Annotated in this window: 47 protein-coding genes and 3 pseudogenes (1 of these 50 running past the window's edge); 32 read left to right on the top strand and 18 right to left on the bottom strand. The window is 58.2% G+C overall.

Annotated features, from left to right (window positions below):
* The 7 genes and pseudogenes from nifB to RFN30_RS29665 form a co-directional block, all read left to right on the top strand.
* Nucleotides 1–1,234, top strand: partial view of a nitrogenase cofactor biosynthesis protein NifB gene (nifB, locus tag RFN30_RS29695; RefSeq protein ID WP_320265588.1) — the 3' portion only. The gene continues 248 nt to the left of window position 1, outside the view; only the last 1,234 of its 1,482 coding nucleotides appear in the window; its start codon lies beyond the left edge, outside the window; its stop codon occupies nt 1,232–1,234.
* 33 nt (nt 1,235–1,267) lie between these two features.
* Nucleotides 1,268–1,462, top strand: a complete 195-nt coding sequence (locus RFN30_RS29690; protein ID WP_320216494.1) for a 4Fe-4S binding protein — start codon at nt 1,268–1,270, stop codon at nt 1,460–1,462.
* A 97-nt stretch (nt 1,463–1,559) separates the two neighbouring features.
* A pseudogene (locus RFN30_RS29685) lies at nt 1,560–1,884 on the top strand (nitrogen fixation protein NifZ).
* Complete coding sequence (nifT, locus tag RFN30_RS29680) at nt 1,881–2,093, top strand: putative nitrogen fixation protein NifT (protein WP_040971429.1); 213 nt, start codon at nt 1,881–1,883, stop codon at nt 2,091–2,093. The pseudogene RFN30_RS29685 and the gene nifT overlap by 4 nt, the downstream one beginning before the upstream one ends.
* Nucleotides 2,094–2,135: 42 nt before the next feature.
* Nucleotides 2,136–3,020: an SIR2 family protein gene (locus RFN30_RS29675; protein WP_320229377.1), complete on the top strand. Its 885-nt coding sequence runs from the start codon at nt 2,136–2,138 to the stop codon at nt 3,018–3,020.
* Between the two features lie 195 nt (nt 3,021–3,215).
* A complete protein-coding gene (locus RFN30_RS29670) occupies nt 3,216–4,976 on the top strand; it encodes an ABC transporter ATP-binding protein (RefSeq protein ID WP_430699093.1) in 1,761 nt (586 codons plus the stop codon).
* The gene (locus RFN30_RS29665; RefSeq protein ID WP_320265583.1) at nt 4,976–6,880 is read left to right on the top strand and encodes an ABC transporter ATP-binding protein; all 1,905 of its coding nucleotides are present in this window, start codon (nt 4,976–4,978) and stop codon (nt 6,878–6,880) included. Before RFN30_RS29670 ends, RFN30_RS29665 begins: the two co-directional genes overlap by 1 nt.
* A 420-nt stretch (nt 6,881–7,300) precedes the next feature.
* Here the strand turns inward: RFN30_RS29665 and RFN30_RS29660 are convergent, their stop codons facing one another.
* A complete protein-coding gene (locus tag RFN30_RS29660) occupies nt 7,301–8,929 on the bottom strand; it encodes an MFS transporter (RefSeq protein WP_320265582.1) in 1,629 nt (542 codons plus the stop codon).
* Nucleotides 8,930–9,442: 513 nt separating this feature from the next.
* Here RFN30_RS29660 and RFN30_RS29655 point away from each other — a divergent pair.
* Nucleotides 9,443–10,129, top strand: coding sequence for a transposase (locus tag RFN30_RS29655; protein WP_320216501.1), 687 nt, complete (start codon nt 9,443–9,445; stop codon nt 10,127–10,129).
* Nucleotides 10,130–10,443: 314 nt separating this feature from the next.
* A complete protein-coding gene (locus RFN30_RS29650; RefSeq protein ID WP_320216502.1) occupies nt 10,444–10,746 on the top strand; it encodes a DUF982 domain-containing protein in 303 nt (100 codons plus the stop codon).
* Nucleotides 10,747–10,978: 232 nt separating this feature from the next.
* On the opposite strand, the gene RFN30_RS29645 is transcribed toward RFN30_RS29650, so the two are convergent.
* The 3 genes from RFN30_RS29645 to RFN30_RS29635 form a co-directional block, all read right to left on the bottom strand.
* Nucleotides 10,979–12,007, bottom strand: coding sequence for an LLM class flavin-dependent oxidoreductase (locus tag RFN30_RS29645; RefSeq protein WP_320216503.1), 1,029 nt, complete (start codon nt 12,005–12,007; stop codon nt 10,979–10,981).
* A 134-nt stretch (nt 12,008–12,141) separates the two neighbouring features.
* Nucleotides 12,142–13,242: a histidinol-phosphate transaminase gene (gene hisC, locus RFN30_RS29640; RefSeq protein ID WP_320265581.1), complete on the bottom strand. Its 1,101-nt coding sequence runs from the start codon at nt 13,240–13,242 to the stop codon at nt 12,142–12,144.
* 557 nt (nt 13,243–13,799) lie between these two features.
* Nucleotides 13,800–15,230 carry a dicarboxylate/amino acid:cation symporter gene (locus RFN30_RS29635; protein ID WP_320216505.1) on the bottom strand — a complete coding sequence of 477 codons (1,431 nt, stop codon included), beginning with the start codon at nt 15,228–15,230 and terminating at the stop codon, nt 13,800–13,802.
* 224 nt (nt 15,231–15,454) lie between these two features.
* Here RFN30_RS29635 and RFN30_RS29630 point away from each other — a divergent pair, with 224 nt between their 5' ends.
* From RFN30_RS29630 to RFN30_RS29610, 5 genes are all read left to right on the top strand, one after another.
* Complete coding sequence (locus RFN30_RS29630; RefSeq protein ID WP_320216506.1) at nt 15,455–17,341, top strand: sensor histidine kinase; 1,887 nt, start codon at nt 15,455–15,457, stop codon at nt 17,339–17,341.
* The gene (locus tag RFN30_RS29625; RefSeq protein WP_320265580.1) at nt 17,338–18,711 is read left to right on the top strand and encodes a sigma-54-dependent transcriptional regulator; all 1,374 of its coding nucleotides are present in this window, start codon (nt 17,338–17,340) and stop codon (nt 18,709–18,711) included. The genes RFN30_RS29630 and RFN30_RS29625 overlap by 4 nt, the downstream gene beginning before the upstream one ends.
* Nucleotides 18,712–19,115: 404 nt before the next feature.
* The gene (locus tag RFN30_RS29620) at nt 19,116–20,147 is read left to right on the top strand and encodes a LacI family DNA-binding transcriptional regulator (protein WP_320216508.1); all 1,032 of its coding nucleotides are present in this window, start codon (nt 19,116–19,118) and stop codon (nt 20,145–20,147) included.
* A gap of 656 nt (nt 20,148–20,803) precedes the next feature.
* Entirely contained in the window at nt 20,804–22,741 is a 1,938-nt protein-coding gene (locus RFN30_RS29615) for an acyltransferase family protein (protein ID WP_320265579.1), read from the top strand.
* Between the two features lie 190 nt (nt 22,742–22,931).
* Nucleotides 22,932–23,681: a carbonic anhydrase gene (locus tag RFN30_RS29610; RefSeq protein ID WP_320216510.1), complete on the top strand. Its 750-nt coding sequence runs from the start codon at nt 22,932–22,934 to the stop codon at nt 23,679–23,681.
* A 4-nt stretch (nt 23,682–23,685) separates the two neighbouring features.
* Here the strand turns inward: RFN30_RS29610 and RFN30_RS29605 are convergent, their stop codons facing one another.
* On the bottom strand, nt 23,686–23,865 hold the full coding sequence (locus RFN30_RS29605) for a hypothetical protein (RefSeq protein ID WP_320265578.1): 180 nt from the start codon (nt 23,863–23,865) through the stop codon (nt 23,686–23,688).
* Between the two features lie 796 nt (nt 23,866–24,661).
* On the opposite strand from RFN30_RS29605, the gene RFN30_RS29600 reads away from it, so the two are divergent.
* The 4 genes from RFN30_RS29600 to RFN30_RS29585 are packed head-to-tail and all read left to right on the top strand — an operon-like array spanning nt 24,662 to nt 30,427.
* Nucleotides 24,662–25,900, top strand: coding sequence for an MFS transporter (locus RFN30_RS29600; RefSeq protein WP_320216511.1), 1,239 nt, complete (start codon nt 24,662–24,664; stop codon nt 25,898–25,900).
* Nucleotides 25,901–25,906: 6 nt separating this feature from the next.
* Complete coding sequence (locus RFN30_RS29595) at nt 25,907–27,184, top strand: saccharopine dehydrogenase family protein (RefSeq protein ID WP_320265577.1); 1,278 nt, start codon at nt 25,907–25,909, stop codon at nt 27,182–27,184.
* Nucleotides 27,075–28,430, top strand: a complete 1,356-nt coding sequence (locus RFN30_RS29590; protein ID WP_320265576.1) for a SidA/IucD/PvdA family monooxygenase — start codon at nt 27,075–27,077, stop codon at nt 28,428–28,430. The genes RFN30_RS29595 and RFN30_RS29590 overlap by 110 nt, the downstream gene beginning before the upstream one ends.
* Nucleotides 28,427–30,427 (top strand): class I tRNA ligase family protein, encoded by a 2,001-nt coding sequence (locus tag RFN30_RS29585; protein WP_320216513.1) that lies wholly within the window; start codon nt 28,427–28,429, stop codon nt 30,425–30,427. The genes RFN30_RS29590 and RFN30_RS29585 overlap by 4 nt, the downstream gene beginning before the upstream one ends.
* A gap of 192 nt (nt 30,428–30,619) precedes the next feature.
* On the opposite strand, the gene RFN30_RS29580 is transcribed toward RFN30_RS29585, so the two are convergent.
* The 8 genes from RFN30_RS29580 to RFN30_RS29545 all read right to left on the bottom strand — a co-directional run bounded on the left by RFN30_RS29580 (nt 30,620) and on the right by RFN30_RS29545 (nt 38,301).
* The gene (locus RFN30_RS29580) at nt 30,620–31,387 is read right to left on the bottom strand and encodes a sulfotransferase (protein ID WP_320216514.1); all 768 of its coding nucleotides are present in this window, start codon (nt 31,385–31,387) and stop codon (nt 30,620–30,622) included.
* A gap of 213 nt (nt 31,388–31,600) precedes the next feature.
* Nucleotides 31,601–32,389, bottom strand: a complete 789-nt coding sequence (locus tag RFN30_RS29575; protein WP_320216515.1) for an ABC transporter permease — start codon at nt 32,387–32,389, stop codon at nt 31,601–31,603.
* Between the two features lie 3 nt (nt 32,390–32,392).
* Entirely contained in the window at nt 32,393–33,301 is a 909-nt protein-coding gene (gene nodI, locus RFN30_RS29570; protein ID WP_320229382.1) for a nodulation factor ABC transporter ATP-binding protein NodI, read from the bottom strand.
* A gap of 10 nt (nt 33,302–33,311) precedes the next feature.
* Nucleotides 33,312–35,024, bottom strand: a complete 1,713-nt coding sequence (nodU, locus tag RFN30_RS29565; protein ID WP_320265575.1) for a nodulation protein NodU — start codon at nt 35,022–35,024, stop codon at nt 33,312–33,314.
* A gap of 13 nt (nt 35,025–35,037) precedes the next feature.
* A complete protein-coding gene (gene nodS / locus RFN30_RS29560) occupies nt 35,038–35,691 on the bottom strand; it encodes a nodulation methyltransferase NodS (RefSeq protein WP_320216518.1) in 654 nt (217 codons plus the stop codon).
* Between the two features lie 3 nt (nt 35,692–35,694).
* Complete coding sequence (gene nodC, locus RFN30_RS29555; RefSeq protein WP_320223259.1) at nt 35,695–37,038, bottom strand: chitooligosaccharide synthase NodC; 1,344 nt, start codon at nt 37,036–37,038, stop codon at nt 35,695–35,697.
* 16 nt (nt 37,039–37,054) lie between these two features.
* On the bottom strand, nt 37,055–37,714 hold the full coding sequence (gene nodB / locus RFN30_RS29550; protein ID WP_320229386.1) for a chitooligosaccharide deacetylase NodB: 660 nt from the start codon (nt 37,712–37,714) through the stop codon (nt 37,055–37,057).
* On the bottom strand, nt 37,711–38,301 hold the full coding sequence (locus RFN30_RS29545; protein ID WP_320216521.1) for a NodA family N-acyltransferase: 591 nt from the start codon (nt 38,299–38,301) through the stop codon (nt 37,711–37,713). Before RFN30_RS29545 ends, nodB (RFN30_RS29550) begins: the two co-directional genes overlap by 4 nt.
* A gap of 415 nt (nt 38,302–38,716) precedes the next feature.
* Between RFN30_RS29545 and RFN30_RS29540 the strand changes: the two genes are divergently transcribed.
* From RFN30_RS29540 to RFN30_RS29500, 10 genes and pseudogenes are all read left to right on the top strand, one after another.
* Entirely contained in the window at nt 38,717–38,944 is a 228-nt protein-coding gene (locus RFN30_RS29540) for a hypothetical protein (protein ID WP_320253115.1), read from the top strand.
* A gap of 438 nt (nt 38,945–39,382) precedes the next feature.
* Nucleotides 39,383–39,547 (top strand): annotated as a pseudogene (locus tag RFN30_RS32470) (hypothetical protein); the annotation flags it as partial.
* 15 nt (nt 39,548–39,562) lie between these two features.
* Complete coding sequence (nodB, locus tag RFN30_RS29535) at nt 39,563–40,222, top strand: chitooligosaccharide deacetylase NodB (protein ID WP_320229387.1); 660 nt, start codon at nt 39,563–39,565, stop codon at nt 40,220–40,222.
* Between the two features lie 77 nt (nt 40,223–40,299).
* On the top strand, nt 40,300–41,172 hold the full coding sequence (locus RFN30_RS29530) for an ISAs1 family transposase (protein WP_320229388.1): 873 nt from the start codon (nt 40,300–40,302) through the stop codon (nt 41,170–41,172).
* 236 nt (nt 41,173–41,408) lie between these two features.
* Nucleotides 41,409–42,320: a LysR family transcriptional regulator gene (locus RFN30_RS29525; RefSeq protein ID WP_320229389.1), complete on the top strand. Its 912-nt coding sequence runs from the start codon at nt 41,409–41,411 to the stop codon at nt 42,318–42,320.
* Nucleotides 42,321–43,040: 720 nt separating this feature from the next.
* Nucleotides 43,041–43,289 carry an acyl carrier protein gene (locus RFN30_RS29520; protein ID WP_320265574.1) on the top strand — a complete coding sequence of 83 codons (249 nt, stop codon included), beginning with the start codon at nt 43,041–43,043 and terminating at the stop codon, nt 43,287–43,289.
* A gap of 2 nt (nt 43,290–43,291) precedes the next feature.
* The gene (locus RFN30_RS29515; protein WP_320229390.1) at nt 43,292–44,500 is read left to right on the top strand and encodes a beta-ketoacyl-[acyl-carrier-protein] synthase family protein; all 1,209 of its coding nucleotides are present in this window, start codon (nt 43,292–43,294) and stop codon (nt 44,498–44,500) included.
* A gap of 620 nt (nt 44,501–45,120) precedes the next feature.
* Nucleotides 45,121–45,285 (top strand): hypothetical protein, encoded by a 165-nt coding sequence (locus tag RFN30_RS29510; RefSeq protein WP_320253123.1) that lies wholly within the window; start codon nt 45,121–45,123, stop codon nt 45,283–45,285.
* A gap of 276 nt (nt 45,286–45,561) precedes the next feature.
* Entirely contained in the window at nt 45,562–47,295 is a 1,734-nt protein-coding gene (locus RFN30_RS29505; protein WP_320229403.1) for a type I secretion system permease/ATPase, read from the top strand.
* A gap of 34 nt (nt 47,296–47,329) precedes the next feature.
* On the top strand, nt 47,330–48,643 hold the full coding sequence (locus RFN30_RS29500) for an HlyD family type I secretion periplasmic adaptor subunit (protein WP_320229391.1): 1,314 nt from the start codon (nt 47,330–47,332) through the stop codon (nt 48,641–48,643).
* Here the strand turns inward: RFN30_RS29500 and RFN30_RS29495 are convergent.
* Nucleotides 48,618–48,798 (bottom strand): annotated as a pseudogene (locus tag RFN30_RS29495) (cold-shock protein). The gene RFN30_RS29500 and the pseudogene RFN30_RS29495 overlap by 26 nt on opposite strands.
* A 503-nt stretch (nt 48,799–49,301) precedes the next feature.
* On the opposite strand from RFN30_RS29495, the gene RFN30_RS29485 reads away from it, so the two are divergent.
* The 3 genes from RFN30_RS29485 to RFN30_RS29475 all read left to right on the top strand — a co-directional run bounded on the left by RFN30_RS29485 (nt 49,302) and on the right by RFN30_RS29475 (nt 51,502).
* Nucleotides 49,302–49,709, top strand: a complete 408-nt coding sequence (locus RFN30_RS29485) for a Ros/MucR family transcriptional regulator (protein WP_320229393.1) — start codon at nt 49,302–49,304, stop codon at nt 49,707–49,709.
* Nucleotides 49,710–49,928: 219 nt separating this feature from the next.
* Nucleotides 49,929–51,095: an alanine racemase gene (gene alr, locus RFN30_RS29480; protein ID WP_320229394.1), complete on the top strand. Its 1,167-nt coding sequence runs from the start codon at nt 49,929–49,931 to the stop codon at nt 51,093–51,095.
* 161 nt (nt 51,096–51,256) lie between these two features.
* A complete protein-coding gene (locus RFN30_RS29475; protein ID WP_320265573.1) occupies nt 51,257–51,502 on the top strand; it encodes a hypothetical protein in 246 nt (81 codons plus the stop codon).
* 327 nt (nt 51,503–51,829) lie between these two features.
* Here the strand turns inward: RFN30_RS29475 and RFN30_RS29470 are convergent, their stop codons facing one another.
* The 4 genes from RFN30_RS29470 to RFN30_RS29455 all read right to left on the bottom strand — a co-directional run bounded on the left by RFN30_RS29470 (nt 51,830) and on the right by RFN30_RS29455 (nt 56,083).
* The gene (locus RFN30_RS29470; RefSeq protein ID WP_430691587.1) at nt 51,830–53,209 is read right to left on the bottom strand and encodes a M16 family metallopeptidase; all 1,380 of its coding nucleotides are present in this window, start codon (nt 53,207–53,209) and stop codon (nt 51,830–51,832) included.
* Nucleotides 53,209–54,579, bottom strand: a complete 1,371-nt coding sequence (locus RFN30_RS29465) for a M16 family metallopeptidase (RefSeq protein ID WP_430691586.1) — start codon at nt 54,577–54,579, stop codon at nt 53,209–53,211. The genes RFN30_RS29470 and RFN30_RS29465 overlap by 1 nt, the downstream gene beginning before the upstream one ends.
* 1,058 nt (nt 54,580–55,637) lie before the next feature.
* A complete protein-coding gene (locus tag RFN30_RS29460; RefSeq protein WP_320229396.1) occupies nt 55,638–55,898 on the bottom strand; it encodes a cold-shock protein in 261 nt (86 codons plus the stop codon).
* Nucleotides 55,899–55,903: 5 nt separating this feature from the next.
* A complete protein-coding gene (locus tag RFN30_RS29455) occupies nt 55,904–56,083 on the bottom strand; it encodes a cold-shock protein (RefSeq protein ID WP_320229397.1) in 180 nt (59 codons plus the stop codon).
* Between the two features lie 642 nt (nt 56,084–56,725).
* Between RFN30_RS29455 and RFN30_RS29450 the strand changes: the two genes are divergently transcribed.
* A complete protein-coding gene (locus tag RFN30_RS29450; protein WP_320229398.1) occupies nt 56,726–56,860 on the top strand; it encodes a hypothetical protein in 135 nt (44 codons plus the stop codon).
* The last annotated feature ends 811 nt before the right edge of the window (nt 56,861–57,671 follow it).

Below are 57,671 nucleotides of genomic sequence, written 5' to 3'. Positions count from 1 at the left end.
CAATCGCAAATATGACTGTGCCAATGAAAGCCGGCCCGGGGTCGTCTCGGAAAAGCTGACCCCAGACCAGGCGCGACGCAAGGTAATCGCGGTCGCCAACGAAGTGCCCCAGCTTTCCGTGCTCGGGATCGCCGGACCGGGCGACGCCTGTTACGACTGGAAGAAGACAAAGGCAACTTTCGAACGCGTCGCCAGTGAAATCCGCGACATCAAGCTGTGCATCTCCACCAACGGGCTCGCGCTGGCGGATCATGTTGCCGAGCTTGCCGACATGAATGTCGATCACGTGACAATCACCATCAACATGGTCGACCCCGAAATCGGCGCAAAGATCTATCCTTGGATCTTTTACAACCATCGCCGCCACACCGGCATCGACGCTGCCAGGATCCTGCACAAGCGGCAGATGTTGGGCCTGGAGATGCTGACCGCGCGCGGCATCCTCACCAAGATCAATTCGGTGATGATCCCCAGCGTCAACGACGAACACCTGATCGAGGTCAATAAATGGGTAAAGGAGCGCGGCGCGTTCCTGCACAATGTCATGCCACTGATTTCCGACCCGGCGCACGGTACGCATTTCGGCCTGACCGGGCAGCGCGGCCCAACGGCGTTGGAACTGAAGACGCTTCAGGATCGCCTCGAAGGTGGCGCCAAGCTGATGCGCCATTGCCGGCAGTGCCGGGCCGATGCTGTCGGCCTGCTTGGCGAGGATCGTGGCAAGGAGTTCACGATCGACCAGATTTCGGACGACATCACCTACGACGCCAGCAAGCGCGAGGCCTATCGGGAGGTGGTCGCGCGCGAGCGCGGCGATCACGTGGTAGCCAAGAGCGAAGCGGTCGCGACGGTCAAGGCAGCGGGTTCCAGCAAATCGCTCCTCATCGCTGTGGCGACAAAGGGCGGCGGCCGGATCAACGAACATTTCGGCCATACGACGGAATTCCAGGTTTATGAGGCCTCTCAGAGGGGGATCAGCTTTATCGGGCATCGCAAGGTCGAGCAGTATTGCCTCGGCGGTCGAGGCGCGGACGCCACCCTCGACAGCATCATAGCTGCGCTCAAAGGCATCGATATCGTGCTGTGCGCCAAAATCGGAGATTGCCCCAAGGATCAGCTCGCAGAAGCTGGAATCCGGGCAATGGATGTTTATGGCTACGGCTACATCGAGACCGCTATCAGCGCGCTTTACGCCGCCGAGTTTGGGAGCGAACCACTGGCGGCGACGGCTTGAGTGTCTCGTCCCAACCGAATCAGGAGTTGAGAAATGGCCTTCAAGATCATCGCCTCGCAATGCACGCAATGCGGTGCCTGCGAGTTCGAATGTCCATCGAGTGCGATCAAATTCAAGGGCGAGACCTACGTGATCGATCCCGAGCAGTGCACCGAATGCAAGGAGGCCTTCGATACCCAGCAATGCGCCTCGGTATGCCCGGTGCCGGGGACCTGCATTCCCGCCTAACCTCCAATCGGGTCAGCGGCACGGTCGGGGTCGCTTCCGGGGCACGCCATGACCTCCTTTGTTAACGAACTGCAGCCGCGAGAAAGGAAGGAAGGGGATGGGTCTCGGACGCGAACAGGAGGTCGAGATCCGCAAGCCTCCACGATTTATGCCGGGCGAGCGGGTCCGTGCCACACGCCACATAAAGAATGACGGCACCTATCCCGGTAGCGAGATAGGCGCAAACCTCGTGCGGAAGGGCGATGAAGGCTATGTGCGCGACATCGGCACCTTTCTCCAGCAGTTCTACATCTATGCGGTCGAATGGTTCGATCGCGGCACCGTCGTTGGCATGCGCGCCCACGAACTCATCAGCCTCGACAAATCCGGGGATCCTTGTGCCGAAATCACTTGTGGTCACTAACAAGGGAACAGCCCGATGAAGGTTATGATCCGCAAGACCGACGCCGGCCTATCGGCGTATGTGCCCAAGAAGGATCTCGAAGAGCCGATCATCGGCGTCGAGAATGAAGAGCTATGGGGAGGGTCTATAACGCTCAGGAACGGCTGGCGGCTCGTTCTGCCCGACCTTCCGCGAGATACACCTTTGCCAATCACCGTCGAGGCAAGAAAGATTTCCGACGAGGATTGATGCCGCAGGTCGGCAACCTGAGAGCGTCAACGGGAAACGAGCATGAATAAGATTCTGGCCTTGGGCCATCTTGTGATCAATCGGGACAGTCATGCCGCAAAGCAGCTTAACCTGCTGAAGAAGGCTCTCTGCGCCGATGAGATCATCCCGTATCTGGGTCCCGACCTGCTTCGGCTTAGGTACGGGGAACCACCGGTACCGCACACGCCGCAAGCCGTTGCCGCCGCATTCAACGCGCGGGCGCCCGCTCCTTCCAAGATTCGCACCAATATGTGGTCGGTCGCTCAATTCATCGAGCAGCGCCGGCATCGGCGGACGCTCCAAGCCTGGATGGCTGAGATATTCGCAGGGCCGGTGGCGCCGACCGTTTTCCATGCCTGGCTCGCGACACTTCCCCTCTCGCTGATCGTCGATACCTGGTACGACGGCGCCATGCGCGCGGCCCTCATAGACACCGGCCGCACTGATGTCGTCGAAATTCAAGGCGTCACGCGGGCGCACGCAATTGGCGACGTTTGGACGAAAACGTACGATTTGTCTGGAACGGAACTCCAACCAGACTCGGCGGCAACGACGGTCCTCTATACGCCGCACGGCAGCGTCAAGCCGGCGGCAAACTTCCTTATCGCAGATTCGGATTACGTCGAGGCCCTAACTGAAATCGATATCCAGACTCCGATCCCTCGAGCCGTGAAGGAACGGCGCACCAAGCGCGGCTTCTTCTTCTTCGGCTGCCGGTTCGACGACCAGATGCTGCGCACCTACGCCAGACAGGTCATTAAGCGCTCAAGCGGCCCGCACTTCGCGGCTATGGATTCGGCAACGCTGACCAAAAACGAACGCCGCTTCCTTGCAGCAAACGCAATCACGGTCATAGACATGCCGGCAGGCGAAGCCGCGGCTCAACTGGTTGGGACAGGCGTCTAGCAGGGTGGCCAGCTTTGCATATCAGGGTTCATTTGACGGGAGAGTCATCCAGCTCAAGGCCCCCCAAGATCAATCTGGAATGCACCCTCGAACGGTAAGGATATTCGGGGCGTGACGAAGCCCAGGACTTCGCTCGCGCACGTAAAGGCGGCCGCTTCGGACCGGGGCTTGAGCACGATAGTGCGCCTTACCCGGATGAATTTGCGGCATTCTTGGCAGGTCGCCGTCGCTATCGGCTCGACACTCGTCGCGGCATCGCTCCAATTGCTAATCCCCGAGCTCCTCGGCCAGGCCATCGACCAGACCCAGACCGCCGTCAGCGGGGGTGCCAGCGGGGCGGCAGCGCAAGAGGCGCTGCGGACCTCGGCTTTCGTGCTGCTTGCCGTCAGCGTGCTGCGCGGCCTTTTCACGCTGGCTCAGAACTATTTTGCCGAAGCGGTCGGACATCACGTCGCGTATGAACTGCGAGTAGCTTGTTATGAGAAGATCCAGCGGCTCAGCTTTTCTTTTCATGACCAGGCGCACTCGGGCGATCTGATTACGATCGGCATGCTCGATGTGGACGGCGTGCGGACGTATCTTTCTACCGCTCTGGTTCGCGCCGTCCTGCTCGTCATGTTGATCGGGATCGGCGCCTATATGTTGATTTCCACCAACGTGGTTCTTGGCCTCCTCGCGCTGAGCTTCGTGCCCTTCGTCGGGTGGCTCTCATCAATCACCCAGCTCAAGCTGCGCGCCACCTGGCTTGACCTGCAGGAGCGGCTTTCGGTCCTCAGCCGCGTCATGGAAGAGAATTTCGGCGGCATCCGGGTTGTTCGCGCCTTTGCGGCGCAGGCCCACGAGATGCTGAAGTTCGACCGCGCATCAAAGAGTGCGCTTGGCCTCATGCACGAACGTGTTGAGATTTACGTGTGCAACATTTCCGCGATGAATTTCTCCTTCTTTTTAGCGATGGGACTGGTCCTGTGGATCGGCGGGAACAAAGTCATTGCGGGCGAAATCAGCGTGGGCAAACTTGCGACGTTCCTGACCTTTATGACCATCTTACAGATGCCGGTTCGCCAGATAGGCTTGATGGTCGACGGCTTCGCCCGCGCCTCGACGTGCGGTTCGCGCCTGTTCGGATTGCTCGATCTGGATATCGCGATCAAGGACACAGCAGACGCTAAACCGCTCGAAATTAGAGAAGGCACCCTGCGCTTCGACAATGTTTCATTCGCCTATCCCGACGCCGAGAACCGCCCATTTCTGAAGAATATTAGTTTCGAGGCCCGCAAGAGCGAAACGATCGCTATTGTCGGCCCGCCCGGCTCCGGCAAGTCGACGATGGCTCATCTGGTCCCTCGTTTTTACGACGTTACCGGCGGCGTCATCACGCTTGACGGCCAGGATATCCGCGAGGTCACCCTCGCCACGCTTCGCAGGGCGGTCGCGGTCGTGCAGCAGGATGCATTCCTTTTCACTACGACGATCGAAAACAATATCGCCTATGGCGATCCCTGGGCCAAGGAACAGTGGATCGAGCGAGCGAGCGAGTCAGCTCAGCTTCACGACTATATTCTCGACCTGCCGGCCGGCTACAAAACGGTGGTGCGCGAGCGCGGCGTTTCCCTTTCGGGCGGCCAGCGTCAGCGCCTGGCGATCGCTCGCACGATGATGCTGCGCCCGTCGGTCATCATCTTCGACGACTCGACTGCCGCGATCGATGCAGCCACAGAGCAGCGCATTCGGCGCGCCGTGCGACTCTTTGCCAAGGATCGCGTGACCATCATCATCGGCCACCGGCTGAGTTCGCTCATGCATGCCGACCACATCCTGTTTATCGAGAACGGCGAGATTGTCGAGCGTGGCACTCATGAAGACCTTCTGGCGAAGGGTGGACGCTATAAGGCCCTTTACGATCTCCAGGTGCGCCCACTTGATGACATGCTGCCCGAACAAGAGGGGGCGAGCTGATGCTCCAAACCGGACAAGTCGAGACGGAACGCAACGACGCCCGCGACCACGACCGGCGTCCGCCGCATGCGGTCGTCGGCTCGCACCACATCGAAGAGGAGATATTCGGGCGGGCGTTTGATAAGAATATCGTACGACGCATTTGGGTGTTCGTCCGGCCCTACCGCACAAAACTGATCATCTCGGTTGCTGCGATGTTGATCCTGACCGGCACGCAGCTTCTCGTCCCGCTGACCATCCGCTTTGCGATCGACCACGGCCTGCACCCGGAAAGTGGCGATCGGTCGGCCCTGCTTGCAGCCGCCTGCGCCTTCCTTCTCACCATTTCGGTCAATTTTGCCGTCAGCTATACGCAAGAGATCGTGGTCTACAAAATGGCGCAGAATGTTCTGTTCGATATGCGCCGCGCCACGTTCGGCCATCTGCAGGACGTGGCGCTTTCTTTCATGGACAAGACAGAGGTAGGACGGCTGATGTCGCGTCTGCAGGGCGACGTTAATTCTATGCAGGAATTCCTTGAGACGTCAGTCTTTTCGCTGGGCGACATCACTCTTCTCTTTGGCATCATCTTCGTCATGCTGTGGCTCGACGTTCGCTTGGGGCTCCTTACGCTCTCAGTGCTGCCGGTTCTCCTCATCGTGCGCATCTTCTGGCTGCCGCGCGCCCGGGACGCCTTCATGGCCGCCAATGAGGCCAATTCGGTTTCCAATGGCGCGCTGGCTGAAGCCATTCACGGCGTACGGGCAGTGCAGTCGATGGACCGCCAGCGGGTCAACTTAATTCTTTACGATGACAAGGCTCACGCCAGTCTCATGACACATCTGACCGCCGCCAAATACGCTCAGATCATGGTGCCGATCGTCGATAGCCTTATGGGCGTTGCCATGGCTGTCATCATCGTCATCGGCGGCTCGATGGTCATGAACGACCGCATTGACGTGGGTGCGATGGTCGCTTTCCTCTTCTACATCCAACGCTTCTTCGATCCGATCCGCTCGCTCACCTTGCAATATTCGATTATGCAACGCGCGATGGCGTCGGGAAAGCGCCTGACCGACGTGCTTGACGTCAAGATTGAGGTCCAGGACAAACCGAACGCCAGGGTGCTTTCGCCCGAGATGGATGGCTCGATCGAGTTCAGGAACGTTACTTTCGGCTATGATGCCAAGCATCCGGTATTGAAGGACGTGTCGTTTCGGGTCAATCCCGGCGAAACCGTCGCCCTGGTCGGCCCGACCGGTTCAGGTAAATCGAGCGCAGTGGCCCTCGTCCGCCGCTTCTATGATGTCCAGGAGGGCCAAGTGCTGGTCGGCGGATATGATGTGCGCGATCTCACCCAGGAATCGCTTGGCCGTCAGGTCGCCATGGTGCTGCAGGAGCCGTTCCTTTTTACCGGCACGGTTTTCGAAAACATCCGCTACCACAAGGCTGAAGCCACGCGCGAAGAGGTAATCGAGGCCGCCATGGCGGTCGGCGCGCATGGCTTCATCGTGCGCCTTCCTGGTGCATACGATGCCGCTCTAGGTGAACGCGGTGGCAATCTCTCGCTGGGCCAACGCCAGCTTATCAGCTTCGCGCGCGCTCTCGTGGCAAATGCCAAGATCCTCGTCCTCGACGAGGCAACGGCCAATGTCGACAGCTACACGGAAATGCTAATCCAAAAGGCACTGGTAAGGCTCCTCGAAGGCCGCACGGGCCTCGTCATCGCCCATCGCCTTGTCACGGTCCGAGGCGCCGACCGTCTCATCGTTCTCCAGAATGGCAAAGTCGCCGAAACCGGCAAGCACGACCAGTTGATCGCCAGAGGCGGTCTCTATTCCAAACTCTACAGGCTCAACCACGCCTCGTTCGACGACACGCCCGATGAGCAACTCGACCTCCGAAGCAGCGGACTACAGATCTGAGGCGCGAAGCTCCGAGGAGCCAGCGCATTCGTGCAAGCGCTTTGCCGAGCGGTGATAGCCGACGCGTCGCCGGCTTTACACAAGCAGATCAAGCGCCTGTGCGATGCCGAGATCGCCACCACCCATGACGAGCATTTGATTTCACGAAAAGCTCGCGATAGGTCCCGTGACTTTTTGTCCAAGCCTCGCAGCGTCTCCCAAAGCACGCGTCATGGACTGGCTGAAGCCCGACGAGGATCGGTTATTCATTGTCGTAGCATAGATCGCCGAAATCTGACGTGGCGTTAGCCTCAAGGGCGAAGATGCAAACGCTACGCGCTTGGCGCACAGCTGGCCCAAGATCTGCCCCAAGTTTTGAGCAAACGGGCTTCCGGACGACGCCGCCTTCTCTTGAGCCAAGTTATTGGTTTGCGGTTTCGTTCAAGTCCTGTCCAAATGAGGCCGGAGCGGCATATCGTCATGTACGCTCACGGTTTGCCGTTCGATCTTGTGGTGAATTTTGGGCGGGCAGTCGCCACAGTGCAGGGCTTCAAGGCGCGCAACGATTTCGGCGTCATCTTGGGTCTGCCTCTTGTTGTGGCGAACATACTCGACCCAAGTTGGCACATGATAACACTCGGTCCACAGTTCGGGCTTTTCGAGGTCACGCAGCAGCGCCCATTGCCTGGCTCCATCTCGCAGTCGGGCTTTTCGCCATGATGCCATCACATTGAGAAATTCTGGAACGTCTTTCTGGTGAATACGATAATCGACCATTATCATGATCGGACCGCTTCGTGGTCGCAGGTCAAGCTGCAGGGTTGGCTCGCAGAACGTGTTGGTCGGATCGAGTTTGAGCGTTTCAAGATCCGGAAGACGCAAAATAACGCCGAGCAGTCCGCCAAATACAAGAACCAAGCTTGCGATGAGCAAGGCTCCCGAAACGCCTTGCAGATCCGCTAACTGGCCCCAGAGCCAGCTTCCCGCTGCCATGCCGCCATATGCGGCCGTCTGATAGAGAGAGAGGGCTCGTCCCACCACCCACCGAGGCGCCGAAAGCTGAACTGTGACGTTAAACAGCGAGAATGACTGGATCCATGCCGCACCGGCTGGCATGACGAGGAGGCAGCTAAGCCAAACGTGCTCGCTCCACGACAGAAGCAAGCAGCTGATCGCCAGTGTAAAAAACGCGCCGCGAACGACCCATTCGTTGGAGAGAATCTCGCGGGCGCGTCCGATGAGGAGCGCGCCACAGATCGCTCCCAAACCGAAAAAGCCAAGCATGACCCCGTAGGTGACCGCAGTGCCCTTAACCTGTTCGCGAACAACCAACGGCAGCAGAGCCAAAATGACGACTGCCGTGAGGCCGAAAATGAAACTCCGGCACATCAGTTTGAGAAGGTTTGGCGACAGAAGCACATAGCGGAATCCTGCCGCTATCGCGCTTCCGAAAGCCTCCCGCGGCAGCGCTCGTCGCGCCGGTACAGTTTTCCAGCGTAACAGCGCGGCGATCAGGGCGACATAGCAAAAAACATTGAAGAGAAACGCGAAGGCCGCCCCGGCGGTCGCCACGATTATGCCGCCAATCGCCGGTCCGATGCTGCGCATGAGGTTGTAGCTCATGCCGTTGAGCGCAACTGCGCTTGGGAGGTCTTCGCGAGGCAGGATATCTCCCATCGAGGCTTGCCACGACGGATCGTGCAATGCCCAACCACAGCCGATCAGGAACGTGAGACCCAAAAGGGTCCAGGGTGTGATTTCCCCGGCGTAGGTCAAGAGCGCCAGGGACGCTGATACGCAAACCATCAGCAGTTGCGCCATTAGCATGATCCGGCGACGGTCAAAGTTATCCGCAAGCGCTCCGGCTGCGAGCGAGAAGATCATGTAGGGCAAGGTGGTCGATGCCTGTACGAGCGCCACCATTCCATGGGAGCTGGCAATACTCGTCATCAGCCACGCAGCCGCCACACCTTCAACTAGCGTCCCAAGATTCGAAACAAGGGCCGCCGACCACAGAGAACGGAATGTCTTGTGCTGAAAGGGTACGAGTGGAGATGTTCTCTTCGCCATTGTGGGAAGCTTCGGAATCGACCGCGAGGCTGGATCTCTTCAGCTCACTCAACCACGGCCTCGCGGCCCAAGCCAAGCTGCCACAGTGAGCGCGCCTGCTAACCCAGGCAGATAGTTGTGGGCTGACGCTAAACCGCTGGCGAGATCGGCCGTTATCATCTGCTGGCGAGTTCTTCATGCGCACTGAACACAATCGAGATGCAGCAGTTTTTCAATTTCAAGAAGAGTTCCCGAGTTCCCCGACGGCAAGATGCGACATCTGATCCGATACTGCACCGCCCTGCAGCTTCGGACGCTCAAGCGTTTCCGAGCCGAATGCACCCACTCCCGTAGCGTTGCATTCCATTCTCCTCGCGCGGAGGCCTGCGCTCGGCCCGCTTGCGAACACTGGCGCGACCGGTATCACTTGCTCGTCGAGGGACTTTTACGATAAAGCTCCGCGCGAACCAGGAAGCGCCAGGAGTTCCGAGCGGCGACTTCATTCTTCTAATCGTTTCTCATCAGGAAGGAACTATGAGGCGGCAAACGCGACCATTCACCGTGGAAGTCAAACAGAAGCGCCGTTATAAAAAAGCCGCCCGTTCCATCTGGGGCGATTTCGACATCGCTGCGGCGATGGGCGAAACTTCAGAGGAACTCCAGAAGGTTCAACTGTCCAATCGTCAGCTTGTTGACTCTACTGTCGCGGCCCTTGATGCTGAACCTTTGCACAAACCGCAAATGGAGAATTTCATGGCAAATCGCCTGGAAACCGAAACAGCAGTAATTCCTACCGAACCGGCAGCCGAAGCGGAGAAGTCAAAATCGAGGGCGAGAACACCGCGGTCGAGGAAGCCAAAGGCTGAGCCGAGCGCGCCTGGCCGTAAGAACGGCGCCAAGCCGACATCCGCGACCACTGAAGCACCGCCATCGGCACGGACAGGCCGCAAGGTCTACTCCGTAAAGGAGCGCGGCCAGAAGCTCGCTCAGATCGAGACGTTGATCGGCGGCGGCGCCACTCTCAAGAGCGCGGTGAAGCAGGCCGGCATCTCGGAACAGACATATTATCTTTGGAAGAAAGCGGCGACGCCTGCAGCGGACAGCGACGAGCTGAAGGATCTCGTCGCGCTCGAGGAAGAAAACAAGCGGCTGAAGAGCCTGCTTGCGGATCGTCTGCGCAAGGAAAATACGGAACTGAAGAAAAGGCTTGGGCTGGATTAATTCAGCCTGAGCTTGCGGCTTCCCATATCGGCGCGCTGCCAAGGCGATGTCGTGCTGTCTTTCGCTGCGTTGCGGTGAACGACCGGGTTGGGTGACTGGGTTCACCGTTCATCGGCGGCGGCCAGAACGATCGACATTGTCGACGTGGCCAATTTTGCGGCAGTAGACTGGTGATCGATCCATTTCCTTCCGAGGATGAATTGCCGACTTTTCTCTTGAAGCGTCATCGGGCTGACAACACATTCTGCAATGGTCGGCGGGTGTCGATGACGCCGCCTCGCAAGTCGGCTGTCAGCAGGTCGGGAGGAAACGAAATGAAGGCGCAGGCCTTCGGCAGTCCGATTTTCGTGAAGCGTGCAGCCTATGTCGTGCAAGAGATTGCGGACCTCGAGGACGCCATCGATTTTCTCGATGAGTGGCCCGAAGATCGCAGGGACCTGATTCACGAGACTGCCTTTAAAGCATGTTTTGACGCTTATGATGGGAACAAGCCCTTAAGCGCAGCCCGCGCTGCCTTTTGCGGCTTTGCGAAACGGGCCGCCATATTGGAAGATCCAACCTCGGCGATGCAGTGGATTGCCGCCTGCAAGACGGGCAGTGGCAAACGGTCCGTGTGAACAGCGACGTTGAGCGAGGGGGCTGGGAACGTGGGGCAATGTGGTCCCGTGAAGTGTCGCGTCCAGAAAACCAGTTCTAACCATCGTCCGGAAACGGCGTCCGACCTAGGCAGGCATAGCGATGGAATCCCACGTCGGCCACGCGCTGCAAGGCTATGGTCTGGCAGCGGGCTGGTTGCTGGTAGACGCCGCGGGCGACTCCTTCGAGCCGCCCTACGCCACGTATTCATGGTCAGTCAAATCGGGTCATGATTTCAGAATGAATCGTCACTGCAGTGTACAGAGACGCTTCCAATGGCAAATCCCCAAACGCGAGCTGGCAAAGAAGATAGTTGGCCCCAGCCACTTCCAACTGACCAAGAAGAGCGTCCCGCACAAAAGCTGCCGTTCCCGCTATGCACAGTTCACTTTCAATCGCCGCTTCGAGGGTCAGCGGCAGGTTTGGTGGAGTTGGAATGCCATTGAGGTCGTAAAGAAACTTGAAGCTCTTGAGCCATGTTTCATAAGCAGGTGCCGCGATCGAATAGGCATGCGTGTCAGAACGCCCAATCACGATCATGCGCAGCAATCCTAGCAACGGCGACGGATTACCTTTGTCAGTGGTTTCCTCCCGCTTGGCGCGGAAGGCGTCGGTAACTTTGCGTACGGAGGAGCTATGCCCCACGCACGCGAGATTTGCGCCATTCGCGGCTGCCCAACCTGCCGATTCGGGTCGATTGGTGGCGACCCATGTCGGAGGACGCGGGCGCTGACGGGGTCTAAGCGTCAAGGGAACGCTATTCAGCTCAAAGTGGCGGCCCCGATAGGATAACTTCCCGCCCTTCAGGGCGGCGATTACGATTTCGCTGGCTTCCGAATAACGGCCTGGCACTGCGTCCGCGCCAATCCCAAAATAACCCAATTCGGCTGAGAGAGAGCCTCGCCCTATACCGAGCTCCACCCTACCACCGCTCAACCGGTCGAGCATACAGATCTCTTCGAACGCCCGAAGCGGATGGTAAAGGGTAAGGAGCATCACAAGCGGACCCACACGCAGCTGGCGGGTGCGCTGTGCGACGCTCGATAAGAAGAGATTTGGCGACACACCTCTCCCATGGGGGGTGCAGTGGTGCTCTGCGAGATGATATGCATAAAAGCCGAGGTGATCGCAGGCCTCCGCCAGCTTGAGACGATCGGCGCATTGTAGGCCGATGTCGCGACCGTCCTCATCCAAGTGATCGAAGATTCCGAAGGTCGGCTTCGAAGGCAAGACGTTTTTCACTCTATTGTCTCCGGAGTTTTGACGCGGAAGGTCCTTGCTTCGAACGACGCTCGAATCGCTCAGAGCAACGACATATTTTTGCGAAGCAACCCCTGTCCGCGGGGGTATATAAATGATTTCTATAGGCAGATGGGTTATACTTGCTGCTTTAGCCTTCTTAGTGTATCAGACATCTCAGACAGCAGTATGTCCATTTGTTCTCTTGTGCCTATGCTTACTCTTATGTGTTCTTTCAAAAATGACTCGGAAAAAGCCGCGACCAGTACTTTCCGCCGCTTCAACGTTTTTTGCCACCACCTACCGTCTTGTCCTGGCGGCACGCGGGCTAGCAAGAAATTTGCATGCGAAGGCGTTACGGAAAATCCCAGTTGCGAGAGCGCGAAGGACACGCGCTCCCGTTCCTGCTTGATGTATCTGTGGTTCTCTTCATAGGCGTCGCGATGCGCAAGGATGCTGACGCCAACCGCATGGCCGATCACGTTCATGTTGAAAACATTTTGGATGTTGCGCAGCCTTCCAATGATTTCGGGGTGCCCCAATCCAAAACCCATACGGATACCGGCGGCGGCGTAGCTTTTTGAAAATGTCCGTAGGAGCAGAATATTGGGATAATGATCGATAAGGCGCAGGCCATTATCCGGGGCGAAGTCGACATAGGCCTCATCCAGAACAATCAGGCGATCCGACTGCGCCGCGAGGCGTTCGATCTCGGCCACCGAAACGAATGTTCCAGTTGGATTGTTCGGATTAGCTAGAAGAATGAATTTGGCGCCTTCTGCGGGACCAGAGAGCAATTCCTTTACCGGCAGGACATCAGATTGACCGCATTCGATTTCAAGAAATTGAGCCCCCTGCAACATGGCGAGTTTGCGGTTGAACGAAAAGCCCGGCGATAGCATCGCCACGCTGTCGCCAGGGGCGAGGAAGGCTCTGTAGATGAGTCCCAGCAGCTCGGAGGATCCGTTTCCGGCAATCACTTGATCCTTGGTGAGGCCGTAGGCATCAGCCGCCGCTTCCCTCAAACCGATGTTGTCGTGTTCTGGATATAGATACTGCTGCTCAAGGGCGGCAATTGCACTTTGCATTACGACTTCCGGCATCGGAAATGGATTCTCGTTCGTATTCAACCGGACGCAGCTATCGTCCAGCGAATGGCGATCGGAGGGCAAAGGCTTTAGTTCCCTTGGCACCTGCGAAAACGACGAAAGCACGCTTTTTAGTTTTGTTCCCGACATATCCTCTCCAGTCGACTCGAGGGCTCAATCATCCACCCTCAACTTGCTCATGTTTAGCTCCCCACCAATTTCACTACTTCCTGTATAAGTGCTAATAATCCTTTTTGTCTGAGTTCATTTCAAACTCAGATTAGCTTTCTTGTAAGAGCCAATTAATGTTCGTTCCTATTTCTAACAACACTGCCTCATCGACTTCATCTGCCTCCGTGCGATGGTTTTAAAGGGCATGACGAAACGTCTATTTCTGAGGCTATGCTTCGCGTGTGCATGCCTCGCCGTTTGTTCATCGACATATTGGAGGCTGGTTGCGAAGCGGCGTTGATCTGCGCCAGATTGCTTTTCGTCCACGGCTAATGAGGCGCCACAGTATTTCTACCGCTCGCGTCAATAGCCGGCCAGGACCGCCCGATCCTCGTGCTGGATTTCCCGGGGTCGATTCGTTTGAATCTCTATGGTCGACACGGCGCCGGTGAACAGCGCTCCAGGCAAAAACCCGCATAGTGATGAACGTTGTTTGCTCAAGCGCGATTGGGCTGCTGTCGCCGCGTTTGTTTTCATCAATCCGCGAGTCCTCGCTTGGTGTCTGCGGCTTGCCCGTGCTGTGGTGGTGACCGATCCGGCGAAGGGACGGGTCGCAACGAGGCGGCCTCACTTGGCGGCTGCGGGACGGGTGGCTGGCCGGCCAATGTCTCGGCAAGATGATGCCCTGCAAACGCGGCTTCCAACTGCGCCTGATCCAATTCGCCTTCCCAACGGGCGATCACGAGCGTTGCCACGGCATTGCCGATGATGTTCGTAAGGGCCCGGCACTCGGACATGAAACGGTCGATACCGAGGATCAATGCCATGCCAGCCACCGGAACGGACGGCACCGCAGAAAGAGTAGCGGCCAGCGTGACGAATCCGGCGCCGGTGACCCCCGCCGCTCCCTTAGAGGAAAGCATAGCAACGAGTAGCAATAGGATCTGATCGCCGATCGAGAGATCCGTATTCGTCGCCTGGGCGATAAAGAGGGCCGCGAGCGTCATATAGATGTTGGTGCCGTCCAGATTGAAGGAATATCCCGTCGGAATGACCAGGCCCACGACTGAACGCTTGGCGCCAGCCTTCTCCATCTTCTCCATAAGAGTGGGCAGCGCGGCCTCCGAGGAGGACGTTCCAAGAACCAATAGCAGCTCTTCCTTGATGTACCGGATGAGAGAAACGATCGAGAAGCCATTGAAACGGCAGACCGCGCCGAGAACGATAAACACGAAGAGAAAAGCCGTGAGGTAGAACGTCCCGACCAGCATTGCGAGATTGACGACGGAGCCGATGCCGTATTTGCCGATTGTGAAGGCCATGGCGCCGAACGCGCCGATCGGGGCAGCCTTCATCAGGATACCAACGAGCGCAAAGATCGGCACGGTGAGCGCCTGGAGGAAGGAACTGATCGGCTTGCCCATCTCTCCAACCATCGCAAGCGCAATGCCAAACAGGACCGAGAAGAAAAGGACCTGAAGGATGTCGCCGTCTGCAAAGGCGGCCACAATCGTGGTCGGAATGATGTTCATCAGAAAGCCCGTCACGGACTGCTCGTGGGCCTTTGCGGCATAGGGATTGACGGCTTGGATATCGAGCGAGGCCGGATCAATGTTGAGGCCGGCGCCCGGTTGAACGACATTGGACACGATGAGGCCGACGATCAGTGCCAGCGTCGAGAAGGTGAGGAAATAGACCATCGCCTTGCTGGCTACCCGGCCGACCTTTTGAAGGCTGTGCATGCCGGCGATGCCGGTCGCGACGGTCAAAAAGATCACCGGTGCGATGATCATCTTGACGAGCTTGATGAAGGCGTCACCAAGCGGCTTCATGTTTTCGCCGATTTCGGGGTTGAAATGGCCGAGCGCGACGCCCAGGGCGATGGCGGCAATCACCTGCACGTAAAGCCGTGCATAGAAAGGCTTGCGAGGCGCGGCGTTTGCGTTGGGGCCCTTTGCGGTCAACATAAATCTCTCTCCCAGACCGGATCTCGGCAGTGCCTCTCCTCCCCGGGTTATTCCCGATCGCTGCGCTCCGGTCGGACGCTGCTGCGCTGTTCGTCGCAAGACATATGCCAACCGGAGAGGCCGAGCGGATCGCGCAATTTCGGATGTTTTCAGGGAGGTTGCGCCACGCACATGTGTGAATTTCCGCACTCTGTGGTTCCATTTGGCGAAATCCGGCACTAAGGTTGAGTCTGGAGAACGCGGTAGCAAACGACGGCATCAGCGAGGGTGGCTTGCATAAGGCCCCGTTCAACTTCCCTGGCAGATTGGGCACCGGCAGGTTTCTCTGGCTTGTGGTTTTGTTTGCACTTCTTGGTCCGGGGCTCGGTTTTTTTGTTTTTGCAGCCGGCCGTATTGCCGGCACCAAAGCTGAGTCAGACCTACGCGACCGTGCTCTTGCCGCGCGCCCACTTGCAGCCGACACTTTGAAAGGAGACGTCGAGAAGCAGCGATTAATTCCGCGCGTCTTGGCTCGTGATGGTGCGGTCCAGGAGATGCTTCGCAGTCCGGGCACCGGTGGGGAAGCTGCGCTGGATGAAAAGCTTCGAGCCATCGCGCGCGACGCCGCCTCTTCAGTCATCTACGTCATCAACAGTGAGGGAACGACGGTTGCTGCGAGCAATGCCGGCGAGCCCACCAGTTTTGTCGGCCGCGATTACCGTTTCCGTCACTACTTCGTTGAAGCGATGGCGAGCGGCATGGCCACGCAATACGCACTCGGTACCGTTAGCAAGCGCCCCGGCCTCTTCTTGTCGAGCCGGATCGATGGACCGGAGGGGCCACTCGGTGTCGTCGTGGTGAAGGTCGAGCTCGACCGTGTGGAGTCGAGCTGGCGCGAGAGCGGTTTCGTAGTCTTCACGAGCGACGAGCGCGGCGTCGTCCTTTCGACCAGCGTGCCTCAATGGCGTTTTGGCACTCTCTCTCCTCTTTCCAAAAAAGAGGCAAAAATCGCCCGCGATCATCTGCAGCTGCCTGGCGCGGCGTTCGAGCCCGTTCCGCTTTCGCACCGCGGCGGCAACCTGGTCACCGCAAGTACCGCCGACAAGGCAGCCGGCTTTGTCACGGTTTCGCAGGATCTCGGCAAAGTGGTCCCAGGTTGGCGGCTGTCACTGCTCATTCCTGCCGATGCAGAGATTTCCGCGGCGATGATGACAGCCCGCGCGACAGCACTGCTTGCCCTCGTGCTCGTGGCATTTGCCGTTTCCGTTATTGTTCGACGGCGCCGGGCGATCCGACAACGGCAGGACGCGCTTGCGCACATGAACGCGGAACTGGAACATCGCGTCAACTTGCGTACGGCAGAGCTCCGCCGCTCGAACGAAGCGCTCGCAGCTCAGATAGCCGAGCGCGAGAATGCCGAGGCAAAGGTGCGCCGGTTATGTGAAGAACTCTCTCAGGCGAATCGCCTCTCAATTCTTGGACAGATCGCAGCCGGAGTTGCTCACGAGATTAACCAGCCGGTGAACGCAATTCGCACCTATGCCGAGAATGCTTCACGTCTTCTCCAAGGCGACAGGCCGCGAGAAACCGCCGGGAATTTGAAATCGATCATCGCTATAACGGGACGTATCGGGGCGATCACCGAAACGCTGCGGTCGTTCTCTCGCCGCGCAACCGGTTCCGTGGGGCCAATATCGGCGGAGGAGGCGATCGACGGGGCGCTTTCGCTCCTTTCGGGCCGCATCCGCGAATGCGGCGTGACGATCGAACGGCAACGGACAGATCCGTCTCCGACGGTGATGGCAAGTTTCGTTCGGCTGGAGCAAATCCTGGTCAATCTCTTGCAGAATTCGCTCGATGCCCTGAAGGGCCTGCCGGAGCCGCGGATCGAGATAGCACTTGCCAAGAACAAGGAAACAGTCACCATTTCGGTTCGAGACAACGGTGCCGGCCTCGCCCCTGAAATTCGCAAGAGCCTCTTCATGCCGTTCACCACAAGCAAGGAAAAGGGGCTCGGCCTTGGCCTGCTTATTTCAGAGGAAATCGCCCGCGAACTCGGCGGCTCGTTGCGGCTCGATACCAGCCACGAGAGGGGGACTTCCTTCACCATCGAATTGAGGCGTGCCGAATGAGTGGCGAAAAAGGGCCTGTCATCTTCGTTGACGACGACGATGATCTGCTGCCCGCTGCAGGGCAGATGCTGGAACTTGCCGGCTTTAGCCCTATCGTCGTCAATTCCGCCGAGGCCGCACTCGCCAGAATCGACGAGAACTTCAATGGTCCCGTCGTCAGCGACATCCGCATGCCCAGAATGAACGGGCTTCAGCTCTTTGACCGGGTGAAAGCAATCGATACGGACATCCCTTTTGTCCTTATCACTGGGCACGGCGACGTCGAACTCGCCGTTGCCGCCATCAAGGACGGCGCTTACGATTTCATCTCCAAGCCATATGAGACCGACCGGCTTTTGGTGACGCTGAATCGCGCTTCCGAAAACCGGCACCTAGTCCTGGAAAACAGGCGCCTTAGGGATGCGGTCGTCCGATCCGCGGGCGATATGCCTCTCCTAGGGAACGCGCCGAGTATGACATGGCTGCGAGAAACGATTCGCCAGATCGCCGATACGGATGTGGACGTCCTTGTGGAGGGTGAAACCGGCACCGGTAAGGAGGTGGTCGCGGATCTGCTTCACCGCTGGAGCAGACGAAGTACCAAGCCGTTCGTGGCCTTGAACTGCGGGGCGCTGCCCGAAAGTGTCATCGAAAGCGAACTTTTCGGCCACGAAGCAGGCGCGTTTACCGGTGCGCACAGGCGTAGGATCGGTCGCCTCGAATACGCGAATGGCGGCACGCTATTCCTCGACGAAATTGAGTCCATGCCGCCTGCACTCCAGATTAAACTCCTAAGGGTACTCGAGACCCGCCAGGTCACGCCACTCGGAACCAACGAAACCCGCAGCATCAATGTTCGTGTCGTGGCTGCGACGAAGGTCGATCTGAGCGATCCGGCCGCCCGCGGTGACTTCAGGGAAGATCTATATTTCCGTCTGAACGTCGTGACGGTCAATATTCCGCCTCTTCGCGAGCGGCGCGAGGACATCCCGATCCTCTTTGCGCATTTCTTGGAACGCGCGTGCAAACGCTTCGGCAAGCCAGTGTGGGAGATAACCGCGGCCGTGCGTAATCATCTCATGGGCCATGATTGGCCCGGCAATGTCCGCGAACTTGCGCATTTCGCGGATCGGGTTGCATTGGGACTTGAAGGGGCGCCGAATTCGCCCCCTGGAAAAAGAGACGCTGAATTAAGTCTCTCTCTTTCCGAAAAGGTTAGTCTTTATGAGGCGACCGTTATCCGCAACGCATTGCGGGAATGCGATGGCGACGTGAGGAGGACGACCGAGTTTCTGCAGGTGCCCCGCAAAACCTTCTACGACAAGCTGAAACGCTATGGAATAATTCCGGGCGCGTATCGAAGCAGCCGCGATTGTTCGAAATCTTCTTGAACTCGCCCGTCGCCGAAAGGCTGCTATGGGCTTGTGGGCGCCGGGAAAATGAAAGCTGCTTGCACCCAACAATACACTTCTCCGGTGCGGATACGTCAGGGGCGCGCTCTGGCGGTGTGCGGATCGTCTCGTGAGAGGGGGGGGCGCCTGATGATCGGGCCGTTTGGGATCAGTCCTTTTTGGCTCCGAGACCTGAAAGACCTCGTGCTGCATATGTGTTCTTTCGGTCGATGCGTGTCGATGCAGTTGCGTCGAACTGCCAACGAGCACGCACCGTAATCGCCGAATCCGGCGAAGAAGGGATCTACTGCGACATCGCGGCATCAACCGCAGACTGACACATTCTGTCAAATTCCGTGACCCCGTCCTGTATGTTCCCCATGACTTCCTGTTAGACTCGAATCATGACTAAGCGCCCCACAATTGCAGATCTCGCCCGCGAAGCCGGGGTTAGCGTAGCGACCGTCGATCGGGTTTTGAACGGCCGTCGACTGGTGAGGGAACAGACCGCACGACGGGTCTGCGAGGCGGCCCGCGTCATCGGCTACAACGCAGCTGGTCTGATGCAGCAGCGCGCGCAGCGGATTTTGCCGGAGTACCGATTAGGCTTTATTCTCGGAATGCCGGCCGAGCATTTCTATCAGGATTTCGCGCGAGAGATCAAAGCTGCTGTCAGCGCGGCACAGTCCTTCCGGGGCATTCCAGTCGTTGAATTCGCGCCGTCGCATAGGCCTGGCGACCTGGTCGAGCTGCTCGAGGACATGGGTGCACGCTGCCACGCGATAGCGATGATGGCACCGGATCATCCAACCGTCACGGCAGCTGTCGAAGAACTCAAATCGAACGGAACCCCGGTTTTTTCGCTGCTTTCCGATTTTGCCGCCGGCGTGCGCGAGGGCTATCTGGGCCTCAACAACCGCAAGGTTGGACGGACGGCCGCCTGGATGTTTTCCAAGGTTGCAAAAAGGCCGGGCAAGGTGGCGGTCTTGGTCGTTAGCCACCGTTTTCAGGGTCCCGAATTGCGAGAAACCGGCTTTCGCTCATACTTTCGTGAGAAAGCGCCGATGTTCGAGGTGCTGGACACGCGCGTGAATCTCGATACGCGGCAAACCACCTACGAGGCCACGCTCGATGTCATACAACGCGAATCCGAACTTGTCGGCTTGTATGTCGCCGGCGGAGGCACGGAGGGCGCCATCGCTGCGCTCCGGGAAGAGGGCGATGGTCGGAATCTCCTCGCGATCGTCAACGAGATCACGCCAGAGTCGCGGGCAGCACTCGCGGACGACCTCATTACGATGGCGGTTGCCACGCCCCTGCGCCCGCTTTGCCAAGAGTTGATGACGCTGATGGCCAGGGCAATCGAGACAGGCACCGCGGAGGCGCCATGGCAGACGTTTTTGCCGTTTGAGATTTATCTGCCGGAAAACATTTGAGGCGAGATTCGTTCTCTTTGAGCGGTTCGCTACGACAGAGCATAACGACAGAATTCCATTTATCTCATCACCGGAAAACGTTCATCGACTCTGCTTCCGTATTCTTCTCGTTCCGGTCTCGACGATGACCCTCTGCGAGATGAAACTGGAGAGCCGTATAACTGCGCTACCAGACCCATCACCAGGCTGATGTGAGGAGCTTGCCCACAAAGACGCACCACGACCATATGATTGTCTGGAAATCAGAAAGACGATCCCAACCCGAGGTTCGGCGGGTGGGGGGGTCGAATGCATGCAGCAATAGACGATTGGATATGCAAAAGCCTCCGAACTGCCCAGGCAATCGCTTCTGCAATGGGTGAGAGAAAAAGTCGCCGTTCAATCGTTATGCAGCCGCCCTACTATCCATGGTGTGGATGAGTGCCATCGAAACAATTGATTTTTCGAATTTTTTGAAATGAGGCAAATCTCGATCTGACTGGTTTCAAAGCACGTCGAGCACACGTATGCAAATGGCGCTCGTAAGCATGGAAGTGACGTCCAGACTTGGGAACTCGGTGACACGAGGAATTCAACCGGTAGGATAAGGCCACGGTCGTCTTCGTCACTGTTGTGGCATCTCACTTTAGTAAAATCACCTCTATATCAGGTAGTCTATGCCGCGATATTTGCGAACCGATATTCAGGCCTTGCGAGGCTTGGCCGTTCTTCTGGTTGTTCTTTATCACGCCCGTCTTGGTCCGGGCGCCGCAGCTTATCTTGGCGTTGACATCTTTTTCGTCATTTCGGGGTTCCTGATCACAGGCCTCGTCAGGACGCATGTTGAACAATCACGGTTCAGCTTTTGGGAGTTCTACTACCGGCGTGCTAAACGCCTGTTGCCGGCTGCCTATGTCGTCATTGCGCTCACGACGATCGCTGCGCCTTTCTTCCTGTCGGAGGTGGAGCTGAAAGGGTTCCAAAACCAGGTTCTCGGGGCCCTCACATTCACCAGCAATATCGTTCTCTGGTTTCAGTCCGACTACTTCGGTGGCGCCGCCGAAACGAAGCCCCTCCTGCATTTCTGGTCGCTCGCTATCGAGGAGCAGTTTTATTTGCTGCTCCCTGCCTTCTTGGCGTTGGCTCCGAGGAGATGGTGGCTGACAGGAGTAGGCGTGCTCCTCGTTGCCAGCTTCTCGCTATGCCTTTATTTAACCTCCCGCGATCCATCCGCCGCATTTTTTCTTTTGCCGACCCGATGTTGGGAAATGGCCCTGGGGTCATTCGGGGCCTTGCTTCCCATCAACCCCAACGTGGCTGCCAAGCTTTCGAGGCTGCGCCTCCCGGCGCTCACACTGCTTCTCTTTGTTGCCGTTGTCCCCACTGGCTCCCCTCATCCGGTCGAGGATGCGGCTGTGGTTTGTCTCGCAACGCTGGTCCTCCTGCTTGCGCCCAGTAGAGATAATGTGGCGGTTCGAGGCATGGCGAGGATAGGAGATGTCTCGTACTCGCTCTATCTGATCCATTGGCCGGTGCTCGTCTTTGTGCGGGCCGCTTGGCTTGCAGATACACCTGCCCTTGCGATCTATGCGGCAGTTGCTTTCTCATTTGTCGCGAGCTGGGTTCTTCACCGTTTCGTGGAAGAGCCGTTCCGGCGGGGATATGCGACGTCCCGTGTACGGCTGGCTTCGGGTCTTGTTGCTGTATCGGTTCTGCTCGGCTTCTCGCCCTCGCTCGCCATTGCAGCGACCCAGAGCAACATTGACTTTGTCTATATCCGACGGATCAACGAAGGTTTGGGACCAGCATGTGATTTCAGGCCCGGATCGCCTCCTCAGGAAATCCCTCGGAACTGCCAAACGACAGACAAGCCCGAGTTGCTGGTCTGGGGTGATTCATTTGCCATGGCGGTGGTTCCCGGCTTGGCCAAGACAATCGGAGAAACGGGACTGGCTCAGCTCACGATGAGCGCGTGCCTCCCTGCTGTCGGAATAGCTGGTTTCTCGAAGCCGCCGACAGCGTCTCCCTATTCCCGCGCCTTCGGCGAGAGCTGTATTCGCTTCAATGACAGCGTTTTGCGTATCTTGAAAGCTCGACCCGAAATAAAGACCGTTGTCATTTCAAGCCCGTTTGGCGTCGCGGCGCCGGGTGAATTCATGCTGCTTAAGAGGACCAAAGATACTTTCACCGAGGTCAATCTTTCTATTGATGAGGCCGTTGATGGCATCAAGGCTCTCGTCGAAGCCGTCCGCGCCTTGGGCAAGCGAGTGGTCGTTCTTGCTCCTCCACCAGTTGGGAATATCGACATCGGTGAATGTCTTGAGAGGAAGGCACGTGGGATTGTTATTGTCGGGCTTTACAGTGACTGTAAAATATACGTCGCACAGTACCGTCGAAGCCATTCCGACACTCTCGAGCTCTTGAACCAGGTGGCCTTGAAGGCTGGCGTAGAGGTCATTTCCTATCACGACTTTCTGTGCGACGGCACAGCATGCAAGACGGAGATCGATGGCAAATTCCTTTACCGGGACAGCGGCCACCTTTCCTATGAAGGATCAGAGATAATCGCTCGCCGGACAAGACTTGCCGAGAGGCTGATTGCGGCTGCTCGTTAGAGCCGATGAGATGGTTTGAAGCAGCCAGATTCGTCCCATGATTCGAAAGCTGGAGGGTGAAGCTTGGTTAGCTAAGCTAGGCCCAATGTCGGGACCCGATCAACTCGCTGGATCGAATGCGTCTGTCCTCGCAACGGCCCCCTTTTTGCAATTGGAAAAGCATCAATTCGCGTAAGGAAGGGAAAGCAATATGCACCGTCGTCACCTGATCAAAGGGTTCGTTGCACAGGGCGCTTGCCTCATCTGTGCCGCGGCCGCGCGTGCGGATGGGGCCCATTGGGGATACACCGGTCAGGTGGGGCCCGAGCACTGGGCCGATCTGGACAGGAAGAATTTCGTCTGTTCGGCGGGTACGCAGCAATCACCCGTTGATATTACCGACGCCGTCAAGGCCGACATGCCGCGTATCGCAGTAGATTGGCACAAGGGCCGCCGCAAGATGGTGAATAACGGCCATACCATTCAAATCAATATGCCGGAAGGCAGCACGCTGACCCGCGGCGATCGCACTTTCGAATTGATCCAATTCCATTTTCATGCGCCAAGCGAGCATCGCATAGCTGGCAAGAGTTTCCCGATGGAAGTGCATTTCGTCCACAAGGACACAAAGAGCGACAGCTTTGGTGTCCTGGGAGTCTTTCTGATACCAGGCGCGACAAATGCCAGCTTTGCAAGCCTGGCAGCAGTCTTCCCTGCGTGGCCAGGCGCGTCAATGGCCGCCGATATCGATCCCAGCGGGCTTCTCCCGGCCTCGCTCAGCTACTGGACCTATGAGGGATCATTGACGACGCCGCCCTGCACCGAGAACGTTGAATGGATGTTGGCAAAAGAACCGGTAGAGGTCGACGCTGCGGATATTGCTCGATTTACCTCGCTCTATCCCCAGAACGCACGGCCTATCCGTTCACCTAATCGGCGGTTCATCCTAGACTTCAACTGAGGCCTTAGAATGCGGCAGTAACGGGTAGAGGAGGCGGCCGCAGAACACGAAAGGCGACCGCCTTTGATGCCCATCCGGTGAAGATGAAAGCGGCCGGATCATTGCGGCCCAGATAACCGCAATGCAGGCCGGCTTCGTTAATGCGCCAGCGATGTGTCATCGGCACCGAGCGCATTTCGTCCATAAAAGTTTTCGGACCGCAGACTTCCGGCTCCGGGCATGATCGCCTGCCGATAGACGGGGCGAGGCTCTATTAGTTAAGGCACCGCCACTCCGCGATGGGAGCCCCGGCTGAAACCGGGTCGGCATCGAGCAACCGCTACAGATCTCCACCACCCATCCCAGATGCGGCAGCGCCTAGTCTCGGCGCAGTTGGCTTTTCGGTGGAGGCCCGCTTCTGGATCGGTAGTCGAAGCGTGCGTATCGTCCGACCGCTTTTAGCCTCGGGAGTTCGATCGCTGTTGCGCCCCACCGACATAAAGGCGTGGTCGCAGGCACGTTCCGCGCCGCAGCATCGGCATCGTGTCGTAGCGCACCTCGCGGCGGCCATCCTGAGGCCCTACCCGCCTCTCAACTCCTGTAGGATAGTTGTGACTCACCGAAGTCAGGCATAGCCGTCTCCACGGCGCCGCCCGACATCTTCTGTCGGGTTTGTCGAGTTCACGATAGGGGCCTTCTTTAGCCGAGCCCTAGCTTTTCTTCAGCTAATCGACTGAAAAGACACCACAAAATTCCTCCTTCGGCTCAATCGATCAAACTGGCATGAATCTTGAGCATCTCCATTGTCAGGCGGGCGGGAGCTGACTGTCGTGGTTAGTGTCACGGGTAGCAACGATGGAGGGTTGGAGCAAAGCGATGCTCTACGGTTGCGCACGCGTTGCTCTTAGCACGGTAAGACATGTGCGCACAGAACGGCCGACTAGCCTTGAAATACAACATCGCTCCGCGCGGAAGCCGCGAACAACTTCATGGAACGAGAAATGAACGCCCCCGCTATTTCAATCGCCAGCACTCGTATTCTGTGGTATAGGCGTATGTTCATCGCTGAAAGATGCCTGATTTCCTTCTCGATGGGCATCTTTGCGCTGCTTCCAGTTTACCTGTTGTCGATTGGGCGAGACGAGATCTTTTTTGGCTCGATCTCAGCAGCAGGCATGGCGACCGCCATCTTAATAGTCTTGATCAGTCCTTCGCTCGCCCGGCGGTTTGGCGTGCGAAGGCTTGCACCTATCGGCGGGCTTCTCTATGCAGCAGGCTGCGCGACCATCCTCGTAAACGAGCTTTCGGGGGTGCGCGCGACACTCCCCTACTTCCTGAGCTACATGCTGCAATCGGGTGGATGGGCGCTGCACTTCACCGTGGGCTCGATCTGCATTGCCGCCCTCTCAAGCGATGCAGACCGGTCATCGAGCTTCATGGCCTACTCTGCATTCTCAACCTTAGGGGTAACCTGCGGACCTCTGCTAAGCAGCCTCCTTACCCGGTTCACCGGCTTGGGCACGCTGGACATGTTCATTCTGGCAATGCTTGCGGCGACGGCAGGTTCCGCATTGTCATCCTGGGCAGCGCAGCGTGCGGCGAACATCCGCAACGCCGATATTCCCAACAACGCCTCGCTTGCACGCGACCTTTTCACTCTCCTCTTTAGCAATTCTGCAATGTTTTTTGTACTCGTACTGCTGTCGGCAAGCATTTACACCACGTTGATAAACTTCCAAGCTCCATTTGCGAACAATTCAGGTCTTCGGTATGAAATATTTTTTGGCTCTTGGGCGATAGCAGTAGTCGGCTCTAGGTTTGCAATTGGTCCGCGCGTGAGCCGCGGTGCGGCCGATCGGATCTTGCCGCTACTCCTGGGCGGGATGGTTATTTCGCTTCTCGGTTTCCACTACTCTCCGGGCCATCCTGTTATTTACGCGGTGGGATCACTAGCGACCGGCATAACCTACGGGCTATCGTATCCCCTGATGCAGGCAGAAGCTGTCCGCGTGACTGCGCCGCAGTCCCGAACCTTGGTGCAGATCATCTTCAGTCTTTCCTATTTCCTCGGCTTGTATTTCTTTCCTTTCGCTGCCGGCATCGTCTCAGTTCACCTGGGATACGATACACTGACGTTATTAATTGCCGGCTTGGCTCTGCTGCAAACGGCTATTGCTCTTCTTGGCTATCGCATGACCCGGCGCAAGCCCGCCTCGACCGTGGCCGGCAACAAAGGCTAAAGCACGATGTGCGGGAGGTCCCACGTCGTCATCGGAGCCGGGCCAGTCGGCCGGGCGGTGGCCCTGCAACTTGCGGGCCAGCCGGACACGTTGGTTGTCCTGATTGACAGGAGCCATTCTGTGCTTGCTGCGGCGCAAGGGCTTCTGGGCGACCTCAAAAACGTCCGCTTCGACGGGTCGTTAGGTCCATGCGCTCTCTCAATCCAAGCACGATCGCTGATCATGGCTACGTCTTGGAATGACTGCCGAAATCTGGTCGGCAAACTCGCGCACCAAATGCACGAGGCAGGTCTACACACCCCTATTATTTGCGTGGGCAGGCCGGACCCCGAGGATCCTGACATCGCCCGGATGCCGCCTAACGGTCCGCCGGTAGTCTTGGGAGCGGGTCTCGAACCAGGACTGGTTGAATCGTTAATCTCACTGGCAGCAGCTGAACTAGACGGCTTAGAGAGCATCGTAACTCATTGCGGAGGGATTCCCAAAATTCCGGAACCTCCACTGAACTATGCTCTCGCCTTTGGACGTCGGCTGCCCATAGGGCAGAGGCCCGCGTTGGCTCGAGTCAATGGCCGAGCCGTAACACGAAATCGATTCGAAAGCGTGTCTTCGCTGTTCGTGGAGGGTGTCGGACTTCTTGAGGCATACGATGACGCAATGGTTCCGTCGACTGCCGCAAGCACTCATCTCAGCATTCCGACCATCCGGCAATTGACTGTGCGATGGCCGGGCTTTGCGGATGGCGTTCGGATGTTGCATCGCCTCGGGCTGCTGTCCGACGAGGAGGTTGAGATCGGGAGCGCCCGCCTGCGGGTCAAGCACGTCACGGAAGCGCTTTTAACTCGCCGGAGCCCAAAGGAACATGACGACCAGGTCATCCTTGATGTGGCCATTGAGGATCGCCATCGCAAACCTGGCCGCTGGACGTGCATCCTTCGCTCCGCACTTCAGGAACGAGGCTTCTCAAGCATGGCTATCGCGACCGCGGTTCCAGTGGCCGCAGCCGTGGAATGCGTCATGCGCAAACAGTTGCGGGGTGCCATCCACCCCGGTGAAGCCACTCTCGCCGAAGTCGCCTCGATGGCCCTCGGGAAAATGAGGGGAAGCCGGATGGCTGTCTTAGCCGAGCGCGCAACTGGGCTGTTGGAAACAACCACGATTTTTGGAGCCGGTAATGCAAAAGCGGAAAACACTGCTCGTGGGCAGCGGACCAGCAAACCTTGCACTGCTGACGTGCCTGAAAGAATGGGGTTCCTCAGTTCTGGATACGCTGGAAGTCCTTGAGCGCCGCGACAGTGCAGAATGGCACCCAGGCATTGCTTTCGAGGATTCAAGGCTCCAAGTCTCCTTGTTCAAGGACCTGGCGTTCCTGAGGAATCCGGCAAGCCCATTCACTTTTTTCTCGTTCTTGCACGACAGGGAGCTTCTCTATCACTTTATTCATACGAACGAACTATATCCCTCAAGGAAGCTGTTCTCCGACTATCTGGTCTGGGTAAGCGGGTTTTTTGCGAATAAGATTCGTTTCGGCAAGGAGGCGGTGGAAGTCAGGTTCCGCGAGAGGCCATCGGGAATCCCAACCCTTGTCGTCACGGTCCGGGATGTGTCGAGCGGGGACGTTTCGGAAACCGAAGCTGACGACGTGGTCGTGAGCCTTGGGCATGAACCATACCTTCCCGAAGAACTGGCCGTCGATCCCGGCCGCGTGGTGCATTCAAACTTCTTCCTGTCCCATGCGAACGAGGGACTGATCAACGCGAACGCTCGCGTTGCAGTCGTCGGGTCCGGGCAAAGCGCCGGCGAGATAGTCAGATTCCTGCTTCAGCATCGGGAAGTATCGGAGGTTATCGTCGTTGGCCGGCGCCACCTCTTTGAACAGACGGATGACAACCCGTTTGTAAATGACTTCTACACCTATCCACACTCGCTAAAGTTCGCGAAGCTGCCACCCGAAGATCGCAATAGGTTTCTTACCGACACGAGGAACACGAACTTCTCCACCGTCACCAAGGACGTCCTCAAAAGCATCTACGATCTTCGCTTCGAGGACCAAGTGTGTGGACGCGATCGGCTCAGACTGTTTCCGTATACGGAAATCACGGCGGCGGAGCGTGTTGAGGATAGCTTTCGTCTTCACCTTCGCGGAATCGGAAGCAGGCAAGACCTGACAACGCTTGAAATCGACCTTCTGGTTTGCGCGACGGGCTTTTCAAACCGTCGCCATTTATCCTTCCTCCAACCGCTGCAACCGGTCATCGAAGACGCCGCCCTCGTTATCGACGAGTCGTTCGAAGTGGATCTCGGTCAGACGGCATTGCGCCGCTCCGGTCCGCGACCTCGCGTTTTCCTCACGAACCACTCTTTTGGCCTTCGGGGCCCAACGGAGCACACGCTCGGCGGTCTGGCCGAGCGGGCGGCGGTCGTGGCGAAGGCGCTGCAAGACGGGCACGTGCTTCAACCTGCTCAAGGTCGCCCCGAGACCTTGCCAGCGGCATGGCCAACCCGAAATTCAAGAGTGGAAACGAAATGATCTATCCGCAAATAATAGATCTCAAAAATGAAGCACGTGCGGTCCCTATCTCGATTGATGGCGGCATCGTCAGGCATGATCCCTTCCCAGAAGGGGGTAACGTTTCGGTACGTCTGTTGAAGTTCAGTTCAGGCGCGACCACTTGCCGTCACAACCACGGGGAAGTCGAATTTTGGACAGTGATCTCTGGCGGCGTTCGAATTCACCTGGATGAAAAGACCTTCCTGCTGCTTGGCGGAGAGAGCATTAGGATCGACCCGCTGCGCAGGCACAGAATTGAGGCTTTGGACAGCGGTGCAGTCATGCAGACGGTGTGGTGGCACAGCCGCGCAGCGTTCGAAGAGGCGATTTCCACGAAGGAAGCGACAGCAAAAGACAAACCGTTGTTGCTGGTCCCCGCCATGCTTACCCCGAATGGGCAAATGCACATAGGTCATGCCTCAGGACCGTTCCTCCACGCGGATGTGTTGCGCCGAATTGCTGAGACAGGCGACCGAGAGGTCTTCGTGCTGCAGGGCACGCACGGTCATCTTGAGCACATTGCGATTGCGGCCGACGCTGCAGGACTGGAATACTACCAGCTCGCGGAGAAAAATACGGCTTCTTTCCAAGAGGCTCTGGATCGGCTCAACGCAGTCCCGGATATTTTCCTTGGGACAGAGCCAGACCGCCGCGGCAAGGCGGTCGTTCTCGAGGTCTTCAAGCGACTTTGTAGCAAGGGCCTGATCGCTGAAAGAGAGCATTTGGTCCCATATGACGTCGAAAGCGGGCGCTTCAGGGTCGACGCCTTCGTCCACGGCAAATGTCCCTATTGCGGCGGCTATGCTTCCGGCCATGAATGCGAGGATTGCGGCGCGCTGGTCCTCGATGCCGAACTTCAGGATCCGGTTGATCTCGAGGGGCGTTCCCTGGAACGTCGCCCCCTGAAGCGCCTTTTCCTGAACCTCGCTCCAATGCATGACGCGCTCGAATCCTTCGCCTCGCGGTCCTTCCTGCCCATTTACGCCAAGCACTACATCGAATCCTGGCTGAGCCGGGGGCTTCCGGAAGTCTGCATCTCTAACCCAAACCGAGAGGGAATCCGGATTCCAATCCCAGGATTTGAGTGTCAGCGGTTCAACATCACCATCGAACACGTGCCTCGGCACTTGCTTGCCTTAGAAATGATAAGGGAAAAGAGCGGATGCCCTGCCTTGTGGTACCAAATTCCGCGGGACGAGATGCCGGAGCTGAACATTCTTTTCGGGGCGGACAACGCCTTCGGACGCTTGTTGGTCATTCCCGGCGTACTTTCGGCCCTTGATCTGCATGAGATGCTCCCTCGACGGATCTTCGTAAATCAGATGCTCACTCTCGATGGGAAGAAGTTCTCAACATCACGAAATCACGCAATCTGGGTGAACGATATCACTGCAAAAGAAACGGGCGAGCCGCTTCGCTTCTACCTGTGTCGCCGGCGGCCGGACGGTTCTGTTGAGGACTTCTCCCTGAGTTCTTATGAAAGCTGGAAACGGAATTTCTGGGACGGACGGCTGTTAAGATCGACCGGGAAGGCTAACCAGGTCATCGAGCGGGTCGCAACTGACGAGCTCCCTTGTCCTGGCCAGTGGTCAGCCACCGACATTGCGTTCTTGGCGGAGTGCAGACGCTTCAACGCAGAAGTGCGAGCGCGTTTCGAAGCGGATTACCCGGACGTACGTCAGCTGACACATGCAATCGAGGCGTTCGTCGACGCAATCGACCGCTATTCATGTTCAGTGCTGCACGTTCCAGCTGCAGCGAAGGAAAACGAGGCGCTTGACAGGACCGCGGCCCGCGCAGTGACCTTCGCGCTTGTCGGACTCTGTGTCGCGGCCTACCCACTCATACCTGATTTCGCCGTCCGCATCGCAGGGAGTCTTGGGCTGGGGGTCCCCAAGCTCAGCTGGTTAGACCGCGACTGGATAGCCGAGCCAGTGCGTCTGCCTGAAAGCATAGGCGCCAGAGGCGGTGAATAGCCGGTAAAATGATTTCGGACTTACGCGGAGCCGCACATCGAGGAGCGGGCGCGGGGGAAGGCGCGCCAGGAAACGTCGGCGACACGTCTGATGTGGACGCCGATGCCGGTCGGGCCATACGCTCCATCCGTTCCCCAGCATGTGGCCTTCGGTGTTCGCGTGAGTTTCTTTATCTTTCGATAACCTTGACTGTCAGTCGATCGCCACTGCCCTTCCCCTCTCGCCGACGTCAAAGAATCTCGCATAAGGTCCGTGCGAGAAGTGGCGGCGCAACTCATGAAAATTCTCGATCGTTTGCTCTAGCGGTCGCGTTTCCTGGCGCTGAAGTGTCGCCGTACTGGAAAATCGAAGCGCCGGAACGCCTAGGAACTCCCAAATCGCTGTCAAGCATGTAGCAGGTTCGCGCAGGAGGCACTCGTACTCGATCTCAAGCATATTGCTCTTCGTGAAGGATCGCGCGACCCGAGCGTGGAAATCGTCGGCAGCCTTGAAGTATGCCTCACAGTCGGCGGTCGATAATCTAACTTGCGGCGGCGGAGCATCATTGTCCGACCTGAACTTCAGCCATTGGCGCGTTTGTCTCGCCTGTACCAGTGACCGCAGCGATTCCAAGGTATTTTCGCGAACCACGAGGATGACTCTGAGGCCCGGCCAGCGTGTCAGCTCGGCAAAAAAACCCGGACGATCATGAAATTGAGGTTCGTTGACCTTGCAGCCGACATGCGTCGCCTTTTTGTCGCTCTGCGCGGGACAGCACGAGTAGGCAAGCTCAAGCAGCTCTCGATCGCTGCGAAGCAGACGATGCTTATCGGGCCAAGTCGTGGCATATGGATTGAGCAGCTCACCGTTGCTCAGCACATTCGGATGCGCGTTCAGCAATTCTTCCAGGTAGTGCGTCCCAGTTCTTGGCATGGCCAGGATCACGAATGGCGCAGGCGGCGGTATGTGGCTATCAGTCATTGCGTGTGTTCCTAACCAGCATTAGTCGCGGCAGTTCGGGTGGCGCTTCGGACGAGAAGCCTGATTGCCATCTTCGACACTGCCTCGCTCGACGATGTTCGCAACCGGTCGGATTAAGCTCGCACTCAAGCAAACCGTACAATCGAAGGGATAGCACCACGGTCTGCGCTGACAGGGGGCGAGTGCCAAAGCCTCGGCACCGACGCAGCAGCGTCAGCGCATCAGGCGCCGACGCAATAGCGCCGCCGACAAGAAGAACGGCAAAACCGCGTAGACGCAAAGTGTCGTAATATGCAGGCCGAGGCTTTCAGCCGGGCGGCCAAGCATGACTGAGCGGATCAGGTCGACCGAGTGAGCAAGAGGCAAGAGAGACGATACCTGCTGAAAAGCGCCTGGCATTTGGCTGACCGGAAAGACGGCCCCGGACAGGAACAGCATAGGCGTGAGAACAAGCGTTTGATAAAATACGAGACAGTCGTAGTTGGGCGCAAGCGCCGTGACGATCATGGCTAGACTTGCGAAAGCAAGGCCAGTTAGGGCGATGATTGGCAGCGCGTAGAGAAGGGATGGCCACGCGGCATAGCCGAGCGTGGCAGCAACTAGCGTAATCGCCGTACCGGCCAGAAGAGACTTGGTGCCGGCCCAGGCTAGTTCACCAAGTACGATATCGCCGAGCGTGAGTTGAGTGCACAGCATCGCTTCCCAGGTGCGTTCGCCTCCCATGCGAGCAAAAGTCGAGTAGATCGTTTCGTAGGTCGCCGAGGTCATCGCGCTTACCGCGGCCATGCCAGCCGCCAGAAAAGCTACGTACGAAGTGCCTTCAACACGACCTATCATTATCCCGAGGCCAAAGCCGAGAGCGAACAACGAGATCATCGGCTCAGCGAGGTTCCCGAGAACCGCCGCAAGGGCAATTTTCTTCCAAGCCAAATAATTGCGGCGCCACACTGCAACCCAATTCCAGGCATTGGCGGGCATAACGGCCATATAACCTTCGATCATTGTTCAGTCCTTCATCTCGCGCCCGGTCAGCCGCAAGAAGACATCCTCGAGATTCGGCGGACGCTGCAAAAGGCGCAGACCAGCAACCCCACGCAGCTGCCTGAGCACCTGCTCGGGATCGGGCGCATAGCAAAAGAGGGTTTCGCCGCTCAGCTCGATGCGTTGCGCGTACGGCTTGACCAGCGATCTCAGTTCTTGTGGATTGCCGCCATAGACTTCGACCACCTGGCAGCCGATCTGCTCGTCGATCAACGCGTGTGGTCGCCCTTCGGCGATCTTGCGCCCATGCTCGAGCACACACAGCCGGTCGCACAACCGCTCGGCCTCCTCCATGAAGTGAGTGGTCAGAAGTATCGTCTTGCCCCGCGCCAACAAGGAACGCAGGCGTTCCCAGATCAGGTGGCGCGCCTGTGGATCGAGGCCAGTGGTCGGCTCGTCCATGACCAAGAGTTGCGGGTCATTAATCAGCGCACGGGCCATCGTCAGGCGTCGCTTCATGCCGCCGGACAGTTCGGCGACGCGCGCATCCGCCTTGTTCTCGAGGCGGGCGAACTCGAGCAGCGATGGGCTGACCGCTTCGACCTCGCGTTTGCTCATGCCAAAGTATCGCCCGAACACCAGCAAGTTTTCACGTACCGTGAACCTATGATCAAGGTTGTCGAACTGCGGGACCACGCCGATGCGTCCACGTGCCAAACGGGCACGTGCCGGCACTGGCACGCCGAACACCGTGATCTTGCCTGCGTTAGGCGTTGCCATACCGAGGAGCAGCCGTGTAATCGTGCTTTTGCCCGCGCCGTTCGGCCCCAGCAGCCCTAAGCACTCTCCCGGTGCAACGGTGAATGACATGCCGTCGACAACGACCCTTTTGCCATATGATTTCGTCACGCCGACAAAGTCGATTGCCACCATGGTCGCGCACTCAAACCAGCGTAAGGGCGCCGTCGACCGGCGATAGTTCAGTTTCGGGAATTTTGGTCAACAGCACACCATCGGACCATATGTGTTCAATTTTTCCCCAGCCGCAGGCTGCGGCGGCACCCGGAAAGAACCCACGTCCATGGTGGTTGGCACTCGTATTGCAAAGCAGCGGAATGCCCGTGAGTTTTTCATATTCGATGAGTAGCTCGGCCACCTTGTGCTCAGAGGTTCTGGAAATGGTCTGCAGTCGCGCAGAACCGTCGAGATGCACGACAGCGGGGACTTTGTCCCGCCATTCCGCCCGTGTCTGATGGTCGAACAACATGTAAGGATCCGGCGTTCCTGGGCTGAATATTTCCGGCGCGCGGTCCTCAAGGCAGATCGGCGCCACGGGGCGGAAGTGTTCGCGAAGTTTGACGTCGTTGAGATAATCCTTCATTTCGGGCGAAGTCGCGGCCGCGAGAATGCTTCTGCCACCCAGTGCCCGTGGTCCGAGCTCGGCGCGCCCTGTAAGGAAAATGACGGGCTTATTGCTGGCGAGAATGGAAGCGAGTTTTCGCATGCTGCACGGTTCGGAGTTCCATCCCGAAGGCAGTTGGCCATCTAGCAGGGCCGGGCCGCTGTAAACCGACCAATCCAGAGGAACGAAGCCATCTTGCACAACCATTGCGCTGCAAGCGGCACCGATTGCCGAGCCGCTGTCATTCGGAAATGGCGGCACCCAGACAGCATCGAAGAGACCCGCCTCGCGTAAGGCACTGTTCCATTTAATATTGAGACCGCAGCCGCCGGCGATGCACAAATTTCGCGCCCCCGAAAGATGTGCGTGCCGCTCCGCAGCGGTCGCCATTTCGCTGACGAGGAGACGCTCGAGAAAAAGATGAAAGGATGCAAGCACATCTTCGGGTGCCTGATCCCTCAATCGGAGCGCACTGGCTTCGAAGAAGTCATGCACGCGCGCAAGCAAGGGCTCCGCGCTGTTGATATCCGCACGGTAATGCCTGGCTAGCTCTGTGTCGCCCGCAAAGCGCTCCCGGTAGAGTTCCTGAAACACTGCCACGATGTCTTCATCGACCGACCCGAGTGCGATGTAGGCCATCAGCTTGCCGGCAACACCTAGATCCCAGTCGCCGCGACCCGCCCGCTTATAAGGCCCGAAGTGATGGCCCGCAGCTGCGTAAACATGGCCTATCACTGGGAATAGGCATTCTAGGAACCGGGCGCCGCGGCGTTCTACATAATAGAGGCGTGGAAAGATGCACCCGTCCCAGACCAAGCAGAATGCGGGCTGTTCGGTTTTGGCGAAAGGGCTGGTGCAGTACGCCGAGGTCACATGGCCGGTAACATGCGGGTAGCTTCTATAAGAGAAAAGCCGGCCACCGAGCATCAGGCCGGAGCCGTCGAGCGAAGTGAGGAGGCCCTCGGCATGGCGTTCGACGTAGGGGGCCCCTTTGAGAGTGATCGGACCCGCCCCGCTAAGGACCTGGAACTGCGACTCCAAATCACCGTCCCAGCCGTCGATAACGAACTGATCTACGTCCCGCGGATCCAGACCGTGCTCCGCCAAGGCGGAGACAACTGACTCCAGATGGTCGATGGCTTGATATCGTCGGTTATTGTCCCGCTTCTCCTGTTCAAGGCAAAAGACGAGTTGTCCGTCCTCGACAAGGGCGACCGCCCCGTCATGCGTCAGCTTGATACCACAAATGCGCATAATGCTTCCTCGTCTAACGCAGGCAATTCGATAGATCCGGAGGCCGAACCGGACTCCGAAAACGGGCGAGCAAGCAGTCTTGGCTAGGGGTGTCACCCTGGCACTGCAGATGATCGACAGCGATCAACGTCTCGTTCAGCATTGCCATGACAGTCTCGGCACCAGCGGCGTGACCCCAGCGCCGGCAAGTGGCATCACGCGCCGATCCGAATACCAGGTGTCCCCCTGGCGCAAGCATCCGCGCAAGGTTGCGGATGGCAGCGCGCATCTCGGCTATGCCGTTGAGGTAATAAAGAACCTCCGCCACGACGATCAGATCGAACGGCTCCTCAGTCGAGAACTGTTGAACATCGGAGACTACCCAGGTGATGTGCGGTAGCTCCTTCATCCGTCTGCGCGTTCGATCAATCGCGCGCGGCACGACATCGATTACTGTAAGCCGTTGGCAATGGGGCGCTAGCCTTTCCGTGAACGCGCCTGCCGCACACCCAACTTCAAGTGCATTTGTGATGGATCCATGCAAAAGCGACAGCCGCAGCATTTGCGTGTGACGCTCCCGCTCGAACGAATTGGCATCGAGCAGCCACGGATCGTCGGCGGCCAATTCCCGATCCAACAATCGATGATTATTGTCCAACTTCAAAATTCGTCTACCTCGATTACGCAACCATCACTCATCGGAAGTCACCAGCACCGAACAGTCCCGCGCAAGATGGCGCATACGATTCGGCACCGCATCTTCCGACAATTTTGTAGTGCTTGATTCAGTGGTCAGGTTCTGGACGGGAGCCTGTTTCCCATCATTGACTGCCACGGTGGCAGCGAAGCTGCGCGACAGCCAATCGCTGTTGCTCAACGTACACAACGCATAGGCTTTCAGGGGGAGCAAGAGAAAGACGTTGATGAATGTGTGGACAGCGAAGCCTATAAATCGAAGTTGGCGAGCACGAAGCGCCACCACGCTGCAGCGAACGATGGTCATGAATACAATCATCAGGATTGTCCACCATGGCACGGTGCCCATCAGTGCGAACTGCACGAGGCCTGTTAGCACCGATACGGCGAGTAGTAGCGGCCCGAGATTCTGTCCCACCACGTCCAATGTTAGAAAGCCGTTGAGGCCCGGTAGCAGATTCAGTGCAAGCCAGGTGTCCCGGAAAGTGCTGCGTGCCCACCGGAGTTGTTGGCGCAGATAAGGCCCTAGGCTATCTGGAACGACTGTTGCCGCGATGGCGTCCGGGATGTACTCAGTTCGAAGGCCTGCTTTCAGCATTAGGATCGTAAGATGGCGATCTTCACCGAAGTCGCTTGGCTTTCCCCGAAATGTTTGGGTCTCATACTGATCCAGCAGCAAAAGGAGTGCGGATCGACGGTACATGGCACACGGGCCGCAGCAGCACATTACGGCGCCGAAGCGAGCCTGCGCTGCGCGTTCCTCGTTGCAAGCCAGCCAGTATTCCATATCGATCAACCGGGTCAGCCAAGTGTCGCTCCGGTTGCTGGCTGTCAACTGACCCATGGCTGCGCCGATCCCGGGATCTTGCATCTTCAGCGCAAGCTTTGTGACGACATCGGACGCTAGCATCGTGTCCGAGTCGACATTGAGCACCAAATCTCCAGATGATCGGCGTATCGCGGCGATCTGTGCCTTGCGCTTTCCGGCATTTTTGGGGAGCAGAATGAAGTTGAAGTTCGGGTGGCCCGCGAAGCTCTGGTGAACGGGCGCAACGGCGTCCCGGTTTCCAGAACCGTCATCAACTACATAGACTTGCAGTCTTCCGGCGTAGTCCTGGTTTGCAATCGACGTGAGGCACTCGAAGAGTGTGCGGGGGTCCTCGTTGTAGCAAGGAATGATGACGTCCACGCTCGGCCAAAGATCGGGACTGGCTAGGTTGTCCGAGACCAATGAAACGCTTGCCGTGCCGGCATAAGCGGCTTGCATGCTCTTATATGTGGTCGAGAGCAGCGCATAACACGAGATGGTGACAGTGCTGACTGTGCCAAGAAGGTCCATGAGATCTTTGGTTCGTTTAGTGTTGTTGGGGAAGCGAGCGCATTACAAAGCCGCGGTCGTGCAATGCTGGAATTATGCGCGAGAGGGCCAGGATGGTTTGGCTTCGCAAGCCGGCGTCACTGCCCGGCTTCATCTCGCTAGGAGGGCACCCGTCGTGCAAGAGCACGATTGCGCCCGGCCGGACGGAGGCCAGCACTGCATCGACGATTGCATTGACACCGGGACTAGACCAGTCTTGCGGATCTGCCGACCAGTGGACAGCCGACAGCCCAATACTGGCCGCAGAGGCGATCACTTGTTCGGTCCAGATGCCATAAGGAGCGCGCATGTACCGCACCGAGGCTCCAGGGCAGGCCGCTTTGATGGCTCTGTTCGCCTCGAAGATCTCACGCTGCACTACGCCGGGTTCGCATTCGGACAGATCAGGGTGGGTCATCGTATGGTTAGCAACCTCGTGCCCTTCCGTGATCATTCGTTGGATTAGTGCTGGCTGGTCTGCCGCGTACGCGCCAATGACGAAGAAAGTCGCCGACACACGGTGTTGCGCCAGCACGTCGAGCACCTTCGGTGTGCAAAACGGATGAGGGCCGTCGTCAAACGTCAAATAAACGCTAGGTTGGCCGGCACCGTTAGCGCACTCGCTGTACACTTCGGACAAGCAGTCGAGGTGGCTCAAAGCTCTGCTCCGTTCCGATCAATCATCTCGCCGGCGGGCCAATCGGTTATCGGACGCCCAACTGGCAAGACAACGACGAGTGCGTCGTCTATGCGCGTGGGCGGTTTGTCGAGAAGCGCGTCTCTAAGGGTGGAGCGCACGCGAACGCCCGACTTGACGACCAGCAGACCGCCTCGCCCCAATCTTGCAACGTGTTTATGCAACGCTGGCCGAACCGTGCCGAAGCCGAATGGAACCGCGAGTTCCTGCAACACGGGAAGCACGACGCGGAATGAACTGCTGATTCCGAGCCCCTCGAGATCCCGACGAATCCCGTACAATCCGAGTTCAGCCACTAGCAGATCAGCCCCATCGATTTTGATGAATCGACGCAGTATGCCCATGTGTGCCGCAATACCGCTCGAGTCATACGCGATCGCACGGAACTCAGGTCTAGCTCCGGCCCAACTTCGGCTGCCTTCGAACGGCTTGGCATTGAAGGCGCCGGTCGGTCCGTAGGTCCTTCGAAAGAATTCGGCGAGTTCGATATGGTCGGAAAGTTGCAACTCGTTTTCCCAGCACAGCTTCCACCGCACCTGAGAGCGCATACAAAGACTCCTTTTTTGATACTTCCCGAGGGCACGCATCACGCGTTCGACGCCGCGTGATCTGGTGCGAGTTCAGACGCTGCCGTCGGAGATCGCGATACTAGCCAATTGAACTGGCAGAACCTCGTACGACTGGGTTCCAGCGCTGATGGGATCTCTCAAACTTGCCGTCCTTCCTGAGCCAAACCCTTCATTTCGGGTTCCTAATGCAGCACCGCCATCGATTGGTAAAATCGATTGTTTGGATGGTTGATATTCGATCGGTGGATGTTAGGATCTATGCGTTCCAAGGGTCCTGACCGCTCATGATCGGCTGGCCGAAGTTGGTGCTGTGCGCCGTCGCGGTCAGGTTCCCCCGCAGCCAATAGGACTGCGCGCGAAGAGCAGATTTGATCGAGACCGCGTTGAACCGGCGGTGGAAATCGACACGCTCAGCCCCGCCACCGAGGGCATGGCCACGATGCCGATGGCACTGTGCGTTGTGCTCGCGAATCCATGCCTCGCCCGCCGAAAATGCGACAGGAGGCTTCCAGTGCCGGGGCCGCAGGAGCGCCCGTTGTGGTCCCATGAGGAGGCGGAACACGAGTTCCTGCTCTCCGTGACACGCCGTGACCTGGGTTTTGCCGGGGTGGTCGAGCACTGAGCGGTTATGCGGTGGAAGCTAGACTAAGACTTCTCAACCGATCCGCGTCTCTGCCGTGAAAGGCACCGGGTCGACCCGCTATCGCGCAAGCCCAGGAGCGCGCAAGAATAGTGAGCCGCCGATGTTTACGCTCGCGCCGGAATACGTCTCGGAGAACTGCCGACCGCCGTGCGAGGCGAGGTTTACTGGACCCCGGGCGTGGTATCAATACGGATGGGATTTATCCAATCAATCAATTTGACTGATTTGCTTGAGTCCTGCATTCATGATCGGACATCAACGCAAATTGAGCGAGGTACAAACCGGAGCCTGGGAAAAAAGCGGCTCTTAAGAGTCCTTGCCAAATCACATCAACACTGACATGTACCAGATTGCTTTGCCATTTCACTAAGTTTGGCGCCTTCGACCCACTTGTGACCGAAGTATAATCGCACCCCCATGCAGGCACGCCTGGAACAAGATGGCGCTCAATTCGACGTCGGGGTCAACCCTTCACAATGCGCTACCCGATTTGCCCCAAAGCGCACGGAAAACGCAGCTGTCGCTGTTACACCGGTTGAATGTTCAACGTCCGATTGGCCGGCCGGAGCGACAATCGACCGGAACGGACCAGAGCCAATGATACATTCCGACTGGTTATGGGACCTGCGCAGTGAGTGCGACGACTGCATCGGCCGCCGCAGTATATATTTGACTTTTGACGACGGTCCTCACCCGCTTTGTACACCGCAGATCTTGAATCTGCTCGCGGAACATCGGGTCCCGGCGACGTTCTTCGTCATTGGCGCCTATGCCTTGGGCCAGCCGGAGCTAATTCAAAGAATGGTCGCGGAAGGGCACGAGGTAGGCAACCACACGATGACTCATCCGGACCTGTCTAGATGCGGGTTCGACGAGGTGCAGCGTGAAATATTTGACGCTAATGCGGCTATTATGATGGCTTGCCCTCAAGCGTCAGTTCGGCACTTGCGCGCGCCATACGGGAACTGGACCGAAGAGGTCTTTGCCGCGTCCGCCATCGCTGAACTGGCAGCTATCAAATGGTCGGTTGATCCGCGCGACTGGTCTCGCCCCGGGGTGGACACGATCGTCGATGCGGTCCTGGAATCGGCCAAGCCCGGGGCAATCGTCCGCTTGCATGACGGGTTTCCTCCCGACGAGTTGCTAGCCGTATCTGGTGCAGGTCTGCGCGATCAGACCGTCACGGCGGTATCCCGTCTAATCCCAGCTTTACTTGAGCGCGGATTTCAAATCCGCTCGCTTCCGCATTTTGATTGAAACGCACCGCTGGCTAACTCCGCGCTTTGACCGCTGCTATCTACGAGGGCATTTGCGGCGGATGGCCGACCATCCTCATGAACCGCATCAATCCTGCGCTGTTTGTCGATGCGTTCACCGCTTGGATGCGCCAGACATCGCCGGACAAGCCCGACTTCGTGGCCACCTCGCGCCGCAGCCATGACCGCAGTGCCGACAAGGCTCCGCTGCATCTAGTCTCCGCCTTCGCCGCGACGTCTCGGCTGGTGCCCGGCCAGGGGGCGGTGCCCGACAAGAGCGGCGAGACCACCGCACTTGCGGCACATCTGGAGCGTCTGGGCGCAAATGACGGCCTCAAGGGAGCGATCGTCTCCATCGATGCCATCGCTACCAACGCAACGATCGCCACGGCAATCCGCAATGTCGGCGCCGACTATCTGCTCGCCATCAATGCTAACCAGCCCACCTTGTGCGCTGAGGTCGAAGCCTGCTTTGCTGATGCACCTGCCGCTGAACTCGACCGCGTCACCGACATCGAGGAACGGCGCGTCACCGTCTCTTGCGAGGCCGACTGGCTGGCGGGCTCGCGCCGCTTTCCCGACGAACTGCGCTTGCCCGAGGCCAAAACCATCATCCGCGTGAAAAACCGCACCGAACTTAAGGATCGCTGCCGCCACGACCAGATACTTCATGTCTTTAGCACGGCTCGGCGCCGAGCAGGCCGCCTCGGCCGTGCGTGGTGGTCACTGGCTGATCGAGAACGCCCTGCACTGGACCCTCGACGTCGTCTTCAACGACGATCAATCGCGGCTCCGAAAGGCCATGGCGCACACAACAGCGCCGTCGTTCGCCACTTCGCCCTCAATCTGGTCAGAGCCCTCTCCGACAAGCGATCCATCAAGCGTCGACGAAAAGTCGCCGGATGGAACCCCGACTATCTCGCCTCAATCATCGGAGAACTCGCTCGTTAACCTGGATTCAAAGCCCTTTGCTCAAAGACGTGCCGTCCCGATCCTGACGCGGCCGCTGGGGCGCAGGACTCTTGCAGCACATCTCGGGCCAGAGCTAATGAGCTCCCGGGCGGTCGGCTGCTTCATTTTGCCTCCCCGATTTGCATATAAAGACACTTTTCAAATGTGGTGTCTCGTGACATTGGTGAAATCTATTGCTCGGATGAAATGCATCCATGCGCTAGATTGGAATTGAAATGCGGTTTAAAGGCCTTGATCTGAATCTCCTCGTCGCGCTCGACGCTTTGATGATTGAGCGTAACCTCACAGCGGCGGCTCGCAGTATCCACCTTAGCCAACCAGCCATGAGCGCGGCTGTCGCCCGGCTGCGCGGCTATTTTGGTGATGAGCTTTTTACAATGAAAGGCCGTGAACTCATCCCGACACCGCGAGCCGAGGCGCTCGCCTCGCCGGTCCGCGAGGCGCTGCTGCATATACAGCTCTCGGTTATTTCCTGGGAGGAATTTAATCCGCGGAAATCCGATCGCTGTTTTAGGGTCATCCTTTCCGATTACATGACGATCGTTTTCTTTCAGGGGGTCATTGACCGTGTTGCGCGAGAAGCCCCTTTCGTCAGCTTCGAACTCCTGCCTCTCGCTGACGATATGGAAGAAATTTTCCGGCGCGGTGACGCCGATTTTCTGATACTCCCTGAAATGTTCCTGTTAAGCGGGCATCCAAAAGCGAAGCTTTTCGACGATACACTCGCCTGTGTGGGCTGTCGGACAAACAAGGAACTGTCGAGAAAGCTCACGTTCGAAAAATATATGTCAATGGGTCACGTAATGGCCAGATTTGGACGTTCGCTCAAGCCATCCATTGACGAGTGGTTTTTGATCGAGCATGGCCTCAAGAGGCGGGCCGAGGTGGTCGTGCAGGGGTTCAGCATGATCCCTCTGATGCTACCGGGCACCAGTCGCATTGGGACCATGCCCTTGAGGCTGGTTGAGCATTTCGCAAAAACACTACCGCTGCGCGTCGTCGAACTTCCGCTCTCGTTGCCGGTGTTCACTCTGGCGATGCAGTGGCCTGCGCTTCAGAATGGCGATCCGGCAAGCATCTGGATGCGGAAGATTTTGTTGGAGGAGGCATCTCGCCTGGTGCCATAGCCGAAGGCTGCGGTATGATTTGCACAACTTTGGATCTGCTCAGCGTTTCGGCGGTGTGCTTTGCGGCGAGTGGCCGCCTGTCATCTCCGCCAGGAGGCGCAACTGGACACTCCGGTTCCCTGCCCGGCGCGGGCCGCAGATCAATACGAGCCAGCCGTTTCGCTGGCGTAAGAGCCCTCCCGCCGAATGGAGCCAGTCCTGCTGCCGTTGCTGCCTGTGAGGCCAGCGACGAGCAGATCGGGGAACTGCCGTCGGCACGCCTGCCGGCGCGGGATGGCCGGAATCGAGATCGAGCTGGTTGGTCGCTGTGCATTCGGGTCGACCGCGACGTCGATAAGGGTACGTTGAGCCGGGTGCAAAGGCGGCTCAAGCGAAAGCGCAATATGACTGCGTGTACCCGGATCGACTAGCGATGCTATTTCCGGCGTCCTGAAATTCTAGCACATCACTATGTACAGGAAAAATGCGATTTGTGAACGACGCCCTTCAAAATGAGTATTCCGGTGATGCTGGGCGGCTATTCCAACCCGACGCCGGTCGCAAACAAATAGTTCGGAGTCCGCCTCTGGGCTATAGGCACACCATCCATTGCTTGAATGATTCTTATCCAAAATATCAATTTCCCCAATAGCGCGAAATTTTGCATCACAACAATGCTGATCGGTGAATCTTTCGCGTCACCGAGATTCATGGTCGGCCGCCAGACGGGAGGTGAAAGGCATGACTAACCAGCTTACGGCCGAAATCCTGGCGGAGATCTGCAAGCACGCTGAACCGGATGGGAATCCGATCACTCTTGAGACGAAGCTGACTGATTTGGGCATCCATCCGCTGGAAATGGCGGACATCCTGTTTGATCTTGAGACGAAATACGGGATCCAGATCGAAACGGACATTACTGAGGCCTGGAGCGATTTGCAGAACGTGGGCAGCGTGGTCGAAGCCCTCCGTGCGCTTAATGAGCACTGACAATGAACAAGCGCGTTGTTATCACCGGCATAGGCGGGATTTGTGGGCTCGGCAGCTGTGCTGCCGATATTTGGGCCGCCATGTGCGACGGCCGTTCAGCAATCGGCGTGTTGAGCGGTCCCTCGCTGCACGACATCACCGCGCGCACGGGATGCGCCATCCGCAATCTTCCTCAGCATGAGATCGAGCGTAAGCAAGTTCTTTCGATGGATCGGTTCAGCGTGCTTGCAGTGCTTGCCGCTCGCGAAGCAGTCCAGCAAGCAGGGCTGACCGCGTCTGACAAAAACCGCTATCGCCTGGGTGCGACGGTCGGTGTGGGCGTCTGCGGATGGGAGGCGATTGAGCAAGATTACCGGGCTATGTTGCTCCACGGCAGAAAGAGGACCGGGGCCTTCACCGCGCCCAAGGTCATGCCGGGCGCCGCTGCTGGACATGTCAGCATGGACCTTGGACTGCGCGGTCCCGTCTACGGCATCACTTCGGCTTGTTCCTCCTCTAACCATGCCATTGCCTCCGCCGTCGACCAGATTAGGTGGGGCCGCGCTGATGTGATGGTGGCAGGTGGCGCCGATGCGCCATTGGTTTGGGGAGTAGTGAAATCGTGGGAGGCTATGCGAGTGCTATCGCCCGACACTTGCCGGCCTTTTTCCGCGAACAGGCAGGGCGCTGTTCTCGGCGAAGGCGCAGGCATGATAGTCTTGGAAAGTTACGACCATGCCCGCGCTAGAGGCGCTGAAATATTGGCGGAATTGGCCGGTGCGGGCCTTTCAGCCGACGCTTTCGACATCGCGGCACAGACCATTGAGGGTCCCGAGGCGGCGATCCGCGCTTGTCTAGCCGACGCGGGTCTGGTCCCGGAGGAGGTCGATTACCTGAACGCTCACGGCACCGGCACTAAGCCAAACGATCAGATCGAGACCGCAGCAATCAAGCGAGCGTTCGGCGACCACGCCTATCGAATGTCGGTATCCTCGACCAAATCGATGCATGCCCACTGCCTCGGGGCCTCGGGTGCACTGGAGCTGATCGCCTGCGTGATGGCAATTCGGCATGGGATCGTACCGCCTACCGCCAACTATGACGAACCAGATCCAGATTGCGATCTAGACGTTACCCCCAACGTGGCGCGGGAGCGGAAAGTCAAGGTGACGCTTTCCAATAGTTTTGCGTTCGCGGGCACCAATGCGGTGTTGGCTATCAAGGCGGCGTGATTGTTTGGATCAGTGACGATATTGGTTGCGGCCAATCGTGAAGTGAGTCGTCGTCGCTGCCTTGATCTTGGAGCAAACCAGGAACTCTCGGCAGCGGTCAAGAAATAGCCCTGGAGAGCAGATCCGGGAAAAGTGCTTTGTGCTTCCTGGATTGCGAATGGGCTTATCAGCTCAGGCAACTCGGTCGGGTGTCCGCATGGATGCCCGGCCGATTTCTTGCGCGGTATCGATAAACGACGCCTCGCGCAGGAATCATGAAAGTGCAAACAAGTGGGTATTGCTAAGTGACGTAGTCCAGGGCTGAAAGCGGGCGGCTGCTTTCGGGGCAAAGCTCATCACAAGCTGCCGTTCCGTTGTGTCCCACGGGGCAGCGGGGCGTAGAGCCAATCCAGCTTCGAGGGTGTGATGCGGCGCGCTACCCGGAGGACATCCAGAGAGTGAATGCATTCTATCCAATCAATCGATTTTACAAATTCGTGCAGCGACACAAGAGTGCTATGAAATCAATCGTGAGGAGTATATGCGGTGGCAACGCCTATCGAAGCTGGGCCCGCAGCCAATACCCCGTACGGCAGTAGCGGTGACGACTTAATCTTAGATTTCTCCAAGGTAATACTCGGATCGACGGCCGTGCTGGCAAAGACTCCATCTCGGCCGATGGGGGCGTCGACCGAGCCTTCGGCGGCGCGGACAACGACAAAGTCTTCGGTGGAGAGGGCTTAATTATCATTTCGGCGACGGTCGAAATGAACTTCGCATGGAGCATGACGACCGAGCGCTGTTAACAGTGTAGCAGACATTGAGGCGCCGCATCTGACTGGGTCCGACTTCACCTTCGTCTCCTCCAAGACGCCAGGACTAAGCATTCCCGCGCTGAGCAGTCGCCGTGTGTCAGGAGTTGGTGTCGCCGGTGACGTAGGCCGGTTTTGCGGGCCCAAAAAGTGGCAGATCCCAGCCCCGACGGTGCTTATGAACGAAGGCCTTTCCTAGGGGGTCCCTTCTTGAAAATTTCAGCGAACAAAGAGCAGTCCCCCTCGAGGCCTTTCGCCCTAACGGCCACCATTTGGGCAATTTTCTCAATCAGTGGCGTGATCAACTTGCTTGCGCTGACTTCGCCACTGTTCATGCTGCAGGTGTATGACCGCGTTCTGGCGAGCGGCAGCGTACCGACGTTGCTGGGGCTCGTCGTGCTTACTGTGGGACTTTATGCATTCCAATCCCTGCTCGACATTCTGCGCGCACGCGTACTGCTGCGGATCGGCGAGCGTTTCGACGGGGAGTTTTCCGGACGCGTTCATGAGGCAATTGTTCGCCTGCCCCTTTTAACACGCAGACCGGGCGACGGCTTGCAGCCGCTTCGCGACCTCGACAATATTCGCGGGTTTCTAGCCGGAAACGGCCCCACGGCGTTCTTCGATCTCCCATGGATGCCGCTTTATCTCGGCATTTGCTTCCTTTTTCACTTCTGGATTGGCATGACGGCGCTTGTCGGGGTGGTCGTCCTGGTTTCCCTAACGGCTCTAACAAACGCATGCTCCCGACGGGCCACACGCGATGCCATCAACCACAACATGGTCCGCAACGGCCTACTGGAAGCAGCGCGCCGCAATGCCGAAATCATAGAGGCTCTCGGCCTCAGAAGCCAGATCGCGTCCCGATGGCACAAGGTGAATACCAAATATCTTGCTGCCAATCGCAAAGCCGGAGATGTGGCAGCTGGGCTAGGCGGGATTTCAAAGTCGCTACGCATGATGCTGCAATCGGCGATCCTCGCCGTTGCCGCCTACCTCGTGATCGCACGTGAAGCTACCGCTGGGGTGATGATTGCCAGCTCTATTATGATGGGCCGTGCCTTGGCTCCAGTCGATTTGGCGATTTCAAGCTGGAAAACTTTGTTTCTGGCGCGCCAGAGTTGGGCACGGCTGAAGGACCTCATGGCCAAGATGCCTCAAACCGCTCCAGTCATGCCATTGCCCGCACCTGAACGCGAACTGCGCGTCGAAGGCGTGATGATCGTTCCACCCGGCGAGAAGAAACCGACTGTGGCGGGCCTTGCGTTTGCCGTTCGAGCGGGAAGCGCACTCGGGGTCATCGGTCCATCGGGTTCTGGCAAGTCAACTCTCGCACGCGCCATCGTCGGCGCCTGGGGGCCGTCCGCCGGAAAGGTTTGCATCGACGGCGCGGGCCTCGATCAATGGAACCGAGAAGCACTGGGCCGCCATCTCGGTTATTTGCCTCAGGGCGTTGAATTGTTTGACGGAACCATCGGCGAAAACATCTCTCGTTTTGACGACAATCCTGATTCTGAGGCTATCGTGGCTGCGGCAAAAGCAGCGGGCGCACACGAACTGATCCTCAGATTTGAACATGGCTATGAAACTCAGATCGGTGAAGCTGGCTCGGCACTTTCCGCCGGGCAGCGTCAGCGTATCGGTCTTGCCCGTGCTCTTTATCGCGATCCCTTCCTAGTCGTGTTTGATGAACCCAATGCCAACCTCGATGCGGAAGGCGAGGTCGCCGTGGTCGAGGCGATCAATTCCGTTCGTGAGCGCAACGGCATTGCCGTTGTCGTCGCACATCGCCCCAGCGCCATCGCGGCCGTCGATTGCATATTGATGCTCGAAGGTGGGCGACAGAGAGCCTTCGGTCCGCGTGATGAAGTGCTTTCCACTGTCTTGCAGAGAGCAGCGACGACGCCACGAGCTGAATCCAAGGATGTGTCTGCGATCGATGTTGGGAAGACGTCTGCTCAGGGGATTGCCCAGTCTGCGTCCAAGGGCGCTGTGTCCACATAAAAAGACCTAGGGCTACCCTGATTCGAGGATTGCGATGTCCGAAATTGACACGAAAGCCGACGCTTCCCGTTCTATTCGCCGAAACTTACTGACAGCACTTTTTTTGAGCGTCGCCGTTCTCGGAGGGGCGGGAGCCTGGGCTTCAGTGACGAATCTGTCTGGTGCGGTTGTCGCGCCCGGACACTTTGTCGTCGATTCATACATTAAAAAAGTGCAGCACCCGACCGGTGGGGTGGTGAAAGAAATCCTCGTGCGTGAGGGCGATAGAGTCAAGACAGGCGACGTTATCATGCGACTTGATGCCACTCAGCCACGCGCCAATCTAGCCATCATCATTAAGCGACTCGATGAGTTGGCGTCTCGGCTAACACGGCTCGAAGCCGAGCGTGACGATCTGGCAGAGATCGTCTTGCCGGAATGGCTGCTCAAGCGCCGAGATATTCCATCGGCTGCCTCCGCGATACTCGGTGAGCGGAAGTTATTCGAATTTCGCAGGCAATCCCGCGAAGGAAAAAAGTCGCAGCTGGCCGAGCGGATCACGCAATACAAGCATGAGATCGAGGGCCTCAAAGCGCAGCAGATTGCATATGAGAAAGGTATTGACATTCTCGGACATGAAATTGCTGTTTTGAGTAGGCTGCGCGAACAAGGCATTGTCTCGGACCAACGCTTAAACAGCCTCAAGTCGCAGGTTGCCACCTTAAGCGGTCAACGTGGTGAAACGGTCGCGAACCAGGCACAGACGGCGGCCCGTATTGCCGAAACTCGTCTGCAAATCCTGCAGATTGATCAAGATCTCAAGGCGGAAGTCGGCAGGGAACTCGCACAGGTCCAGGCCCAAGTGGAGGAATTCCTAGAACGCAAGGTAGCTGCTGAGGATGAGCTTCGGCGAATCGATATCGTCGCGCCGCACTCAGGAATCATCCAACAGCTTGCTGTCCATACGGTTGGTGGCGTGATCAGACCCGCCGATCCGATCATGCTGATTGTTCCTGATGGCGACGATCTTCTGCTGGAAGTACAGATCTCTCCGAAGGACATCGACCAGATACGCCTTGGTCAACAAGCCGTGTTGCGGATGTCGGCCTTCAACTTGAGAACCACACCTGAGTTGAACGGGTATGTAAGCTGGATAGCGGCCGATCTGACGACGAATGAAAAAAACGGCACTTCTTACTACCTGGTGCGCCTGTCAGTTCCGCGTGTTGAACTGACGAAGATCAAGGATCTGACACTGATCCCAGGCATGCCGGCCGAAGCTATGATCCAGGCGGGCCAGCGGACAGCGCTTTCCTATTTTCTCAAGCCACTGTCTGACCAGATCAATCGCGCATTCCGCGAAGAATAGTGCGGCGGTCCTGCTCGATCTCATAGTTGATCTTCTGGCCATCAATGAGGCTCTTTAGGCCTGCGCCGACAGCGGAAATGTGAACAAACACGTCATGGCCGCCGCTATCAGGTTGGATAAATCCCAATCCCTTGGTGCCGTTGGAACCACTTCACGGGTACGTTCCCGTTTAACTCCTGGGCCCGGCTTACGACCGGGCCTCCTTTTATGCAGGCCCAGTTTCGACCGGTTCGAACGGATGGCCTTCAGGATCGCGTAGGCAGCGTGCGCGTCGAGCGCGATATCCAACAGGCCTTCCGTGGTGTGAATCGAGAGAATGCCAATCACGTGGAATCCTTGACTGTCGAAGTGTGAAATTCGCTCGGCACGAAAGGCATGCCTTCTTCGTCTGGCGCATCGCTCACCTGTGTCCACAGCGCCGACAATCGCGCAACCCGACACCATGATCAAGCGGACCTAGAGGTCGGATAAACTTCATGGCCTTGTTGAGCCCGCGAGGGCGGCGATAGTCCCGCGATTCCGGGACCTGTCGGTGGCAAAAAGCCTCCGTGGACTTTCAACTTGACCCCGTTACCCGCGGACTTCGTTGCGTTCACGCCACGCCACCATTAAAAACGAGAGCTTCGGCGACATTGCTTCAGGCAAGGAGTGCACCGCGATGGAAGAAACCGACGACAACACCAGCGCCCTTATCGAGCTGACCGCCGAGGTGGTCTCAGCCTATGTCTCGAACAATCCAGTCCCGGTCGGAGATCTCCCGGCCCTGATCGATCGAGTGCATGGAGCGTTGAAGAGCGCCGGCGGCGACGCGGCGGAAAAGCCGGAAGCTCTCACGCCAGCGGTGCCCATCAGGAAGTCCGTCACGCCGGACTACATCATCAGCTTGGAGGACGGGAAGAAGTTCAAGTCGCTGAAGCGGCATCTTTCCGTTCACTATGGCCTGACGCCGGACGAATACCGCGCCAAATGGGGCCTGCCGGCTGACTATCCGATGGTGGCCCCGAACTACGCCGCCGCCCGTTCTTCGCTTGCCAAGTCAATGGGACTTGGCCGCAAGGCTACCTGACAAGCAAAAGCGGCGCTCGCTAAGAGAGGCCCGCAAGCTCCCTGAGGGCATGCGGGCTTGCCAACACTGATGGCCTTGCCCTCTGATGGTTAAATTGCCTCCTTGAGGGTGGAATGCTCCCGAACGCGGTTAGGAACCCACCTATCACCAACACTTGGACGGTATCGGAAAACTTGATAAATCGACGGTTCTCGGGATTGTTTTCATTGTTTTTTTGTCATGCAGCTTGACTATCAGACACTGACAAATTGCGGTCCACCCGCCGCCTCTGACCCCCACCGCACGCCGCTGCGCGGCAGCTGGTACGAGATCGACCTAGACGCGATCAGGCACAATTATCGCCAGCTTCGCGCACACCTGCCCGCGGCAGTACGGATTTTCGCGTGCCTGAAGCGCAACGGTTATGGGTGCGGCGCCGGACCGGTGGCTTCAGCTCTGGCTGCAGAGGGGGTTGACGGCTTCGGCGTCGCTGCGCTGCCGGATGCGGTCGCGATAAGGCATATGGGAGTCGAGCTTCCAATCCTGCTCTATCCAGGACCTCTGCCGTCATCGGCCGACATCATCGAACGGCTCGGGCTTACAGTCACGATCTCCAGCCTCGAGGAACTGGAACGCTGGCGTGCCGCAATGGACAGCACGCGGGTCTTTGTAAAGGTTGATCTTGGCTTTTACAGGTCGGGGGCAGCGCCGTCGGCTGTCAGCGCATTGCTCGCGGCCGGCCATGCTTATGACGATGTCGATGTCGAAGGGCTTTATGCGCATCTCAGCGAACTGCCTTCGGAGACGCCCTTCCATGTAAGCGAACAGCGCTCCCGTTTGCAGCAGATTCTTCAATCGGCCAATGCTTCTGGGACACGACCTCCCATTGCGATGGTGGCGAGCACGGTGGGTGTGCTTCGATACCCTGAGATGGATTTCGATGCTGTCGATCCCGGCGCCTTGTTCATTGGTGTCTCCGACACGGATCACTCCACCCGGCCTGTCGCCCTGCGGCCGGCTCTTAAAGCCATTTCGAGCTCTCTGGTTTCAATCAAGCGGACCGACTCCTCGCTCGGGACGGCGCCGAGCCTGCCTGGCTACCAGCAAGGAATGGTCGTCGGAGTGCTCGGTATCGGTTGGGGAGACGGGCTGCCACGTCAGCTCCCGCCCGGCGCTGAGGCACTGGTGAGAGGCCGGCGTGCGCCTCTGCTGCCGCCGGTTCATTTAGAACATCTCCGTATCGACCTCACGGACATCCCCGATGCTTGTTTCGGCGATCAGGTGCTCTTGCTCGGGCAGCAGGGAGACCAGACCATCACACAGCATGAGGTCGCCACCTGGTGGGGCACCGACATCGTCGGGCTGTATGCTCAGCTCCGGGACCACGTTCCACGCGTCTATGTCTGAGATTCATAAGAGCACAACAATCGAGAGCGGTTGATTCCAGAGCAACGCATCCACTCCCGCCGACCAACTCTCCTTGCACACCGCGACGTCGCGCGGCTCACTGCGGCGTCGCGCGATCGTGGGTATCCAAAAAAGCGGCCTAGGAGTCGTCCCTGCCGGAATTGACAATCAATTCGGCGCTGAAGCTCATCGACCAAATGGGGCCGAAGGCAGGCCTGGATGCGTATTCCGACGAAGCCGGCCATCGATTCCGATTTGAAGCCGGCCAGTCATTCCGATTTCATTCCGGCCGCCGTTCCGATTTGAAAGCGGCCAGTTTCGGTCTGATCCTGGGTCGCGTTAATGCGGCCGTGCTGGAAGAACGCCGACGCCATAATGGGATGCCATCATGCCGTAGCTGCGATTGATCTCGGGATCGTAGAAGCTGGCGCGGCTGGCCGGGGAGGAATCAGCGCGCTCAGAATCTCAAAGTCAGTCAATGCTGGCGCGGCAAGCCGACGCCGGGACGGCTGTGCCTCGGTTCCTAGCAATGGGAAGTGGCCGATCTACGATGTTGAGGCGTCAGCTTAGACGCCCCAGCTCGATTTATCATTGCGGGCCGCGCGGATCGCGTGCGCCCGCATTTTTTGTCGTAGGCATACGCCGCAGCAAGAGGGCGGCATTAGCGCCAGGAGGCAGGTGATGCAAGCTGAAGCGATGCCTTGCTAACCAGCAAGGAAGCTGCCGCTCATCCTTTAATATCGGTTGAGCGGCGGCCCGACGATCATGACGGTCGGATCAGCCGACAGAAGCTTCCTCGCCTCCGTGCTGACATCCTCCAGAGTCACCGCGTCGATCAGCGCGGCTCGGCGCTTGATATAGTCAATGCCCAGATTGCCGCGCTGCAGCCTGACCAGTGTCGCCGCAATCGAATCCGAAGACTTGAGGTACTTAATCGCAAACGAGCCGATCAGGTATTTCTTGGTCGTCGCGAGCTCCTCCTCGGTCGGCCCGTTCTTAGCCATCTCCTTCACCACCTTGCGCACGATCGAAAGCGTCTCGGCGGCCCGATCGGAGCGCGTCGCGGTCGTCACCAGCAGCGCGTTGGAATGCTCATGATCGACGAGCTTCGAGCTGACGCCATAGGCAAGGCCGCGCTTCTCGCGCACCTCCTCGAAGAGACGTGAGGTGAAGGTCGAGCCGCCGAGGATCTCATTCAGCAGCGCGGCAGCGAAGAAATCTGGCGCGTTCAGTTTCACGCCGGGCCAGGCAAGCTGCAGCGAGGTCTGCGGCAGGTCATAATTGATCTCGAGCTGCTGGCCGAGCTTGGGTTTGACGTCGGCCACGGGAGCCAGCGTCTGCTTGTCCGGCAGGTCGCCAAACACCTCGTCCAGCTTGCCGCTCAGCGTCGCGGCGTCGATATCGCCCACCACCGCCACATGCAGGCCGCTGCGGGCGAAAGTCGCCTTGCGGAAGGCCTTGAGGTCGTCAGCGGTGATGGTGGCGAGGCTCTCCTTGGTGCCCTGGTACGGCCGCGCATAGGGATGCCCGCCATAGATCGCGCGCAGCCAGCGCTGCTGCGCCACCGTGTGGGGGTCGCGCTCGTTGGCGAGGATGCCGGAGAGCACCTGGGCGCGGATGCGATCGATCGGCGCCTGGTCGAAGCGCGGGCTGTTCACCGCCAGCTTCAGCAGGCCGAACGCCTCGTCCATCTGGTCGGACAGCATGCGCATCGAGCCATAGGTGCCGTCGCGCGCCGCCTCAAAACTCATCTCGGCGCCGGCATCGTCGAGCTTCAGCTGGAAGGCATCGCTGTCGAGGTCGCCGGCGCCTTCGTCGAACAGGCCGGTCATCAGATTGACCAGACCGTCCTTGCCGGCGGGATCCTGCGCGCTGCCGCCGTCGAAGACAAAGCGGATGGCGGCCAGCGGGATCGAATGGTCTTCCACCAGCCAGGCGGTGATGCCCTTCTTCGACTTCACCTCCTGGATGTTCATCTCGGCGCGCGCGTCAAGCGCCGGCAGCGACAGGAAGAACAGGGCAATGCACAGAGTGGCGATGGCGCGCGCCACCTTTTCTTCTCCCCTTGCGGGGGAAAGAACGCTGCTCATCCGTTCAAGGACCAGGCTCATCATCAGTTCCCCGCCTGTTGCTGCGGCAGAAGATAGCCGGTGGTCGAGTGGTCGAGCACGAGGTAGCGGGCGGCAACCGCCTTGACCTCTGCGGCTGTCACTTTGCGGATGCGGTCGGGCCATTCCTGCACATCCTTCACATTGCCGCCGGTGGCGAGCGTCGAGCCGTACATCTTGGCCATTTCGTCCTGCTTGTCGCGGGTGAAGATCATCGAACGAACAAAGCGGGTCTTGGCCCGCTCCAGCTCGTCTTCGGTCACGCCGTCCTTGACGACGCGGGCGATCTCGGCATCGATGGCCGCCTCGACATCGGCAAGCCTGGCGTCGCCGCGCGGCGCGCCATAAACGGTGAAGTTGGTGGCATCGAGCATGGTGCCCTGGAAGTAGGCGGCCGCGTCAGAGGCGATCCCCTGCTTGACGACGAGCTCCTGGTAAAGCCGGCTGTGGTTGTCGCCGCCCAGGATCTCGGCCAGCAGGTCGAGCGCCTCCGCTTCGCCGGGCTTGGCCGTGTGATAGGACGGCACCACCCATTGCGTGGAAAAGCTCGGCACCGAAACCCGCGCGTCGGCGAGCGTCACCGTGCGCTTGGTGTTCTGCTCGGGTTCGACCGGACGGATGCGCGGCGGCAGATCCGGTCCACGCGCGATCTTGCCGTAGGTCCTTTCGGCCATCGCCTTCACGGCGTCGGGATCGACATCGCCCACCACCACCAGCACCGCGTTATTTGGGTGGTAGTAGGCGTCGTAAAACGCCTTCGCGTCCTCTCGGTTGAGCTGTTGTATTTCCTGCATCCAGCCGACCACCGAGATGCGATAAGGCTGATTCTGCCAGAGCGTCGCATCAAGCTCCTCTGTGAGCACCGCCTGCGGATTATTTTCAATGCGCGAGCGGCGCTCCTCGAGAACCACGTCGCGCTCGGTCTTGATGACGTCGTCGGTGAGGACGAGGTTGCGCATGCGGTCGGCCTCAAAACCCATCATCTGCTCGAGCGCCGAGGACGGCACTGTCTCGTGGAAAGCGGTGAAGTCGTAGTAGGTAAAGGCATTCTTGGAGCCGCCGATCTCGGACACCGCACGATCGAGCTCGCCGGCGGCGTGATTGGCGGTCGCCTTGAACATCAGATGCTCGAAAAAATGCGCGATGCCGGAGTTGCCGGGCGGCTCGTCGGCGCTGCCGATTTTGTACCAGATCATGTGGGTGACGACCGGGGCGCGATGGTCAGGAATGACGACCACTTCCATGCCATTGTGGAGTAGGAAATCGGATGGCGACTCTTCGCCGGCCATTGGCGACCTGATCCCGGTGAAGGCTAAGATGGTTATCAGCAGGGTCTTGGAAACCCAGCCGCCGGGGTTTGCAGCGAATATGGTCATGAATCTGTTCTGCTCCTTGGTGCGCTACACGTTCGACAGATCGGGTAAGCATGGAACGTGCCAAGCAGAAACGACTTCCAGAGCAACGCTTCCGCACGCAAACTGACCTGTCCATTGTCGGACATTGTCGGATACCACTCCCCGGCCTTGGCCGATGCGATTGCACGGCAGCGATGGTTCGGCACGGATTGCTGTTCACGCTGCCGAACCGGGGCCAGCATAGCTGGTGCGGTATCGCTCATGTATTTGGCCGGCGGTAGCGGACACGGTCCCCCCACCCCTTCTGCAGCATCAGTTGGGCTAAATCAGCGTGTCAGCCTCGAAGGCGAGAGCACCACCAAGCGGGTGCTCCCTCCGAACCGGAGCTGCTCTGGCAGTGCTTCCAGATAGCCGGCCAGCGATACTCCTGTGTCTCGGTGAATGGGGGTAAGTTCCTCGCAGCTGCGCCATGCGAAGCAATCTGCGCGCCATGTAATTTGCCTGCCCAACCGAACGCAGACCAAGAACGCCCAGGCCCTGCGCAATGTTCAAAGTCGCCGCTTTTACCACGTACTCGACGTGAAGTTTGGGTCCGATACCTTGTGTTCAAGTTGGCCGGACGGCGCCCAGTAAGCTCCACATATCGGCAGTTTAGGCGCTGAACAGTATCCTAGCTGGTAGCCATTTCCTCTGCACGTGGAGGGCGCCGATAGGGACAACCGCATCTTGGATCCATTTCTCCCACCTCCCAAGCCAGTTCCTCTGCGCGACGCAATTATCAGACCAACAACAAAATACTGGGCACCGTGATGGCTACGCGAGAGCCTCAATTGTTCAGCGAATAATTATTCCTGGCGCAACTGAGGTGTTGACAATTTCGCACATGCGAAAAGATTTTGTGCATTGCGATGAGCTCTTCGGCCTGTAAGGTCCCGGTGTCGGCATTGCACGTCCATGAAGTGCATGCCGGCGTGAATTCAGCGCTGTCCCTTCGTGCGCTGTTTTCGATGCGAGCCCGCTGTCGCCTTCCGGCAGCGGGCTCCTTACCAAGAATAAGAATCGGCTGCCCGAGCGATGAGCTATGCGAGCCGAATGCGCTCCAGACCTCTTTTGCCTGCCGCGCATTCGGCGAATACTTTTTGACCTTCAACCTGCGCAGCGAGCCCAGACCGCGTCAGCGCGGAGGCGTGAACGAAGATATCCTTCTCGCCGCTTTCAGGTGCAATGAAGCCCAAGCCCCTTTCAGGATTGTAAAACTTAACGGTGCCTGAGACCCCCGACTGGGGGCCCAGTCCAACACTGGATCGGTCCGCTACACGCTGAGGAGTTGATGCTTTCATGACCTCTACAATTTTGCGCCACCTGACGGCCCTTTGGCCGTTCCTCTAGGATAACTTTGAGATGCGCGCCCTCTGAGACACTGCGGCCATCCGGCCGCCTCCACCACCCGCATATGAAGATATGCGTCAGCGCCGTCGGCGAGTGCAACGAAGCCGAAACCTTTGCTGGCATTGAACCACTTCACCTCGGCGTGACGCAGTTCGAGGTGCCGGCTGACTGCCGCTGAAAATAACTGGGCTCCGGGTGCAGTTCTGAAAAAAAGGGCTCGTCGTCATATCGATCGCGACGTGACTTGCGACGGTCTTTGTGTTTGCTCATGATTGTCTCGGCTTGCATGGCGATCGGCACTGCCCGTCAGTCAATTTGTCGGGAAGTGGCCGACTGGCATGACAGCTGAAATTCGCTCTTCGTGCCGGATCTATTCTCCTGGCTAGTTCGCACAGCCTACGGCCGTGGGGGACCTGAGCCGCCGGAAGTGCAGCTAACGTTACGGCTTTTCCTGGCTGACGGGACCCCTCATTAGGGTGGCAAAGACGGTTTTATCAGGTGGTCACCCGCATTGAACCCGATGCAAGGCGGTAAATTGATTTCTGCGACTTCGGCCCTCTCTCTACTGAATCAAGTGCATTGCACAAGCCGGAAGCTAATCGCCTTTGATTGGATGCGGACCTGAGAACATGATCGAGTGCGTCGTTGTATCGCGCCATGGCATCGCTTCTAGCCCGGATAATGCATGGGGGTTGGCGGATGTGGTGCAAGCCGTTGAAATGACGTAGGATTTGGTTGCTTACGCCGATCCTCGCCATTCCCGGAGACCACACCCGCCATGAACGATCCTACGCTGCCGCTGAGCGGTTTGTCATCTGTTGTCGACGACGGTCGAAAACCGCTGATAAACGATGACACGCGAGCTGAAGCGCTGGAGAGAGCAAAGGCGGTCGCCCGCGCGCTCTTCAACTAGCGCTGTAGCGGGCGACCGCCTTTGCGGGGCGGTGCTGATCATCTGAGGTTGAGAAGGGGATAGACGCGGGGCACGTCTCCAGTCGCCCTGAGGCGGCTTTCGACTTACCCCGCCATGCGCCTGCCTTGTGGTAGATCTGCGGGTAATCAGCGCCGCAGAAACAATCCGGCGCAACACCGATCTCAACTGGCAAGTCCAGGCTCGGTGTCACGCTCCACTGACGGTGCGCGACCTGCATTATCGCATTGTCAGCGCATTCCGTCGACCTTTTCCCCGAACTCCCAGCGGCGCTCCGAAAGGACCGTCGCGGATGTTCACGGGCCGCTTCTTTCTGTGCGGCCGCTGCCGTTCGCAGGTAACGATCTGCCGCAGTTGCGACCGCGGACAGCGCTACTGCGGGGAGGTCTGCGCCCGTGCTGCCCGTCACGACTGGCGCAGAAGCTGAAGCAGATAAGTGGGCAGGCGACAGGCTTCTTGCTCCCCAAGGACGCCCCGAAATAAAGTGGATCCGCACAGAAGTGCAAGTCCGAGAGCTTGCACGCAGGCTCTCAGCCCTGCGATCGTGGCAAGAAGAATCAGACACGAGCGGAAAACTATCGGCTGATGACCGATCTCCTAGGCAGGCCCCTAAATCAAATCTGGAACTGAAACTCATTACATTGGAAGCTTGACCTCTTCGTGGGAGGTTTAGCGATGGCGCACAGCGGCTCCGGGATCAGGCTGGGATTCCACAACACGTCGGTCGGTATATCGCTTTTTGACCAGCAGAGGCCGACATCAGCCCCGCAGTCGGTTTTGCAGTGCCTGCCGA

The sequence above is a fragment of the Mesorhizobium dulcispinae genome (genome assembly GCF_033977345.1).
Classification (GTDB): Bacteria; Pseudomonadota; Alphaproteobacteria; order Rhizobiales; family Rhizobiaceae; genus Mesorhizobium; species Mesorhizobium dulcispinae.
The sequence above is the reverse complement of the archived record's forward strand: the minus strand, read 5'-3'. Positions and strand labels throughout refer to the sequence as shown.

What these genes read in the sequence shown, in the direction of transcription:
- RFN30_RS29660 (WP_320265582.1), bottom strand. Translation starts at nt 8,929, where the DNA reads ATGGCGAAGAGAACATCTCCACTCGTACCCTTTCAGCACAAGACATTC.
- RFN30_RS29600 (WP_320216511.1), top strand. Translation starts at nt 24,662, where the DNA reads ATGAACGCCCCCGCTATTTCAATCGCCAGCACTCGTATTCTGTGGTAT.
- RFN30_RS29610 (WP_320216510.1), top strand. Translation starts at nt 22,932, where the DNA reads ATGCACCGTCGTCACCTGATCAAAGGGTTCGTTGCACAGGGCGCTTGC.
- RFN30_RS29460 (WP_320229396.1), bottom strand. Translation starts at nt 55,898, where the DNA reads ATGAAAGCATCAACTCCTCAGCGTGTAGCGGACCGATCCAGTGTTGGA.
- RFN30_RS29575 (WP_320216515.1), bottom strand. Translation starts at nt 32,389, where the DNA reads ATGATCGAAGGTTATATGGCCGTTATGCCCGCCAATGCCTGGAATTGG.
- RFN30_RS29450 (WP_320229398.1), top strand. Translation starts at nt 56,726, where the DNA reads ATGAACGATCCTACGCTGCCGCTGAGCGGTTTGTCATCTGTTGTCGAC.
- RFN30_RS29470 (WP_430691587.1), bottom strand. Translation starts at nt 53,209, where the DNA reads ATGATGAGCCTGGTCCTTGAACGGATGAGCAGCGTTCTTTCCCCCGCA.
- RFN30_RS29465 (WP_430691586.1), bottom strand. Translation starts at nt 54,579, where the DNA reads ATGACCATATTCGCTGCAAACCCCGGCGGCTGGGTTTCCAAGACCCTG.
- nifT (WP_040971429.1), top strand. Translation starts at nt 1,881, where the DNA reads ATGAAGGTTATGATCCGCAAGACCGACGCCGGCCTATCGGCGTATGTG.
- RFN30_RS29690 (WP_320216494.1), top strand. Translation starts at nt 1,268, where the DNA reads ATGGCCTTCAAGATCATCGCCTCGCAATGCACGCAATGCGGTGCCTGC.
- RFN30_RS29500 (WP_320229391.1), top strand. Translation starts at nt 47,330, where the DNA reads ATGTCCGAAATTGACACGAAAGCCGACGCTTCCCGTTCTATTCGCCGA.
- RFN30_RS29595 (WP_320265577.1), top strand. Translation starts at nt 25,907, where the DNA reads ATGTGCGGGAGGTCCCACGTCGTCATCGGAGCCGGGCCAGTCGGCCGG.
- RFN30_RS29545 (WP_320216521.1), bottom strand. Translation starts at nt 38,301, where the DNA reads ATGCGCTCTCAGGTGCGGTGGAAGCTGTGCTGGGAAAACGAGTTGCAA.
- alr (WP_320229394.1), top strand. Translation starts at nt 49,929, where the DNA reads ATGCAGCTTGACTATCAGACACTGACAAATTGCGGTCCACCCGCCGCC.
- RFN30_RS29625 (WP_320265580.1), top strand. Translation starts at nt 17,338, where the DNA reads ATGAGTGGCGAAAAAGGGCCTGTCATCTTCGTTGACGACGACGATGAT.
- hisC (WP_320265581.1), bottom strand. Translation starts at nt 13,242, where the DNA reads ATGTCGGGAACAAAACTAAAAAGCGTGCTTTCGTCGTTTTCGCAGGTG.
- RFN30_RS29665 (WP_320265583.1), top strand. Translation starts at nt 4,976, where the DNA reads ATGCTCCAAACCGGACAAGTCGAGACGGAACGCAACGACGCCCGCGAC.
- RFN30_RS29635 (WP_320216505.1), bottom strand. Translation starts at nt 15,230, where the DNA reads ATGTTGACCGCAAAGGGCCCCAACGCAAACGCCGCGCCTCGCAAGCCT.
- RFN30_RS29670 (WP_430699093.1), top strand. Translation starts at nt 3,216, where the DNA reads ATGAATTTGCGGCATTCTTGGCAGGTCGCCGTCGCTATCGGCTCGACA.
- RFN30_RS29525 (WP_320229389.1), top strand. Translation starts at nt 41,409, where the DNA reads ATGCGGTTTAAAGGCCTTGATCTGAATCTCCTCGTCGCGCTCGACGCT.
- nodI (WP_320229382.1), bottom strand. Translation starts at nt 33,301, where the DNA reads ATGGTGGCAATCGACTTTGTCGGCGTGACGAAATCATATGGCAAAAGG.
- RFN30_RS29485 (WP_320229393.1), top strand. Translation starts at nt 49,302, where the DNA reads ATGGAAGAAACCGACGACAACACCAGCGCCCTTATCGAGCTGACCGCC.
- RFN30_RS29580 (WP_320216514.1), bottom strand. Translation starts at nt 31,387, where the DNA reads ATGACTGATAGCCACATACCGCCGCCTGCGCCATTCGTGATCCTGGCC.
- RFN30_RS29620 (WP_320216508.1), top strand. Translation starts at nt 19,116, where the DNA reads ATGACTAAGCGCCCCACAATTGCAGATCTCGCCCGCGAAGCCGGGGTT.
- RFN30_RS29520 (WP_320265574.1), top strand. Translation starts at nt 43,041, where the DNA reads ATGACTAACCAGCTTACGGCCGAAATCCTGGCGGAGATCTGCAAGCAC.
- nodB (WP_320229387.1), top strand. Translation starts at nt 39,563, where the DNA reads ATGATACATTCCGACTGGTTATGGGACCTGCGCAGTGAGTGCGACGAC.
- RFN30_RS29585 (WP_320216513.1), top strand. Translation starts at nt 28,427, where the DNA reads ATGATCTATCCGCAAATAATAGATCTCAAAAATGAAGCACGTGCGGTC.
- RFN30_RS29515 (WP_320229390.1), top strand. Translation starts at nt 43,292, where the DNA reads ATGAACAAGCGCGTTGTTATCACCGGCATAGGCGGGATTTGTGGGCTC.
- RFN30_RS29605 (WP_320265578.1), bottom strand. Translation starts at nt 23,865, where the DNA reads ATGGACGAAATGCGCTCGGTGCCGATGACACATCGCTGGCGCATTAAC.
- RFN30_RS29590 (WP_320265576.1), top strand. Translation starts at nt 27,075, where the DNA reads ATGCAAAAGCGGAAAACACTGCTCGTGGGCAGCGGACCAGCAAACCTT.
- nodC (WP_320223259.1), bottom strand. Translation starts at nt 37,038, where the DNA reads ATGGACCTTCTTGGCACAGTCAGCACTGTCACCATCTCGTGTTATGCG.
- nodU (WP_320265575.1), bottom strand. Translation starts at nt 35,024, where the DNA reads ATGCGCATTTGTGGTATCAAGCTGACGCATGACGGGGCGGTCGCCCTT.
- RFN30_RS29650 (WP_320216502.1), top strand. Translation starts at nt 10,444, where the DNA reads ATGAAGGCGCAGGCCTTCGGCAGTCCGATTTTCGTGAAGCGTGCAGCC.
- RFN30_RS29615 (WP_320265579.1), top strand. Translation starts at nt 20,804, where the DNA reads ATGCCGCGATATTTGCGAACCGATATTCAGGCCTTGCGAGGCTTGGCC.
- RFN30_RS29530 (WP_320229388.1), top strand. Translation starts at nt 40,300, where the DNA reads ATGAACCGCATCAATCCTGCGCTGTTTGTCGATGCGTTCACCGCTTGG.
- RFN30_RS29675 (WP_320229377.1), top strand. Translation starts at nt 2,136, where the DNA reads ATGAATAAGATTCTGGCCTTGGGCCATCTTGTGATCAATCGGGACAGT.
- RFN30_RS29655 (WP_320216501.1), top strand. Translation starts at nt 9,443, where the DNA reads ATGAGGCGGCAAACGCGACCATTCACCGTGGAAGTCAAACAGAAGCGC.